The organism is Stenotrophomonas sp. LMG 10879, from assembly GCF_002750935.1.
Lineage (GTDB): Bacteria > Pseudomonadota > Gammaproteobacteria > Xanthomonadales > Xanthomonadaceae > Stenotrophomonas > Stenotrophomonas lactitubi_B.
Genome location: NZ_PEJT01000002.1, coordinates 1 through 55,934 on the forward strand (window position 1 = coordinate 1; position 55,934 = coordinate 55,934).

At 65.7% G+C, this 55,934-nt stretch carries 55 protein-coding genes and 1 tRNA gene (1 of these 56 running past the window's edge); 38 read left to right on the forward strand and 18 right to left on the reverse strand.

Annotated elements, in window-relative coordinates; genetic code table 11:
- Window positions 1-193: 193 nt before the first annotated feature.
- Window positions 194-1,057 carry a LysR family transcriptional regulator AmpR gene (gene ampR, locus CR919_RS02850; protein ID WP_099818793.1) on the reverse strand — a complete coding sequence of 288 codons (864 nt, stop codon included), beginning with the start codon at window positions 1,055-1,057 and terminating at the stop codon, window positions 194-196.
- A gap of 177 nt (window positions 1,058-1,234) precedes the next feature.
- On the opposite strand from ampR, the gene blaL2 reads away from it, so the two are divergent.
- The 4 genes from blaL2 (at window position 1,235) to CR919_RS02870 (ending at window position 5,864) form a co-directional block, all read left to right on the forward strand.
- Complete coding sequence (gene blaL2, locus CR919_RS02855) at window positions 1,235-2,146, forward strand: L2 family extended-spectrum class A beta-lactamase (protein WP_099818794.1); 912 nt, start codon at window positions 1,235-1,237, stop codon at window positions 2,144-2,146.
- Between the two features lie 106 nt (window positions 2,147-2,252).
- Window positions 2,253-3,482 carry a cation:proton antiporter gene (locus CR919_RS02860; protein WP_099818795.1) on the forward strand — a complete coding sequence of 410 codons (1,230 nt, stop codon included), beginning with the start codon at window positions 2,253-2,255 and terminating at the stop codon, window positions 3,480-3,482.
- A 108-nt stretch (window positions 3,483-3,590) separates the two neighbouring features.
- Window positions 3,591-5,147 carry a glycosyltransferase family 39 protein gene (locus CR919_RS02865; protein WP_099818796.1) on the forward strand — a complete coding sequence of 519 codons (1,557 nt, stop codon included), beginning with the start codon at window positions 3,591-3,593 and terminating at the stop codon, window positions 5,145-5,147.
- Between the two features lie 75 nt (window positions 5,148-5,222).
- On the forward strand, window positions 5,223-5,864 hold the full coding sequence (locus CR919_RS02870) for a hypothetical protein (protein ID WP_099818797.1): 642 nt from the start codon (window positions 5,223-5,225) through the stop codon (window positions 5,862-5,864).
- A 112-nt stretch (window positions 5,865-5,976) separates the two neighbouring features.
- On the opposite strand, the gene CR919_RS02875 is transcribed toward CR919_RS02870, so the two are convergent.
- Entirely contained in the window at window positions 5,977-6,729 is a 753-nt protein-coding gene (locus CR919_RS02875) for a DUF3011 domain-containing protein (protein WP_099818798.1), read from the reverse strand.
- A 160-nt stretch (window positions 6,730-6,889) separates the two neighbouring features.
- Here CR919_RS02875 and aspS point away from each other — a divergent pair, with 160 nt between their 5' ends.
- From aspS to queC, 19 genes are all read left to right on the forward strand, one after another.
- Window positions 6,890-8,641, forward strand: a complete 1,752-nt coding sequence (gene aspS / locus CR919_RS02880; RefSeq protein ID WP_099818799.1) for an aspartate--tRNA ligase — start codon at window positions 6,890-6,892, stop codon at window positions 8,639-8,641.
- 16 nt (window positions 8,642-8,657) lie between these two features.
- Window positions 8,658-9,008, forward strand: coding sequence for a DNA primase (locus tag CR919_RS21005; RefSeq protein ID WP_133119583.1), 351 nt, complete (start codon window positions 8,658-8,660; stop codon window positions 9,006-9,008).
- 32 nt (window positions 9,009-9,040) lie between these two features.
- Window positions 9,041-9,562, forward strand: coding sequence for a GNAT family N-acetyltransferase (locus CR919_RS02885; RefSeq protein ID WP_099818800.1), 522 nt, complete (start codon window positions 9,041-9,043; stop codon window positions 9,560-9,562).
- A gap of 77 nt (window positions 9,563-9,639) precedes the next feature.
- The gene (locus CR919_RS02890) at window positions 9,640-10,272 is read left to right on the forward strand and encodes an alpha/beta fold hydrolase (protein ID WP_025874679.1); all 633 of its coding nucleotides are present in this window, start codon (window positions 9,640-9,642) and stop codon (window positions 10,270-10,272) included.
- Window positions 10,273-10,424: 152 nt separating this feature from the next.
- Window positions 10,425-11,156, forward strand: coding sequence for a YebC/PmpR family DNA-binding transcriptional regulator (locus CR919_RS02895; protein ID WP_089236564.1), 732 nt, complete (start codon window positions 10,425-10,427; stop codon window positions 11,154-11,156).
- A gap of 129 nt (window positions 11,157-11,285) precedes the next feature.
- Window positions 11,286-11,807, forward strand: a complete 522-nt coding sequence (gene ruvC, locus CR919_RS02900; RefSeq protein WP_089236563.1) for a crossover junction endodeoxyribonuclease RuvC — start codon at window positions 11,286-11,288, stop codon at window positions 11,805-11,807.
- A 13-nt stretch (window positions 11,808-11,820) separates the two neighbouring features.
- Entirely contained in the window at window positions 11,821-12,414 is a 594-nt protein-coding gene (gene ruvA / locus CR919_RS02905; RefSeq protein ID WP_099818801.1) for a Holliday junction branch migration protein RuvA, read from the forward strand.
- 49 nt (window positions 12,415-12,463) lie between these two features.
- Window positions 12,464-14,383: a potassium transporter Kup gene (locus CR919_RS02910; protein WP_099818802.1), complete on the forward strand. Its 1,920-nt coding sequence runs from the start codon at window positions 12,464-12,466 to the stop codon at window positions 14,381-14,383.
- A 418-nt stretch (window positions 14,384-14,801) separates the two neighbouring features.
- Window positions 14,802-15,842, forward strand: coding sequence for a Holliday junction branch migration DNA helicase RuvB (gene ruvB, locus CR919_RS02915; RefSeq protein WP_099818803.1), 1,041 nt, complete (start codon window positions 14,802-14,804; stop codon window positions 15,840-15,842).
- On the forward strand, window positions 15,832-16,281 hold the full coding sequence (ybgC, locus tag CR919_RS02920) for a tol-pal system-associated acyl-CoA thioesterase (RefSeq protein WP_099818804.1): 450 nt from the start codon (window positions 15,832-15,834) through the stop codon (window positions 16,279-16,281). Before ruvB ends, ybgC begins: the two co-directional genes overlap by 11 nt.
- A gap of 10 nt (window positions 16,282-16,291) precedes the next feature.
- On the forward strand, window positions 16,292-17,071 hold the full coding sequence (gene tolQ, locus CR919_RS02925; protein ID WP_025874672.1) for a protein TolQ: 780 nt from the start codon (window positions 16,292-16,294) through the stop codon (window positions 17,069-17,071).
- A 24-nt stretch (window positions 17,072-17,095) separates the two neighbouring features.
- Window positions 17,096-17,524, forward strand: a complete 429-nt coding sequence (gene tolR / locus CR919_RS02930) for a protein TolR (RefSeq protein ID WP_025874671.1) — start codon at window positions 17,096-17,098, stop codon at window positions 17,522-17,524.
- Entirely contained in the window at window positions 17,514-18,566 is a 1,053-nt protein-coding gene (tolA, locus tag CR919_RS02935; protein ID WP_099818805.1) for a cell envelope integrity protein TolA, read from the forward strand. The genes tolR and tolA overlap by 11 nt, the downstream gene beginning before the upstream one ends.
- Window positions 18,567-18,575: 9 nt before the next feature.
- On the forward strand, window positions 18,576-18,992 hold the full coding sequence (locus CR919_RS02940) for a TonB C-terminal domain-containing protein (RefSeq protein WP_099818806.1): 417 nt from the start codon (window positions 18,576-18,578) through the stop codon (window positions 18,990-18,992).
- Between the two features lie 143 nt (window positions 18,993-19,135).
- Window positions 19,136-20,455, forward strand: coding sequence for a Tol-Pal system beta propeller repeat protein TolB (gene tolB, locus CR919_RS02945; protein ID WP_099818807.1), 1,320 nt, complete (start codon window positions 19,136-19,138; stop codon window positions 20,453-20,455).
- A gap of 64 nt (window positions 20,456-20,519) precedes the next feature.
- Entirely contained in the window at window positions 20,520-21,038 is a 519-nt protein-coding gene (pal, locus tag CR919_RS02950) for a peptidoglycan-associated lipoprotein Pal (RefSeq protein WP_006386160.1), read from the forward strand.
- Between the two features lie 3 nt (window positions 21,039-21,041).
- Complete coding sequence (gene ybgF / locus CR919_RS02955) at window positions 21,042-21,860, forward strand: tol-pal system protein YbgF (protein ID WP_088100990.1); 819 nt, start codon at window positions 21,042-21,044, stop codon at window positions 21,858-21,860.
- 139 nt (window positions 21,861-21,999) lie between these two features.
- The gene (queE, locus tag CR919_RS02960; RefSeq protein WP_099818808.1) at window positions 22,000-22,701 is read left to right on the forward strand and encodes a 7-carboxy-7-deazaguanine synthase QueE; all 702 of its coding nucleotides are present in this window, start codon (window positions 22,000-22,002) and stop codon (window positions 22,699-22,701) included.
- 77 nt (window positions 22,702-22,778) lie between these two features.
- Window positions 22,779-23,444 (forward strand): 7-cyano-7-deazaguanine synthase QueC, encoded by a 666-nt coding sequence (gene queC, locus CR919_RS02965; protein ID WP_099818809.1) that lies wholly within the window; start codon window positions 22,779-22,781, stop codon window positions 23,442-23,444.
- Between the two features lie 203 nt (window positions 23,445-23,647).
- Here the strand turns inward: queC and CR919_RS02970 are convergent, their stop codons facing one another.
- Entirely contained in the window at window positions 23,648-24,607 is a 960-nt protein-coding gene (locus CR919_RS02970) for a DUF2268 domain-containing putative Zn-dependent protease (protein WP_099818810.1), read from the reverse strand.
- A gap of 153 nt (window positions 24,608-24,760) precedes the next feature.
- On the opposite strand from CR919_RS02970, the gene CR919_RS02975 reads away from it, so the two are divergent.
- Window positions 24,761-24,836, forward strand: a tRNA-Lys gene (locus CR919_RS02975).
- Between the two features lie 643 nt (window positions 24,837-25,479).
- On the forward strand, window positions 25,480-26,220 hold the full coding sequence (locus CR919_RS02985; RefSeq protein WP_099818812.1) for an adenylate/guanylate cyclase domain-containing protein: 741 nt from the start codon (window positions 25,480-25,482) through the stop codon (window positions 26,218-26,220).
- On the opposite strand, the gene CR919_RS02990 is transcribed toward CR919_RS02985, so the two are convergent.
- Both CR919_RS02990 and CR919_RS02995 read right to left on the reverse strand, forming a co-directional pair.
- A complete protein-coding gene (locus CR919_RS02990; RefSeq protein ID WP_207761011.1) occupies window positions 26,217-27,368 on the reverse strand; it encodes an integrase in 1,152 nt (383 codons plus the stop codon). The genes CR919_RS02985 and CR919_RS02990 overlap by 4 nt on opposite strands.
- A complete protein-coding gene (locus tag CR919_RS02995; protein ID WP_099819101.1) occupies window positions 27,368-27,583 on the reverse strand; it encodes a hypothetical protein in 216 nt (71 codons plus the stop codon). The genes CR919_RS02990 and CR919_RS02995 overlap by 1 nt, the downstream gene beginning before the upstream one ends.
- A 60-nt stretch (window positions 27,584-27,643) precedes the next feature.
- Here CR919_RS02995 and CR919_RS03000 point away from each other — a divergent pair, with 60 nt between their 5' ends.
- From CR919_RS03000 to CR919_RS21010, 4 genes are all read left to right on the forward strand, one after another.
- Window positions 27,644-28,048, forward strand: a complete 405-nt coding sequence (locus tag CR919_RS03000; protein ID WP_243379875.1) for a hypothetical protein — start codon at window positions 27,644-27,646, stop codon at window positions 28,046-28,048.
- Complete coding sequence (locus CR919_RS03005; protein WP_099818813.1) at window positions 28,038-28,271, forward strand: hypothetical protein; 234 nt, start codon at window positions 28,038-28,040, stop codon at window positions 28,269-28,271. Before CR919_RS03000 ends, CR919_RS03005 begins: the two co-directional genes overlap by 11 nt.
- Before the next feature lie 146 nt (window positions 28,272-28,417).
- Entirely contained in the window at window positions 28,418-29,209 is a 792-nt protein-coding gene (locus CR919_RS03010) for a DNA adenine methylase (protein WP_099818814.1), read from the forward strand.
- Between the two features lie 161 nt (window positions 29,210-29,370).
- Complete coding sequence (locus CR919_RS21010) at window positions 29,371-30,141, forward strand: hypothetical protein (protein WP_133119584.1); 771 nt, start codon at window positions 29,371-29,373, stop codon at window positions 30,139-30,141.
- A gap of 215 nt (window positions 30,142-30,356) precedes the next feature.
- Here CR919_RS21010 and CR919_RS03020 read toward each other — a convergent pair whose 3' ends face one another.
- Complete coding sequence (locus CR919_RS03020) at window positions 30,357-31,022, reverse strand: SOS response-associated peptidase (RefSeq protein ID WP_099818815.1); 666 nt, start codon at window positions 31,020-31,022, stop codon at window positions 30,357-30,359.
- Between the two features lie 27 nt (window positions 31,023-31,049).
- On the opposite strand from CR919_RS03020, the gene CR919_RS03025 reads away from it, so the two are divergent.
- Window positions 31,050-31,868 carry a HEPN domain-containing protein gene (locus CR919_RS03025; protein ID WP_133119585.1) on the forward strand — a complete coding sequence of 273 codons (819 nt, stop codon included), beginning with the start codon at window positions 31,050-31,052 and terminating at the stop codon, window positions 31,866-31,868.
- Window positions 31,869-32,095: 227 nt separating this feature from the next.
- Entirely contained in the window at window positions 32,096-32,602 is a 507-nt protein-coding gene (locus CR919_RS03030; protein ID WP_099819102.1) for a hypothetical protein, read from the forward strand.
- Window positions 32,603-32,835: 233 nt separating this feature from the next.
- Here the strand turns inward: CR919_RS03030 and CR919_RS03035 are convergent, their stop codons facing one another.
- Window positions 32,836-33,144 (reverse strand): hypothetical protein, encoded by a 309-nt coding sequence (locus CR919_RS03035; RefSeq protein ID WP_099818817.1) that lies wholly within the window; start codon window positions 33,142-33,144, stop codon window positions 32,836-32,838.
- Window positions 33,145-33,224: 80 nt separating this feature from the next.
- Window positions 33,225-33,581, reverse strand: coding sequence for a hypothetical protein (locus tag CR919_RS03040; protein WP_099818818.1), 357 nt, complete (start codon window positions 33,579-33,581; stop codon window positions 33,225-33,227).
- Between the two features lie 712 nt (window positions 33,582-34,293).
- Between CR919_RS03040 and CR919_RS03050 the strand changes: the two genes are divergently transcribed.
- Window positions 34,294-35,139 carry an alpha/beta hydrolase-fold protein gene (locus CR919_RS03050; protein WP_099818820.1) on the forward strand — a complete coding sequence of 282 codons (846 nt, stop codon included), beginning with the start codon at window positions 34,294-34,296 and terminating at the stop codon, window positions 35,137-35,139.
- Window positions 35,140-35,224: 85 nt separating this feature from the next.
- The gene (locus CR919_RS03055; protein ID WP_099818821.1) at window positions 35,225-36,160 is read left to right on the forward strand and encodes an alpha/beta hydrolase-fold protein; all 936 of its coding nucleotides are present in this window, start codon (window positions 35,225-35,227) and stop codon (window positions 36,158-36,160) included.
- Between the two features lie 102 nt (window positions 36,161-36,262).
- On the opposite strand, the gene CR919_RS03060 is transcribed toward CR919_RS03055, so the two are convergent.
- Both CR919_RS03060 and CR919_RS03065 read right to left on the reverse strand, forming a co-directional pair.
- Entirely contained in the window at window positions 36,263-36,685 is a 423-nt protein-coding gene (locus CR919_RS03060; protein WP_099818822.1) for a response regulator, read from the reverse strand.
- A gap of 92 nt (window positions 36,686-36,777) precedes the next feature.
- On the reverse strand, window positions 36,778-37,545 hold the full coding sequence (locus CR919_RS03065) for a CPBP family glutamic-type intramembrane protease (RefSeq protein ID WP_099818823.1): 768 nt from the start codon (window positions 37,543-37,545) through the stop codon (window positions 36,778-36,780).
- A 149-nt stretch (window positions 37,546-37,694) separates the two neighbouring features.
- On the opposite strand from CR919_RS03065, the gene CR919_RS03070 reads away from it, so the two are divergent.
- Window positions 37,695-38,018 carry a zf-TFIIB domain-containing protein gene (locus CR919_RS03070; RefSeq protein ID WP_099818824.1) on the forward strand — a complete coding sequence of 108 codons (324 nt, stop codon included), beginning with the start codon at window positions 37,695-37,697 and terminating at the stop codon, window positions 38,016-38,018.
- Window positions 38,019-38,024: 6 nt separating this feature from the next.
- On the opposite strand, the gene CR919_RS03075 is transcribed toward CR919_RS03070, so the two are convergent.
- From CR919_RS03075 to CR919_RS03105, 6 genes are all read right to left on the reverse strand, one after another.
- Window positions 38,025-38,537 (reverse strand): GNAT family N-acetyltransferase, encoded by a 513-nt coding sequence (locus CR919_RS03075; protein WP_099818825.1) that lies wholly within the window; start codon window positions 38,535-38,537, stop codon window positions 38,025-38,027.
- 81 nt (window positions 38,538-38,618) lie between these two features.
- The gene (locus CR919_RS03080) at window positions 38,619-39,569 is read right to left on the reverse strand and encodes a copper resistance protein B (protein WP_099818826.1); all 951 of its coding nucleotides are present in this window, start codon (window positions 39,567-39,569) and stop codon (window positions 38,619-38,621) included.
- Window positions 39,566-41,377, reverse strand: coding sequence for a copper resistance system multicopper oxidase (locus tag CR919_RS03085; RefSeq protein WP_099818827.1), 1,812 nt, complete (start codon window positions 41,375-41,377; stop codon window positions 39,566-39,568). The genes CR919_RS03080 and CR919_RS03085 overlap by 4 nt, the downstream gene beginning before the upstream one ends.
- A 75-nt stretch (window positions 41,378-41,452) precedes the next feature.
- Window positions 41,453-41,839, reverse strand: coding sequence for a CopL family metal-binding regulatory protein (locus tag CR919_RS03090; RefSeq protein ID WP_099818828.1), 387 nt, complete (start codon window positions 41,837-41,839; stop codon window positions 41,453-41,455).
- A 165-nt stretch (window positions 41,840-42,004) separates the two neighbouring features.
- Window positions 42,005-43,810 (reverse strand): DNA helicase RecQ, encoded by a 1,806-nt coding sequence (gene recQ, locus CR919_RS03095; RefSeq protein WP_099818829.1) that lies wholly within the window; start codon window positions 43,808-43,810, stop codon window positions 42,005-42,007.
- 567 nt (window positions 43,811-44,377) lie between these two features.
- Window positions 44,378-44,926 carry a Dps family protein gene (locus CR919_RS03105; protein WP_049468393.1) on the reverse strand — a complete coding sequence of 183 codons (549 nt, stop codon included), beginning with the start codon at window positions 44,924-44,926 and terminating at the stop codon, window positions 44,378-44,380.
- An 86-nt stretch (window positions 44,927-45,012) separates the two neighbouring features.
- On the opposite strand from CR919_RS03105, the gene hrpA reads away from it, so the two are divergent.
- Window positions 45,013-49,098 carry an ATP-dependent RNA helicase HrpA gene (gene hrpA / locus CR919_RS03110; protein WP_099818830.1) on the forward strand — a complete coding sequence of 1,362 codons (4,086 nt, stop codon included), beginning with the start codon at window positions 45,013-45,015 and terminating at the stop codon, window positions 49,096-49,098.
- 107 nt (window positions 49,099-49,205) lie between these two features.
- Here hrpA and CR919_RS03115 read toward each other — a convergent pair whose 3' ends face one another.
- Window positions 49,206-49,742 (reverse strand): hypothetical protein, encoded by a 537-nt coding sequence (locus CR919_RS03115; protein ID WP_099818831.1) that lies wholly within the window; start codon window positions 49,740-49,742, stop codon window positions 49,206-49,208.
- 130 nt (window positions 49,743-49,872) lie between these two features.
- On the opposite strand from CR919_RS03115, the gene CR919_RS03120 reads away from it, so the two are divergent.
- Together CR919_RS03120 and CR919_RS03125 are read left to right on the forward strand one after the other, a co-directional pair.
- Window positions 49,873-52,029, forward strand: a complete 2,157-nt coding sequence (locus CR919_RS03120) for a bifunctional (p)ppGpp synthetase/guanosine-3',5'-bis(diphosphate) 3'-pyrophosphohydrolase (RefSeq protein ID WP_099818832.1) — start codon at window positions 49,873-49,875, stop codon at window positions 52,027-52,029.
- Between the two features lie 30 nt (window positions 52,030-52,059).
- On the forward strand, window positions 52,060-53,625 hold the full coding sequence (locus tag CR919_RS03125; protein ID WP_099818833.1) for a hypothetical protein: 1,566 nt from the start codon (window positions 52,060-52,062) through the stop codon (window positions 53,623-53,625).
- Here CR919_RS03125 and CR919_RS03130 read toward each other — a convergent pair.
- Complete coding sequence (locus tag CR919_RS03130) at window positions 53,622-55,721, reverse strand: glycosyltransferase (RefSeq protein ID WP_099818834.1); 2,100 nt, start codon at window positions 55,719-55,721, stop codon at window positions 53,622-53,624. The two genes, CR919_RS03125 and CR919_RS03130, sit on opposite strands and share 4 nt — an antisense overlap.
- Before the next feature lie 95 nt (window positions 55,722-55,816).
- On the opposite strand from CR919_RS03130, the gene mrcB reads away from it, so the two are divergent.
- Window positions 55,817-55,934, forward strand: partial view of a penicillin-binding protein 1B gene (gene mrcB / locus CR919_RS03135; protein ID WP_099818835.1) — the beginning only. It continues 2,324 nt past the right edge of the window; 118 of the gene's 2,442 nt are visible here — the first part of the coding sequence; it begins with the start codon at window positions 55,817-55,819; its stop codon lies beyond the right edge, outside the window.

Consider the following 55,934-nt stretch of genomic DNA (forward strand, 5'->3'; position numbering starts at 1 on the left):
CGACGTTAAGGTGCGGGATGGGGATCGCTCGGCTCGTCTGTCGGCTGCTACCCGCAGATATCATGTTGACGGTCCCTCCACCCTGGCTCCTACATACCTCGTAGGAGACGGGAGGAACATACAAGCCATGCTCGGCTGTCGCGCGCAGCGCGGGATCGCACATGAAGCAGCCGAGCGTGGGCTCGGCTCTACATCACCCCTGCGCCTGCAGCCATTCGCGGAAGCGCTTGGCCGGTTCCCGCTCTGCGCGTGAGCGCAGCCGGGTCAGCCAGTAGCGGCCCAGTTCCAGCGTAGTGGCAAACGGTTGCAGCAGCCGGCCCTCGGCCAGCTCCGCCTCGAACATGCGCAGCGGCAGCAAGGCCACGCCGGCGCCACCGGCCGCAGCCACAGCCAGCGTCAACGACGAATCGAACACCGGTCCGCGCGCTTCCACGCCGTTGGCCCCGGCCATCTGCAGCCACCGTGGCCACTCGTCGCTGCGGTACGAACGCAGCAGCGGCAAGGTCGCCAGGTCACGCGGATGCTTCAGCCGCCGTGCCAGTGCCGGTGCACACAACGGTGCGAACGGCGCGTCCAGGATCGCCGTGCAGGTCTGCCCCTGCCAGTCGCCATCACCGAAACGGATCGCCAGGTCCAGGCCTTCACCGGCCAGGTCGATGCGGTTGTTGTGGGTCTGCAGTCGCAGCTCGATATCCGGATGCGCGGCGTCGAACGCAGCCAAGCGCGGCAGCAGCCAGCCAGTGGCGAAGGTCCCGACCACGCCGATCGTCAGCACTTCCCGTGCCGGGCCGCCGGTGTAGCGGGCGATGCTGGCTGAAATGCGTTCGAAGGATTCATTCAGCACCGGGTACAGGGCTGCTCCTTCCTCGGTCAATGCCACGCCGCGTGGCAGGCGATGGAACAGGCGAACGCCCAGGCGGTCCTCCAGCCCGCGTATCTGGTGGCTCAGCGCGGCCTGGCTGACACAGAGTTCCAGCGCCGCCCGGGTGAAGTTCTGGTGCCGGGCAGCGGCTTCGAAGGCGCGCAGCGCATTCAGCGGCAGAGTTGGGTGGAGCATGCGTGAGCCGTGAGCAGGTGTGATGGCTGATCGTATCTGCTTGCCGGGTGGCTTTGAAATAGCCGCAAGATGTCTGCGTCATGCATGAATAAACCTAATGGCTTCTCCTGAAAATTCGCGCTGGTGGCCAGCGTTGGTGGGCTCCGATAATCGGCATCACGCTCAGGAGAACCCCGAATGCTCGCTCGTCGCCGATTCCTGCAGTTCAGTGGCGCTGCCGCCGCTTCCGCGCTCGCCGCACCGCTGCTCGCCCGCGCCGCCACAACAACCATGGCCGCTGCACCCAGCATTGCCGCCTTCGCCGCCGCCACCGATTTCGCCGCACTGGAAAAGGCGTGCAGCGGCCGACTCGGCGTGACCCTGCTCGACACCGGCAGCGGTCGCCGCCTCGGCCATCGCCAGGACGAACGCTTCCCACTCTGCAGCACCTTCAAGAGCGTGCTGGCCGCTACGGTGCTCAAGCAGGCCGAGCGTGATCCGGCACTGCTGGACCAGCGCCTGCCGGTACGGGCGCAGGACATTCTCGAGCACGCGCCGGTCACCCGCCGCCATGTCGGCAAGGACCTGACCGTGCGTGACCTGTGCCGGGCCACGCTGATCACCAGCGACAACACCGCCGCCAATCTGTTGTTCGCCGCAATCGGTGGGCCGCCGGCAGTGACCGCGTTCCTGCGCGCCAGTGGCGATACGATCACCCGCAGTGATCGCCTGGAGCCGGAGCTGAACAGCTTCGCCATCGACGATCCACGCGACACCACCACCCCGGCCGCCATCGCGGCGACGCTGCAGCGGCTGGTGCTGGGCGATGCACTCAAGCCGGCCTCGCGCCAGCAGCTGGCCGACTGGCTGATCGACAACGAAACCGGCGATGCCTGCCTTCGTGCAGGCCTGGGCAAGCGTTGGCGGGTGGGCGACAAGACCGGCAGCAATGGCGAAGACGCGCGCAACGACATCGCCGTGTTGTGGCCGGTGCAGGGCGGTTCGCCGTGGATCCTGACCGCCTATCTGCAGGCGGGCGCGATCAGCTTCGAACAGCGCGCGGCGGTGCTTGCGCAGGTCGGTCGCATCGCCGATGCACTGACCCGCTGAAGGGCTCTGCGCCGGCTGGATAGGGACACTTTCAGCCGTGTCCTGCTTGCCCGATCCGGATCGAACCCGCATCCTGCGCGCGTTCGATCCACACGGAAGTCCACCGATGAGTCATGAACTGGTCTACCTGCTGCTGATCTTCGCGCTGCTGGTCATCCCGCGTGCGCTGCAGCGGTTCAGCCTGCCCGCGCCCCTGACCTGCCTGCTGTTCGGCATCACCGGCATGCTCTGGCTGGGCGACCAGGCGCACGACGCGGTCATCGGGCTGCTGGCCACGCTGGGCATCTCTTCGCTGTTCCTGTTCGCCGGCCTGGAAGTCGACCTGCAGGCCCTGCGCCGCGGCATGTGGCCGCTGCTGGCGCATCTGGTTATCCGCAGTGCGACCCTGTTCGGCGTCGGCTGGCTGGCCTGGCGTTACGCCGGTCTGCCATGGCAGGCCGCAGGGCTGCTGGCGCTGGCGCTGCTGACCCCGTCCACCGGCTTCATCATGGATTCGCTGTCGCGGCTGGGGCTGAGCGAGGACGAGCGGTTCTGGGTCACCAGCAAGGCCATCGCCGGTGAACTGCTGGCCCTGGCGGCGCTGTTCATCGTGCTGCAGGCCGGCGATCCTGGGCATATGGCACTGTCCAGCCTTGCGCTGTTGGCGATGATGATCGGCCTGCCACTGCTGTTCATCGCGCTCGGCCGCTGGGTCGCGCCGCATGCGCCGGGCTCGGAATTCTCGCTGCTGGTGATGGTCGGCATGGTGGCCGCCTACATCACCTACCTGCTGGGCGTGTACTACCTGGTCGGCGCCTTCATCGCCGGCCTGGTCGCGCGCCTGCTGCACCAGCGCATGCCGCTGCTGGCCTCGCACGAAAACCTGCATGCGCTGCGCCTGTTCGCCTCGTTCTTCGTGCCGTTCTATTTCTTCAACGCCGGCACCAAGGTACCCAGCGAAGCGCTCAGCTTCGAGGCGCTGGGACTGGGCGTGGTGATCACCCTGGTAGTGCTGCCGCTGCGCATCGCGGTGGTCTGGCTGCAGCGACGCGTAATGTTCGGCGAGAGCTTCCGCAGCAGCCTGCGCGTATCGCTGGCACTGGCACCGACGCTGATCTTCACCCTGGTGCTGGCTGCGATCATGCGCGATCGCTTCCAGATTCCGGCGGTGCTGTTCGGCGCGTTGCTGCTGTACGCCGCATTGACCACGCTGCTGCCCTCGCTGGTGTTCCGCACGCCGTTCGATGTCGATCCGGTGGAGCAGGAGCCGGCAGGGCAGGGCGAAGATGCGCCGGTGGCGGCGACGGAAGTGGTTGCGGCCGATCCGACACCTGCACCTGCATCTGCATCGCGTTGACCCTGCGCAGGGCATCACGAGACTTGCGTTGCGGACGCGCAGCACGGGACACTGCGCGCCCCGCGACGTACCGGCCCTGGTGCGTTGGATACCCCAGGAGCTGCAGGCGTGAACCAGGACGTGAACCTCGACCGTAAACTGCTGCCAGGCAGGATCCTGCTTTGGTTCTCTGCCATCGCGCTGCTGATCCTGTTCGGGTACAGCTGGTCGATGCCACCGGTCGATGCCTCGGGATTCCGGCAGACGCAGACCGCGTTGTCGATCGACTGGATGGTACGTGGTGGCCCGTGGCTGGACTATCTGACGCCGGTACTCGGTGCGCCGTGGTCGATTCCCTTCGAATTCCCGCTGTACCAGTGGCTGGCAGCGCTGCTGTCCAGCGCCACCGGCATCAGCGCCGACAACAGCGGCCGGCTGGTGTCCACCGTATTCCACGTCGGCTGCGTCTGGATGGTCTACCGCACGCTGCTGGCCATCCGTCCTGACCGCGTGCTGGCGTTGTGCGTAGCCGGCGCCTTCGCGGTTTCGCCGTACGCCCAGTTCTGGGGACGGTCGGTGATGATGGAGTCCACGGCCGTGTTCTTCGGCCTGGTCTTCGTCTGGGCGCTGGCGAACCTGCGCAACCGCCCGAATGCATGGCTCGGCCTGCTCGCTGTGGTGGCTGCCGTGCTGTCAGCACTGGTCAAGGTCACGACGTTCTTCGGTTTCGCGGCGTTCGTTGCGCTGGCGTTTGCCTGGCTGGCGGTGCGCGAGCATGGCTGGCGCCCGCAGTGGCTGCTGGGGCATTGGAAACTGCTGGCGTGGGGCATGCTGTCGGCGCTGGCGGTTCTGGTTGCCATCACCCTTTGGCTGCATCACGCCGATGCGCTGAAGGCGCAGTCACCGCTGGGTCAGCAGGTTACTTCCGAGGCCCTGTCCAGCTGGAACTACGGCACCCTGCAGCAGCGCCTGGATCCGGCCACCTGGTGGGGCACGGTCTTCAAGAAGCGCTTCTCCGGCGCAGTCGGCTCCAACTGGATTTTCCTGGTGTTTCTCATCGCGGGCCTGTGCATCGGCCGGATCCGCACCGCAGTCGCGTTGCTGCTGCTGGCCTACCTGGCACCGTTCCTGGTGTTCACCAACCTGCACATCGCCCATCCCTACTACCAGGCGGCCAACATCGTGTTCGCCACCTCGATCGTCGGCCTGGTGCTGTGGTCGGCGGTGCTGCGTGCCGACGCCATCGGCAAGCCGCGGCGCGCGGTGGCCCTGGCGGTGCTGTTGTGCATGCTGTCCACCGGTTTTGGCCTGGCCCACTACCTGAAGAACATGAAGGAAGCACGCGAGCCGACCACGGTTTCGCAGATCGCTGCGTTGATCCGCTCCAGCACGCCGGAGAACGGCGTGATCGTGGCGTTCGGCCAGGACTGGTCCTCCGAACTGCCCTATCTGGCAGGGCGCCGGGCGCTGATGATCCCGGACTGGGCCTCGGACCAGGCCCTGCAATCGTTCGCCGGGGCCAACGCGGCGCTGGGCGGGCTGCCGTTGGCTGCCGTGGTCGATTGCCCCAACCAGGTCGGCAGCACGCCGGAACGCGCCGCTTGGCAGGCGCAGATTCTGGCCCGGCATACCGCCGGCAGCCGAAGCCAGGCCATCGACGGCTGCCAGGTGTGGTTACGTCCGTAACAGTGGACAGCGGTCGGGCCGCGCAGGCCGGGTAGCCGGTTTGCGCCCACCGGCCATGGCCGTTAGGGTTGGGGCATGAAACCGATCGCCGCTGTTGCTTCCGCCATCGCCCTGCTCGGCCTCGCCGCCTGCTCGCAGCCATCGCATACGGTCAACCACGATCTGTCGACCGCACCGGCCGACGCCTTCATGGCCGCGATTGCCGCCCATTGCGGCCAGGCATACGAGGGCAAGGTGGTGGAGGACACGCCGGCACCGACCGGCGAGGATCCCTTCGCCGGAAAGACGCTGGTGATGCATGTGCGGGGCTGTGCCGACCCGGGACATGAGCTGCGCATCCCGTTCCACGTCGGTGATGATCATTCGCGCACCTGGGTGTTGACCCGCACCGAGCACGGCGTGCGGCTGAAGCACGACCACCGCCATGCCGATGGCAGCCCCGATGCGATCACCCTGTACGGCGGCGACAGCAAGCCGCCGGGCACCGCCGAACGCCAGCAGTTCCCCGCCGATGGCGAATCGGTGGCGATGTTCCGTCGTGCCGACATGCTGGCCTCGACCCACAACACGTGGGCGATGGAGATCGAGCCGGACCAGCGCTTCGTCTATGAGCTGACGCGCCCGGAAGGGCGCCGTTTCCGGGTCGAGTTCGATCTCAGCAAACCGGTCGCGCTACCGCCTGCGCCCTGGGGTGATGCAGCGGCGCCGGCACCCTGATCGGCGTCCTGGCATGCTGCCGCGGACAGCCCGGTAGCGCCGGGCCATGCCCGGCGGCTTTCAAGCGGAGACCCTGCCGCTGCGCTCGCCGGGCATGGCCCGGCGCTACCCCTCAACGCGTGCCGAAGCGCGCCCGGCAGCCGTTGCTGACCCACACGTTGCCGCGCGAGTAACCCCAGGTCCGGCCTTCCTGGCAGGCACTGCCGGACAGCTGCTGCTGCAGCACCGGTCGGCCCTGGCGGTCGTCCCAGTTGCAGCTCTGCTGGCGGTTGTTGTTGCTGCTGCAGGTCACGGTGTAGTTGCTGTTGCCGCCACCCCAACCGCCGCCATTGCCCCCACCATTGCCGCCGCCCCAGCCACCGCGGGCTTCGGCGAACTCGGCGCGGCAGCCGCGGTTGACCCAGATCGCGCCGTTGCGCACGCCCCAGTTCTGGCCTTCCACGCATTGGGTGCCGGAGATCTGCCGGACCACGCGCGCGTTGCGCCAGCCGACCGGGCAGCTGCGTTCGCGGTTGTCCTGGCTTTCGCAGCGCACGGTGCCGCCGTTGCCGTTGCCGCCGCCCCAACCGCCGCCGTTGCCGCCACCCCAGCCACCACGGCCCTGGGTGAATTCGGCGCGGCAACCGTTGTTGACCCAGATGCTGCCGTTGCGGGTGCCCCAGGTGCGGCCCTCCACGCAGGCCGAGCCGGACAGTTGGCGGACCAGCTGGGCGTCGCGCCAGCCGGTGTTGCAGACACGTTCGCGGTTGTTCTGGCTCTCGCAGCGGACCACCCCGTCCTGCGCGGCGGCAGGGGCGGAGGGCAGGGCGAGCGCGGTAAAGGTACCCAGGATCACGGCCAGGCTGGCCAGGGACTGCGGTTTCATGGCGACATCCCCATACGGGAGTAGGTGCGCGACTATAAGGACCGGGGCGATCAAGCCCGCGTGACCGTCCGCATTTGCCCCGGCCGGGGCCTCGGCCGCAGAATAAGAGGCTTTCCGGCCCCCATCAGGCGCCGGCGTTCTCCAGCGGAGCTTTCCCCCCATGCGTACCCACTTCTGCGGCCTGGTCGATGAGACCCTGATTGGCCAGACTGTCACCCTCGCCGGCTGGACCGACGTGGCCCGTAACCAGGGCGGCGTCTGCTTCATCGATCTCCGCGATCATGAAGGCATCGTGCAGGTGACGGTGGAGCTCGACAACGCCGAAGTGTTCGCCGTGGCCGCCAGCCTGGGCTATGAGGACGTGCTGCAGGTGGAAGGTGTTGTGCGCGCCCGCCACGCGGTCAACGACAAGCTGCGCACCGGCAAGGTGGAAGTGATCGCCACCGCCATCACCGTGCTGAACAAGGCCGCGCCGCTGCCGTTCCACGCGCACGAGAACCCCGGCGAAGAAACCCGCCTGAAGTACCGCTACCTGGACCTGCGCCGTCCGGAAATGCAGCGCATGCAGCGCACCCGCATCAAGCTGGTGCAGGCCCTGCGCCGGCACCTGGACGAAAAGGGCTTCCAGGACATCGAAACCCCGATCCTGACCAAGGCCACCCCGGAAGGCGCGCGCGACTTCCTGGTGCCGGCGCGCATGCACCCGGGCGAGTTCTACGCCCTGCCGCAGAGTCCGCAGCTGTTCAAGCAGATCCTGATGGTGGCCGGCTTCGACCGCTATTACCAGATCGCGCGCTGCTTCCGCGACGAGGCCCTGCGTGCCGACCGCCAGCTGGAATTCACTCAGCTGGACATGGAGTTCGCCTTCGTCCGCGAGCGCGACGTGCAGGATTTCGTCGAAGACATGATCCGCGGCATCTTCAAGGAAGTGGTCGACGTCGAGCTGGACGCCAGCTTCCCGCGCATGACCTGGGCCGAGGCGATGCGTCGCTACGGTTCGGACAAGCCGGACCTGCGCATCGCGCTGGAACTGGTGGACGTGGCCGAGCTGGTCAAGACCAGCGAATTCCCGGTGTTCACCGCGGCTGCCAACGATGCCGATGGCCGCGTCGCCGCGCTGCGCATCCCGGGTGGTGCCAGCCTGTCGCGCAAGCAGATCGATGAGTACGCCGCGCACGCCGCCAAGTACGGCGCGAAGGGCCTGGCGTACATCAAGGTGGGCGAGAACGGTGAAATCAGCTCGCCGATCCAGAAGTTCTTCAGCGAAGAAGGCTTCGCCGCGCTGGTGGCCCACGTCGGCGCCGGCAACGGCGACATCGTGTTCTTCGGTGCCGGCGGCTACAACAAGGTGTCCGACTTCATGGGTGCGCTGCGCCTGAAAGCCGGCAAGGACTTCAACCTGGTCGCTGACGGTTGGGCGCCGCTGTGGGTCACCGACTTCCCGATGTTCGAGTGGGACGAGGAAGCGCAGCGCTACGTCGCCCTGCATCACCCCTTCACCGCGCCGGCCGTGGACGACATCGCCGACCTGCGCGCGCACGCCAAGACTGCCGTTTCGCGCGGCTACGACATGGTGCTCAACGGCAATGAAATCGGCGGCGGTTCGATCCGTATCCACCGCCCCGACATGCAGAGCGCGGTGTTCGAGCTGCTCGGCATCGGTGCCGAGGAAGCCCGTGCCAAGTTCGGCTTCCTGCTCGACGCGCTGAACTACGGCGCGCCGCCGCACGGTGGCATCGCCTTCGGCATCGACCGTATTGCCGCGCTGATGGCTGGCACCGAGTCGATTCGCGACGTCATCCCGTTCCCGAAGACCACCGGTGCACAGGATCTGATGACTGACGCGCCGTCGCCGATCGTAGACGAGCAGCTGGCCGAAGTGCACATCCAGGTTCGCCCCAAGAAAAACTGATCAGGAGATCCAGGCAATGACCGAGTTTGCGTTTTCGCTGGAGTGGGAAAAGCTGGGCAATGAAGGCTCCGAGGCCAACCTGGTCACCGAGCGTGCACGTGTCTTCGGTGGTTGGCTGGTCCGCGTCGGTACCAACCCGTCGGCCATGGCCCTGACCTTCGTCGCTGACGGCGAAGGTCGCTGGGACGGTGAAGACTTCGGCGTCGAGGATTACGAAGACGACGAAGAGGAAGAGGAAGAGGAAGAGTACGACGAGGACGAGGAAGGCGAAGAAGAAGAGGAAGACGGCGAGGAAGAAGAGGACGACGAGGAATACGAAGAAGAGGAAGAGGAAGAAGACGGCAAGGAACCGGCGGAGCGGGCTTGACCCGAACCGTTGTCCTGACGTCAACTCGACCCATGTATTCGATCCGCCGCGCCACTGTGGACGACGCGCCGACCCTGTCGGCGCTGGCCGCGCGCACGTTCACCGAAACCTTCGGCCATCTGTATCCGCCGCAGGACCTGCAGGACTTCATCGACGCGTCCTACACGGTCGAGCGCCAGCGCACGATCCTGGGCCACCCCGATTACGCGGTGTGGCTGCTGGAGCTGGATGGGGAGGCGGTCGGCCATGCCGCCGCCGGCCCCTGTGGGTTGCCGCACCCGGACGTGAAGCCCGGTGACGGCGAACTCAAGCGCCTGTACCTGGTCAAGACGCAGCAGAGCTGCGGCTGGGGCAGCCGCCTGCTGGAAACCGCGCTGACCTGGCTGGAACGCGACGGCCCGCGCACGCTGTGGCTGGGCGTGTGGTCGGAAAACTTCGGGGCCCAGCGCTTCTACGCCCGCTATGGTTTCGAAAAGGCCGGCGAGTACCTGTTCCCGGTGGGCGATACCAACGATCTTGAGTTCATCCTGCGCCGTCTGCCGCATCCGGCCTGAAGTCGTTCACCGCCGCTTGCCCCTGGCTTCTGTTCAATCACCGTAGTTCCGCCCCGCTGACCGCCAGGCTGTTGCACATGACTCCCCCCGTTCTGTTGTTGCATGGCATCTGGAATGCCCGTGCCTGGGTCGGGCCACTGGCCTGGCGCCTGCGCGCGCGTGGCTTCCAGGTCCATACCTTTGGCTACTCGTCCGTATTCGGCGGCCCCGATGTGGCCGTGCCGCAGTTGCTGGAGCGGCTGGCAGACGCAGGCCCGCTGTCGCTGGTCGGGCACAGCCTGGGTGGCCTGCTGGCGCTGGAAGCCCTGCGTCGGCAACCGCAGCTGCCCGTGCAGCGCGTGGTCTGCCTGGGCTCGCCGCTGCGCGGCAGTGGCACCGCGCGCTCGCTGTCCGAACATGGCTGGGGCCTGGCCCTGGGCCGCAGCAGCGAACTGCTGCTGGACGGGCTGCCGGACTGGCAGGGCAAGGCCGCGGTCGGCCTGATCGCCGGCTCGGTGCCGCATGGGCTGGGCAGCCTGCTCGGGGCGCTGGATGACGATTCCGATGGCACCGTGGCACTGGCGGAGACCCGCCTGCCGGGCCTGGCCGACCACTGCGTGGTGCGCACCAGCCACAGCGGCCTGGTGGTGTCGCCGGATGCCGCGCGGCAGACCGCGCATTTCCTCCGCCATGGCCAGTTCGACCATGGCCGGGACGCCGCTGCTGCCTGAGCGACGTCACCCAGCGCCGCTGCGCTCGCCGGGCATGGCCCGGCGCTACCGGGGCGCCACGCCCGGCCGCATCTGTCCCCCTCGACACGGTCATCGGGCCCGATCAGGTAGAATCCGCGGCCTTATCCATCAACGCACGTACGGAAAGACCCATGGGTAGAGGCCCCTCCATCGAGAACCGCAAAAACGCGTCTGACGCGAAGCGCGGCAAGATTTTCACCAAGATCATCCGTGAGATCGGCGTGGCCGCGCGCGGCGGTGGAGGCGACCCCAACAACAACCCGCGCCTGCGTGTGGCGGTGGACAAAGCACTGACCGCGAACATGTCCAAGGACGTGATCGAGCGTGCCATCAAGAAGGCCACCGGTGAACTGGAAGGCGTCGAGTACGAAGAGATCCGCTACGAGGGCTACGCGCCCGGTGGCGTGGCCGTCATCGTCGATTGCCTGACCGACAACCGCGTGCGCACCGTGGCCGATGTCCGCCATGCGTTCAGCAAGTGCGGCGGCAACATGGGCACCGAAGGCTCGGTCAGCTTCATGTTCAAGCGCGTGGGCGTGCTGCATTACGCTGCCGGCGCCGATGAGGACGCCATCTCCGAAGCGGCCATCGAGGCCGGTGCGGATGACATCGTGGTCTACCCGGAGGATGGCGCGATCGACGTGCTCACCGCCGCGGACAGCTTCCACGCGGTCAAGGATGCGATGCAGGCGGCCGGCCGCACGCCGGACCATGCCGAGCTGACCTTCCGTGCCGACAACGACATCAAGGTCGAGGGCGACACCGTGCTGCAGGTCAAGAAGCTGCTGGACATGCTGGAAGACCTCGACGACGTGCAGGACGTTTACTCCAACGCCGATCTCGGCGCGGACGCCTACGCCTGAACGTACGCTCCACCGGTCGCCTTTGGCGGCCGGTGAGCGGACAATGCGGACCATGATGACCCCAGACGTTTCCAGCCATCACCGCCGCATGCGTCCTCCCCGGATCAGCGGCGCCTGCGTGTGTGCCGCATGACCCGTATTCTCGGCATCGACCCGGGTTCACAAAGGACCGGGGTCGGCATCATCGACGTCGACGCCAGCGGCCGGGTCAGCCACGTGCATCACCAGCCGCTGGTGCTGCTCGGGGCCGACGACTTCCCGCAGCGCATGAAGCTGCTGGTGCTGGGCCTGGCCGAGCTGTGCCACGAGTACCAGCCGCAGGAAGTGGCCATCGAAAAGGTGTTCATGGCACGCAATCCCGATTCGGCGCTGAAGCTGGGCCAGGCCCGTGGCGCGGCGATTTCGGCGGTGGTGCTGCGCGACCTGCCCGTGCACGAATACGCTGCCAGCGAGATCAAGCTGGCGGTGGTCGGTCGTGGCGGCGCCGAAAAGCAACAGGTTCAACACATGGTCGGGCTCATGCTCAACCTGAAAACCAAGCTGCAGGCCGACGCGGCCGACGCGTTGGCCGTGGCCATCACCCATGCCCACGTAAGGGCAACGGCCAACCGCCTGGGGCTGACTGCCCGCCAGGCGTGGGGTCGCAAATGAGGAGCTGCACGCAATGATCGGTCGACTGCGCGGAATCGTCGCCTACAAGGCGCCGCCGTGGCTGGTGGTGGACGTCAACGGGGTGGGCTACGAGCTGGAGGCGCCGATGAGCACCTTCTACGACCTGCCCGAGCTGGGCCGTGAGGTCACCCTGTACACCCACTATTCGCAGAAGGAAGACAGCGTCTCGCTGTACGGCTTCCTGCGCGAAGGCGAGCGCCGCCTGTTCCGCGACGTGCAGCGGGTCAGCGGCATCGGCGCGAAGATCGCGCTGGCCGTGCTGTCCGGCGTCACCGTCGAAGAATTCGCGCGCATGGTCCAGGCCGGTGACATCACCGCGCTGACCCGCATCCCGGGTATCGGCAAGAAGACCGCCGAGCGCATGGTGCTGGAACTGCGTGACCGCGCGGCGCAGTTCGGCGCCGGTGGCGCACTGCCGACCGGCAGTGGCCCGGCCCCGGCCGATCCGCTGTCCGATGCCACCGTGGCGCTGCAGCAGCTGGGCTACAAGCCGACCGAGGCGGCGCGGATGGCGCGCGAAGCCTTCAACGAGGGCGACGAAGTGGCCATGGTCATCCGCAAGGCCCTGCAGTCGGCGCTGCGCTGAGCCGCGCCGCTTCCTTTCCCATTACACCCTGAGCTTCGCCAGGAGCCCCATGTCCAGCAGTCAAACTCCGCACACCGCCGCCCATGGCGGCCATGGTCACGCTCCCCCCGCCGGGGGGCTGGCGCTGATCATCGGTGCGATCGGCGTGGTCTTCGGCGATATCGGCACCAGCCCGCTGTACACCCTGAAGGAGGCGTTCTCGCCGCACTACGGGCTCAGCAGTGACCACGACACCGTGCTGGGCGTGCTGTCACTGGCGTTCTGGGCGCTGAACATCGTGGTCACCCTGAAGTACGTGACCATCATCATGCGCGCCGACAATGACGGCGAGGGCGGCATCATGGCGCTGATGGCGCTGACCCAGCGCACGCTGCGCAACGGGTCGCGCTCGGCTTACGTGGTGGGCATCCTCGGCATCTTCGGCGCCTCGTTGTTCTTCGGCGACGGCGTGATCACGCCAGCGATATCGGTGCTGGGCGCGGTGGAGGGCCTGGAGGTGGCGGCCCCCGGGCTGCATGCCTTCATCGTGCCGATTACCGTGGTGGTGCTGCTGGCGGTGTTCGCGGTGCAGCGCTTTGGCACCGCGAAGATCGGCAAGCTGTTCGGGCCGATCACCTCGATCTGGTTCATTTCGCTGGCGGCGATCGGCATCTACAACATCGTCGACGCGCCGGAAGTGCTGAAAGCGTTCAACCCCTGGTGGGCGATCCGCTTCTTCATGAATCATGGCTGGCACAGCATCTTCATCCTCGGCGCGGTGGTGCTGGCGGTCACCGGTGGCGAGGCGCTGTATGCCGACATGGGCCACTTCGGTGCCAAGCCGATCCGCCACGCCTGGTACTTCTTCGTGCTGCCGTGCCTGGTGCTGAACTACCTGGGGCAGGGCGCGCTGGTGCTCAACCACCCCGAGGCGGTGAAGAATCCGTTCTTCGAAGCGGTGCCGTCGTGGGCGCTGTACCCGATGATCATCCTGGCCACGATGGCCGCGGTGATCGCCTCGCAGTCGGTCATCACCGGCGCGTTCTCGGTCTCGCGCCAGGCCATGCAGCTGGGTTACATCCCGCGCATGCGCATCAAGCACACTTCGCACGACACCATCGGCCAGATCTACATCCCCGGCATCAACTGGGGTATCGCGGTGATGGTGATCGGCCTGGTGCTGGCCTTCCGCAGCTCGTCCAACCTGGCTGTGGCCTACGGCATCTCGGTGTCGGCCACCATGCTGATCGATACCCTGCTGCTGGCCCTGGTCGCCCGTTCGCTGTGGCCGAAGGCGCGCAACTGGATCCTGCCGCTGTGCGTGGTGTTCTTCGTCATCGACCTGGGCTTTGTCATCGCCAACGGCGCCAAGCTGCTGCAGGGCGCCTGGTTCCCGGTGGTGCTGGGCATCTTCCTGTTCACCATGATGCGCACCTGGCGTCGTGGCCGCGAACTGCTGCGCGATGAGATCCGCAAGGACGGCATCCGTATCGACACCTTCCTGCCGGGCCTGATGCTGGCGCCGCCGGTGCGCGTACCCGGCACCGCGGTGTTCCTCACCGCCGACCCGACCGTGGCCCCGCATGCGCTGATGCACAACCTCAAGCACAACAAGGTGCTGCACGAGCGCAATGTGTTCCTGCACGTGGAAACCCTGCCCATTCCATATGCGATGGAAGGGCAACGACTGAAGATCGAATCGGTGGGCGATGAGTTCTACCGGGTCTACGTGCGTTTCGGCTTCATGGAGACCCCCGACGTACCGCTGGCGCTGATGCGCTCGTGCGACCACGGCGGCATCTACTTCGACCCGATGGACACCACCTTCTTCGCCAGCCGCGAAACCATCGTCGCCACCGCCAACCGCGGCATGCCGATCTGGCGCGACAAGCTGTTCGCGCTGATGCACAGGAACGCCGCCCCGGCGACGGGCTTCTTCCGCATTCCGGGCAACCGCCTGGTCGAGCTGGGCGCGCAGGTGGAGATCTGACCGCACGGGGTCGGATCCCTTTTCCAAAGGAAAAGGGCTCTGACCCCATGTTCGGTTCGTGCCATACACACATCCATCCACGCATGGCGTGGATCTACTGTGTCGACCAAGGTCGACACCCACCAAGAGCAGGCCATTCCGTGTCGACCAAGGTCGACACCCACCAAGAGCAGGCCATGCCATCCAGACAGATTGCGGAGATCTGTCGAAGGCGGGGTCGGTCCGGTTGCGGGGGCGTGAGCGCCATGGATGGCGCGACCGAGCTTACAGGGACGTACTTGCAGCGTCCCCCGCAACCGGACCCACCCCGCCATTTCACGGAATGCCCGCTTTGCTTCGGCCTTTGACGTTGCCGTTGCCTCTGCAGGTGCCGGGCGCAGCCCGGCCGAACCCCGTACTTTTGCCGCATAATCAGCACATGACCGACGACCGCATCATCGGCGCCGGCGCCACCCGCGAGGATGACGCCGCCGACGCCAGCATCCGACCCAAGCGACTTGCCGACTATCTCGGCCAGGTGCCGGTGCGCGAGCAGATGGAGATCTACATCCAGGCCGCCAAGGGTCGTGGCGATGCGCTGGACCACGTGCTGATCTTCGGCCCTCCCGGCCTGGGCAAGACCACCCTCAGCCATGTCATCGCCAACGAACTGGGCGTGGCCCTGCGCGTGACCTCCGGCCCGGTGATCGAAAAGGCCGGCGATCTGGCCGCGCTGCTGACCAACCTGCAGCCGCACGATGTGCTGTTCATCGACGAAATCCATCGCCTGTCGCCGGTGGTGGAAGAAGTGTTGTATCCGGCGATGGAAGATTTCCAGATCGACATCATGATCGGCGAGGGCCCTGCAGCGCGCTCGATCAAGATCGACCTGCCGCCGTTCACCCTGATCGGCGCCACCACCCGCGCCGGCCTGCTGACCGCGCCGTTGCGCGACCGCTTCGGCATCGTCCAGCGCCTGGAGTTCTACAGCGTCGAAGAACTGACCCGCATCGTGCGCCGCTCGGCCGCGATCCTGGCCATCGACTGCACCGCCGACGGGGCAGGGGAGATCGCGCGCCGCGCGCGTGGCACCCCGCGTATCGCCAACCGCCTGCTGCGCCGCGTGCGCGATTACGCCCAGGTCAAGGCCGGTGGCCACATCGACCAGACCGTGGCCCAGGCCGCAATGCAGATGCTCAAGGTCGACCCGGAAGGCTTCGATGAGCTCGACCGTCGGCTTCTGAAGACGATGGTCGACTACTTCGACGGTGGCCCGGTCGGCATCGAGTCGCTCGCCGCGGCGCTGTCCGAAGAGCGCGGCACGCTGGAAGACGTGGTCGAGCCGTACCTGATCCAGCAGGGCTTCCTGATCCGCACCGCGCGTGGCCGCATGGCCACCCACAAGGCCTACCGGCACATGGGCCTGAAGCCGAAGAACCCGCCGCAGGATCTGTTTGCCGAGGTTCCCGATGTCGGTTGAACCCTCGGTTGAACCCCGATTCAGTTGGCCGACACGCATTTACTGGGAAGATACCGACGCTGGCGGGGTGGTCTACCACGCCCGCTACGTGGCCTTCATGGAACGGGCCCGGACCGAATGGATGCGCGCGCTGGGCTACGGCCAGGAGCGCATGCGGTCCGAGCACGGCATGGTCTTCGCGGTGCGCTCCATGCAGATGGATTTCATCAAGCCGGCACGGCTGGATGACCAGCTGCAGGTCAGCGCCACCCTGGTCCAGCTGAAGAAGGCCAGCATGGTCTTCGACCAGCAGGTCCTGCGTGACGGCCAGCTGCTGCTGTCCGCGCAGGTCCGCATCGCCGCACTGGACGCGGCCAGTTTCCGCCCGCGTGGCATGGACGATCTGGTCCTTGCCGCGCTGCAACCCCACCTCCACCCCGAATCCGAACAGAACTCTTGAGGAACAACGGATGATCGCAACGCTCCTGGCCCTGCAGGCCACGGTCACCGAGGCTTTGCCGGCTGACGTCAGCAATGCCGCGACCCAGACCCTTGCCCAGGCCACCACCGGCGGCGGCATCAACTACCTCGAACTGATGGCCAAGGCCAGCCTGCCGGTGAAGATCATCGTGCTGGCGCTGCTGGTCGGCTCGTTCGTCAGCTGGGTGATCATTTTCCGCAAGGCCCGCATCTTCAAGCAGGCCACCCGCGAAGCCGACGAGTTCGAGAACCGCTTCTGGTCCGGTGCCGACCTGGGCAAGCTGTACAGCTCGGCCACCGACCGCAGCCGCAATGTCGGCGGCCTGGAAGCGATCTTCGAAGCCGGTTTCCGCGAGTACACCCGCCTGCGCGACAAGCGCCGGCTGGATGGCCGCGCCCAGCTGGAAGGCGCCCAGCGCGCGATGCGCACCACCTATACCCGCGAAGTCGACCAGCTCGAACGCAACCTGGAACTGCTGGCCAACATCGGTTCGACCGCTCCGTACGTGGGCCTGGTCGGCACCGTGTTCGGCATCATGGTGACCATGCACGACATGATCAGCAGCGGTGCCCAGGCCGGTATCGCCGCCGTCGCCCCGGGCATTTCCGAAGCGCTGTTCGCCACCGCCATCGGCCTGTTCGTGGCCATTCCGGCGGTGTGGGCCTACAACCGCTTCACCACCCGCGTGGAGCGCATGTCGGTGCGTTTCGAGACCTTCGCCGACGAGTTCAGCTCGATCCTGCAGCGCCAGAGCGCTGGCGACGAGTAAGCGCCAGACCCGGGAGTCCAAGCCATGTCCGCTGCCATCGGTCGCCGCAAGCGCCGCAAGCTGAAATCGGAAATCAACGTCGTTCCCTATATCGACGTCATGCTGGTGCTGTTGATCATCTTCATGGTCACCGCGCCACTGCTCACCCTGAGCTTCGATGTCGACCTGCCCAATTCCAATGCCAAGGCACTGGAAAGCAAGCAGGATCCGGTGATCGTCTCGGTGCGCCAGGACGGCCAGCTCAGCCTCAAGCTGCCCGACGCCAAGGAGCCCACCGCCGTCACTGCCGAGGAACTGCAGGGTCACCTGTCCGGCATCGCCGCGCAGGACAAGGGAGTGCGCGTGATCGTCGCCGCCGACCGTGCCGTGGCCTATGAAAAGGTCATCGCGGCGATGGACGTGATCAAGCGCGCCAACGTCGACAAGGTAGGCCTGGCCACCGATGCACGCTGACGCCCTGCCGCCACCGCACAAGCAGGAACCCGGCTGGGGCCAGCCGCTGGTGCTGGCCGTGCTGGTGCACCTGCTGGTCGCGTTGATCTTCATCGGCGCCTGGCTGTGGTCGCCCCAGCGCAATACCGATGCCGCCGCAGGCGATCCCTCGGTCGAGGCCAGCCTGGCGCTGTCCGCGTCCGAAGCCGCCGCGGCCCGCCAGGCCCTGCGCCAGTCGGAGAAGCTGGAAGACCTGCCGCCGCCGGTGGCCGAGCCGATCCCGGTGCCGGAAGACACCATCCCGCCGCCGCAGCCGATTGAAGAGCCGCGCCCGCAGGACGCGCCCACGCCGCAGCAGCAACAGGCGCAGGAGCGCGTGGCGCAGCCTGACACCAAGGACCAGGACGCGGTCAGCGCGTTGGCGATCTCGCAGGAAAAGGCCAAGCAGGAGCAGGAAGCCAAGCGCCGCCAGGAGCAGATCGACCTGACCGAGCGCAAGCGCCAGGAAGAGGCCGAGCAGAAGCTGCGTCTGGCCAAGCAGCAGGAAGCGGACGCCAAGAAGAAGCAGGCCGAGCAGGAGCGTCTGGCTGCCGACAAGGCCGAGGCCGAGAAGCAGAAGAAGATTGCCGACATCCGTGCCCGCCGCGAGCAGGCCGAGAAGGAAGCCAAGCTGGCCGAGCAGAAGCTGCGCCAGGTCGCTGCCGCGCGCAATGCCGCAGGAACGGCCGTTGCCGGTACCAGCGGCGCCGCACAGCCGGCCGCCGGTGGTGGCGGCAGCAGTGACGACCTGTCTGCCAAGTACGCTGCGGCCATCCAGGCCAAGGTGCGCGATACCTGGACACGTCCGGACAGCGTACCGCTGGGGCAGAAGTGCCAGGTCACCATCACCCAGATTCCGGGCGGGCAGGTGCTGCAGGCCAAGGTGAGTTCCAACTGCGCCTATGATGAAGCGGGCAGGCGCTCGATCGAAGCGGCCGTTCTCAACGCCCAGCCGTTGCCATACCGGGGCTTCGAGAAGGTGTTCAACCGCACGCTCAATCTGACCTTCACTGCTCAGGACTGACAGAACAGAATGACCAACGCCCGCCCCCCGCGCTGTGGAGGACCCGCGACGAAGGGAGCCCTGCGTCTGTGTGCGTTCGCGCTGTCGTTGCCGATGGCGCTGTCGTTATCGGCAGCAGAGCACGCAGGCGCGCCCCGCAATGATCATCTGGCATTGCAGAAGGCCTACGCCGACGCTGTTCGCGCGCGGATCGTGGAGCATTGGTTTCGTCCAGCTTCGGTGCTGCCGGGCCAACGGTGCTCCGCGCGCGTCCTGCAGTTGCCCACCGGCACCGTCATCTCCGTAAAGACGCAGTCCGACTGCCAGTTCGATGCCGTGGGGCGGTCGTCTCTGGAGGATGCCGTCCGCAGGGCGCAGCCATTGCCCACCGAGGGATTCCAGTCTGTCTACGTGCGACATCTACAGCTGACCTTTGTCGCGGAGTAGCGGAGATCCTGCCTTTTCGTTAAAGGCGCGTGATTGCCTTGCCCCAAGTGACTCTCCTTTCACGTACCCTTGGTTCATGATTGCGAAGCGGTTCACTGCCGTTTTGTTATCCCTCGTTCCGGTTCCCCCTATTTGAGCGCTCCATGAAGAAGATGCCTCGCTGGCTTGCCATGTTTGCGGCCCTGTTGCTGCCCTTTGCTGCCGTCGCGCAGCAGAAGGGGCTGGATATCGACATCATCGGCGGCAACGCCTCCGCCCTCCCGATCACCATCGTGCCGATGCCCTACCAGGGTGCGGCCGGCGCTCCGCAGACCGATGTCGCCGGCGTGGTCCGTGCCGACCTCGAACGTTCGGGCCAGTTCCGCACGCTGCCTGAAGCGCAGATCGTGGAGAAGCCTACCCGTGGCGGTGACATCCAGTTCGCCACGTGGCGCGCGCTGAAGCAGAACTACATCGTCGTCGGCCGGGTCATGGATGCCGGTGCCGGCGCCTACCGCGTCGAGTACGAACTGTTCGACGTGCCCAAGGGCGAGCGCCTGCTGGGCCTGGCGATGACCGCACGTGGCAACGCCATGCGCGACGTCGCCCACCAGATGGCCGACGCCATCTACGAGAAGATCACCGGTGTCCGCGGCGCCTTCTGGACCCGCATCGCCTACGTGACCGCCAGCGGCAAGGGCGACGCCATGCGCTATGCGCTGATGGTCGCCGATTCCGACGGCTTCAACCCGCAGACCATCGTGCGTTCGGCCGAGCCGCTGCTGTCGCCGTCGTGGAGCCCTGATGGCAACAAGCTGGCCTACGTCAGCTTCGAGCGTGGCAATTCGGCCATCTACATCCAGAACATCTCCACCGGCGCCCGTGAACTGGTCACCAGCTTCCGCGGCATCAACAGCGCCCCGGCCTTCTCGCCGGACGGTCGCAAGCTGGCCCTGACCCTGTCGCGTTCGGGCAACCCGGAAATCTACGTGATGGATCTGGGCAGCAAGCAGCTGACCCAGCTGACCAACCACTTCGCCATCGACACCGAGCCGACCTGGGCCCCGGACGGCAGCGCGGTGTACTTCACTTCCGACCGCGGCGGCCGTCCGCAGGTCTACAAGGTCGGTGCCGGTGGTGGCAGCGCCGAGCGCGTGACCTTCCAGGGCAACTACAACGCCAAGCCCTCGGTGTCCTATGACGGCAAGAAGATCGCCGTTGCCCAGGGTTCGGGCAACAGCTACAAGATCGCGCTGATGGACAGCTCGCTGGGCTCGCCGCGCTGGAGCACGCTGTCGCCGGGTTCGCTGGACGAGTCGCCGAGCTTTGCGCCCAACGCAAGCATGGTGCTGTACGCCGCCCGTGAGGGTGGCCGTGGTGTGCTGTACGCCGTCTCGGCCGATGCGCGCGTGCGCCAGCGCCTGGTTCTGGCAGACGGTGATGTGCGCGAGCCGGCATGGTCCCCCTACCGTACCCAGCGCTAAAAGAGTGTTAATATTTTCTCTGTATTGAACCCCTCATCGGCTTAGGAGCCACAAAGGTATCGCCATGAACAAGTCCACCCGCGTTCTGCTTGTTTCCCTGCTGTCCGTGGCCGTCCTGGCCGGTTGCTCGAAGAAGGTCAAGGAAGAGCCGCAGGCTCCGGTCGATACCGGCACCTCGACCACCACCCCGACCGGTCCGTCCACCTCCGGCCTGTACGGCCCGGGCGATCTGGACACCGACGCCTGCCTGCGTCAGCGCGTTGTCTACTTCGACCTGGACAAGGAAGACGTGAAGCCGGAATTCCAGGCCATCATGGCTTGCCACGCCAAGTACCTGCGTGACCGTCCGTCCTCGCGCATCACCCTGCAGGGCCACACCGACGAGCGCGGTTCGCGCGCGTACAACCAGGCCCTGGGCGAGCGTCGTGGCAACGGCGTCAACTCGGCGCTGCAGGCCAACGGTGGCTCGGCTTCGCAGCTGACCGTCGTGTCCTACGGTGAAGAGCGTCCGGTCTGCACCGAGTCGAACGAGTCCTGCTGGTCGCAGAACCGTCGCGTCGAAATCGTCTACACCGCGCAGTAATCCATGCGCCTTGGCATCAAACTGATGCTGGTCGTTGCGGCAGCCCTCGTGGCTGCCGCACCGGCGCATGCACAACGTCAGAGTCTGGCCGACCGTGTAGGTTCGCTCGAGCAGCAGATGTACAACAACAGTGCCAACCAGGACCTGTTGAACCAGATCAACCAGCTGCGGCAGCAGGTCACCAGCCTGCAGGCCTCGATCGAGCAACTCCAGCACGACAACGCCCAGCTCAAGCAGTCCGCCCAGGATCAGTATCTGGATCTGGACAGCCGCCTGAACCGGTTGGAAGGGGGCTCTGCCGCCCCGGCCCTGCCTGCTGTTCCGGCGAGCGCACCGAAGGCTCCTGCAGCCCCGGCAAAACCCGCAGCGGCGGCCACTTCCGAGCGGCCGCCCTCCGTCCATGGTGACCCGGGTAGCCTGGCCGTCACCGGTGACGAGCGTACGTCCTACAACGTGGCTTTCGATGCGTTGAAGGCCGGCAAGTACGATGATTCGGCGCAGCTGTTCCTGAGCTTCCTGGAGCTGTATCCGAACGGCGTCTACGCCCCCAACGCGCTGTACTGGCTGGGCGAGAGCTATTACGCCACCCGCAATTTCCCGATGGCCGAGTCCCAGTTCCGCGAACTGCTCTCGCGCTATCCCACCCACGACAAGGCCGCAGGTGGCCTGCTCAAGGTCGGCCTCTCGCAGTATGGCGAAGGCAAGGTCGACCAGGCCCAGCAGACGCTGGAGACCGTCGTGGCGCAATACCCGGGCTCGGATGCCGCGCGTACCGCGCAGGACCGCCTGCAATCGATCCGCCTCGGCAATCAGATCCGCTGATCCGCTGACCGGGCGTACAATACGCCCCCTGGCGCTGGGCTGACTCCCGGCAGCCTCCTGTAGAGCCGAGCCCATGCTCGGCTGCTTTCGTTTCCGGCGCCGGGACATCCGTCGCCCGCCCCATGAAGAATTGTCTGCCATGACCGCCGTCACTCCGTCCAACGCCGTCGCCACGCCCAGCGAGATCGTGCAGTCGCCACTGCCGCGCCTGAAGATCACCGAGATCTTCACCTCGTTGCAGGGCGAAGCCGATACCGCCGGTTGGCCGACCGTGTTCGTGCGCCTGACCGGTTGCCCGCTGCGCTGCCAGTACTGCGACACCGCTTACGCCTTCCACGGCGGCACCTGGTGGGACATCGACGACATCGTCACCGAGGTGCTGGCCCAGGGTGTGCGCCATGTCTGTGTGACCGGCGGCGAGCCGCTGGCACAGAAGCGCTGCCTGGTGCTGCTGCAGAAGCTGTGCGACGCCGGCCTGGATGTGTCGCTGGAAACGTCCGGTGCGCTGGACGTCAGCGCGGTCGATCCGCGCGTATCGCGCGTGGTCGACATCAAAACCCCCGGCTCGGCCGAAGTCGCCCGCAACCGCTGGGAGAACCTGCCGCTGCTGACCGCGCGCGACCAGATCAAGTTCGTGATCTGCAACCGCGAGGACTACGACTGGGCCAAGGGCATGGTCGCCGAGCACCAGCTGGTGCAGCGCACGATGGTGTTCTTCTCGCCCAGCAAGGGCGAGATTACTGCCCGCCAGCTGGCGGACTGGATCGTGGAAGACCGGTTGCCGGTGCGCTTCCAGATGCAGTTGCATAAGATTCTCTGGAATGACGAACCGGGCCGCTGAGCCCGTCCGTTGTTCCTTGATGTAGTTCCGGCGCGGGACAGCGTGCTGGCTTTTCCCCCAAACCGGATGATTTACCCATGAAGAAGGCAGTCGTGCTTCTCTCCGGCGGCATGGATTCAGCCGCCGTCATCGCCATTGCCCAGGAACAGGGCTTCGCCGTGCATGCGCTGAGCGTGCGTTACGGCCAGCGTCACACCTCCGAGCTGGATGCCGCCGCGCGCGTGGCCAAGGCCCAGGGCGTGATCGTGCACAAGACCGTGGACGTGGACCTGCGCAGCATCGGCGGCTCGGCGCTGACTGACGACATCGACGTGCCCGAGGCGGGCGGCGAGGGCATCCCGGTCACCTACGTGCCGGCGCGCAACACCATCATGCTGTCGCTGGCCCTGGGCTGGGCCGAAGTGCTCGGTGCCAACGACATCTTCTGCGGCGTCAACGCCGTGGACTACTCTGGCTACCCCGATTGCCGCCCCGAGTTCATTGCCGCCTTCCAGGCGCTGGCCAACCTGGCGACCAAGTCGGGGGTGGAAGGCGCGGGCATCACCGTGCATGCACCGTTGCAGTTCCTCAGCAAGGGCCAGATCGTCAGCGAAGGCGTGCGACTGGGCGTGGACTTCGGCCTGACCGTGTCCTGCTACAACGCCGATGCCAACGGCGCGGCCTGCGGCCACTGCGACGCCTGCCGCCTGCGCGCGCAGGGCTTCACCGAAGCCGGTGTGGCCGACCCGACGCTGTACGCCTGATCGCCTCTGGTAGTGCCGGCCGCTGGCCGGCTTCCGTCGCAGGTGCGAACTGAACCCCGGTAGCTGCGAACTCCACCCTGGTGGGTGCGAACTGAACCCCGGTGGGTGCGAACCGTTGGTTCGCACTGGCTGACGGGCCGGGCAGCTCTGACTCTGGTAGGTGCCAACCTTGGTTGGCACTGTGCGCCGGGCATGGCCCGGCGTTACCGCTGCTGCAGCCACCCCGACGCCTCGATAAACCCCCGCACCGCTGCAGGATCCTCGTAATCCAGCTCGATCATCCGTGCGATCGCCGCCCGCTCATCCGGCTGCTGGCGCATGTACTCCTGCGCGATGCGATACCCCGCGTAGTAGCCCAGATCACTCACCCCGAACGCATTGCGGGCGCTGTTGTACAGCCAGTTGTCCAGGTCATCGCCATCCATCTCGGCGATGAAGCGAGTGCGGATCTCCGATTCATGCAACGGCCCATAGATGTACAGCGGCAGTGCCGGTCGACGGCCGCTGATCCGCTCAGCCACGTACTCGGCCACGCCCTCGCGCACCGCGTACTGCGCGAGCGAACCGGTGGTCTCGCGCTGCTGGGTATGCACGTACTCATGCAGGTTGTTCTGTGCGTTGTTCGCACCGGGATTGCTGTCGTAGAAGACCCGCAGGCGACTGCGCAACGGCTCCGGCAGTTCACTGACATCCACGCTTGCATCGCCGAGTGCCATCTCCGCGCCGATCAGCACCTGGTTGCCCAGCGTGGTGCCACCGGTGCGCAGCACGCCCACCGCATAGGTGATGCTTGCCGGGCGCAGGGCGGGGTAGAGCCTGCGGAAGGCCGCCAGATCCCGCTCCAGCGTCTCGCTGGCCTGCTGTGCGTTGGCGGTCAGCGGCCGCACCGAGGCCCAGAAGCGCGGCCAGGCGAGCATTGCGTCGGCGTACTCGGCGGCGGTGTAGTTGCGCACCTTCATCAGCGCATGCAGGCCGGGACTGCCTGGATCGATGTAGCGCTGCTGGACCAGGGCCAACCGCTGCGCGGCATCGGGCTCGGCAAGCACGGCATCGTAGGTAGCCCAGAAGCGGTCGATATCGTCGGTCCGCACCTGTGTAGGCGATGCCGCAGAGGTGGCGAATGGCAGCAGCAGGGCGAGCATCAGCGGCAGTGGCAGGCGCATCCATCGCTCCGGGGCAGGGGCGCAGCTGAGATGCGGCGGGCGGCGGAAAGGTTTAGACGCCCGCAGCCCGGCAACTTCGTAGATCCCCGACTTCACCCAGCCCCGCAAAGTACGGTAGAATGCCCACCCCGCCGAAAGGCCGGGGCCTTGCATGGGCCGTTAGCTCAGTCGGTAGAGCAGAAGACTTTTAATCTTTTGGTCGATGGTTCGAATCCATCACGGCCCACCAATGCATTCAATGACTTAAAGCGCCCTTGTGGCGCTTTTTTCATCTTCTCCGTAATTCCCTCCGTAAAACTGGCTCGTGCTGGCGTTGCATTGCATGCTCGTCGCGTCACAATTGCCATGCCATCGCGGCAACACGGAAGCGAGACATGGAGTCATCACAAAGAGCTTGGACCCATCTGCAGGTTGTGTTGGGCATCTTCCCACGGGTGGATGCGATGCTAGCCGTGGTGCTGGGGGTGGACACTGCCATGTCGGGGGTTTTTTTCGCCAAGTGGCCTGAGCCCGAGAAGGCGGGACCGTGGTTAGTGATTCTTACGGTAGTTTTCGCGCTGTTCTCGGCTCTCTCATATCTAGCCATCTACCGTGCCGCATTCCCAAATCTAGATTCAGTCGGTAGGTCGACAGTGTTTTTCGGCGACGTTGCAAATATGACGCAAGCCGAGTACGAGAATGCGCTTCTAGATGTATCCGACCGCGAATTGGCTAGGCAGATCGCGCACCAAGCCTGGAGGAACTCTTCTATCCTCACGGTAAAGTTCAAGTACCTTCGGAGGGCGTTCGGCTGGTTAATTGCGTCCGTCGCCCCGTGGGTTCTTGGCCTGCTTACAATGTCTATCGCCAACTAGTTTCTAAGGAAATCGACCATGGGATTGAAGGAAGATATCGAGGCCGAGGTCAGTAGCGTTGTCGCAATTCGTTGGAACGAACGGGACTCGGCGAGCGTCCCTTCAGCGGAGGACGTTGCTTTAGGGGCGGGCGCGGTCAACATTGATGCCGCGATGCTCTATGCCGATCTGGCCGAGTCGACAAGGATTGCGATGAGCCTCCCCCCCTGGTTGGCTGCGGAAATCGCCAAAGCATTTCTGGCAACTAGCTGCCGTATCATCCGATACCACGATGGACACATCCGCAGTTTCGACGGAGATAGGGTGATGGGCGTCTTCGTAGGGAGCGATAGTTGCATCCGCGCAGCGAAGGCCGCCCTGCAGATCAATTGGGCCGTTGTGAACGTTTTGAGGCCAGTTTTCCACCGTTACTCCACGTTTGCGAGTAGCGGAATCACTATCCGCCATGGAGTTGGAATCGATGTCGGGCAGGTTTTCGTAGCTCGGACAGGGATCCGGAGAAACAACGATCTCGTCTGGGTAGGGCGAGCGCCTAACGTGGCCGCAAAGCTGGCGTCTGTTCGAGATGGGAACTACTCGACTTACATTACCGAAGACGTCTTTATGAAGCTGGACGACTGGACTTATTACAAAAATGGAAATAGCGGTCCAGGCGGCCAGATTATGTGGGAGCAGTGGCGTTGGCCTGAGGTCCCAGTAGGTATGTATGAAATTGTTTATAGATCGGCGTGGACGTGGGTGCCGCCCGGTGGTTCCTAGTCTGTGGGGCCTGATGGCTTAACGCGGGGTACGCTCTTGTCATAAACCTTCATCATTGCATCCGTGACGCCCAACGCGTCTTGCCGGTCCCCGCGATTTCCCGCTGTGTCTGTTCCCCCCTTTCGTTTGAGGTCGTGCAGGCTAAACCGCTCCTCCGCCAAGATAGTCCCAGAACTTATTGCGAGCTGTATGAAGCGCTGCCAAGTGCTGTCTAGGCTTGTCTTCTGTAGAGGTTCGCCATGCTCTGCGAGGAACAGGTGGCGCTGATCGGCCCGTAGCTGAACCGGCAAGCTATGGCGCTCGATGATGGCTTCGCGGCGCGCGATTGCGGCATCCCACGCTTTCCGCAGCCGTGGGCTCCACTCCACCAGGTTGTCGCGGCTGCGCTTCCGGCGATTTGTGTGCAACCCGTCGACCGTGCCTTGGGCCTCTGTCAGCGTGAGAGTCTCAATACCTCGCAATCTGCAGAGGTAGCCGAGCTCCATAATCATCCACAGATAGGCCGGTACCGAACCCTCCGTCCTCGCCGTGCGCATGGACCGCTCATGCGCGAATGCCAGCAACTTCGCATAGGTTGCATCGGTAGGGAGACGCTGGCGCTTGCGTTCCTTAGCCTGTTCCAGTCCCTGCGCGGGATTGTGGTCAACGATTCCGCGATTAAGCGCCCATCGGAACACCAGGCGCGAGTAGCGCAGCACCTTGTTTGCTTTCGTGGGCGTACCTGCCGATTCGATCTTGTCGACCAGACGCTGGAAATTGTGGTTCCGCAGCTTTGTAACCTGGAGTTTGCCGAATGGCACACCAAGGTTGGTGGGATACCTGATCAGCACGTTCCGCGCGGACTCGTAATCGTCACGGGTGCCTGCTGCGAGGCCTTTGAACTTGGCGCTGTCGTGATATTGCGCGCATACCCATTCCACGGTCCCGGTGTTCTCGCCCGTCTCCATGATGCTGTGCAGTTCGGACAGCTTCGCCGCAGGCCCGGCGACGGTGCGGCGGGTCTTCTTGGGTCCGTCGATGCCCGTCGCCGTCTCCAGTACATACCATCGCCCGCGGCCGGTTGCATCCCAGTACATTCCTTTGGGAATCTTCGCCTGGTCAATGTGTGGCGGGATCGATGGATTGTGTTTTCTCGGGCGAGGTGCCATCAGATGACGTCGTTTCCATAGGTGTCGTTGGAGGCCTGCTGCAGGCCGAGGGCTGCGTTCATCGCGGCAGCGGTTGTCCAGATGCCGCCCTTGCCGTCGTACCTGTAGCGAATCCCTTCCTTGCGAGCCCACGCTTCCACAGTGGACAGGCGCGGTCGTTCGCCGGGCCGACAGAGTTCCTGCAGATCCTGAAACTGGAGAACCTCTCCGATCATCGAGCCCCCTGGCCTAAGCGTGGAGGCGGATCTATCTCGCAGGCGGCCGCGAAGGCATCGGTGAACCCCCACGCGAGATCTGCGCTTGACCGAGTCGCCGAGCTGGTTGGCAAGGGCGTCACCTGCAAGGTGCGCAAGTCGGGAGAAGAGGGGCGGCTCTATGCCCAGCAGGTCAGCAGCCCGTTGATCACCGTGCCGGCGGCCGGCGCGGAGCGAGGCAGGAACATCCTGTGCGATCGCGGCGAGCAGGCTGCCGTCGACCTGACGGTGCCTCTGTTCGCTCAGCCGCTCAAGGCCGGGGAAGTGGGGCTGGTGCTGCCGCTGGATCTGGTCGAGGTCGTTGGTGCTGATGGCACCTGGCACGGGCAGTGCGAGTCGCTGCGGATCGAGGTCTCGGCCGATGACCAGGCCGTGGTGATTGAGCAGACAGCAACCTTGGAGAGGCACTACACCGATGCGGACTGACCTGTGGGATCAATTCGGTGACCTGGTCGGAGGCAGCCCGAGGCTGATCGCCACCGTCACCGCGCACAACACTGATGGCACCAGCAGCTTGACCACCTACGACGGCGTGCAGATGCGGGCCTTCGGGCAGCTGCCGCTGGCGCTGCCCTACAACGTGTGGGTGCGTGGCGGCCGGCTGGTCGAGGCTGCGCCCAACCTCCCGCTCTACGAACTGACCGTGTAACGAAACAGGGCACTGCCCGGGTGCCGGCAAGCACCCGGGCAGTGCCGCAACACAGGTGATCTCAGCACCTGGCATTGGCCGCGTCCCTGTCGCCCTCGAGAGCGGCTGGGATTGTCGGCCTCACCCATCGCAAAACCTGAGATCCCATGACCAAGCCCATCATTTCCTGGCCGGGCGGCAAGCGCCGCCTGCTGAAGCACCTGTATCCACACTTCCCTGAGCACGACTGCTACGTGGAGGCATTCGCCGGCGGCGCCGCCTCACTGCTTATGCGCCCGTACCCGGCAGCGACGGAAGTACTCAACGACATCAACGGCGAGCTGGTCGGGCTGTATCGCTGCGTACGGCATCACCTGGATGAATTCGTGCGCATGTTCCGCTGGTCGTTGGTGTCGCGACAGATGTTCGAGTGGGCGCAGATGGAGCGCCCCGAAACCCTGACCGACATCCAGCGGGCGGCCCGCTTCTACTACCTGCAGAAGCTGGCATTCGGCGGCAAGGTGCAGGGGCAGACGTTCGGTGTGGTGACCACGGGAGGTCCGCGGCTCAACCTGCTGCGGATCGAGGAAGAGCTCAGTGCGGTGCATCTGCGCCTGGCCAACACCATCATCGAGTGTCTGCCGTGGCAGGACTGCGTGCGCCGCTATGACCGGCCGGGAACGCTGTTTTATCTGGACCCGCCGTATTGGGAGACTGAGGGCTACGGGGTGGACTTCCCCTTCAGCGAGTACGAGGCGATGGCAGAGCTGATGCGTGCCGCTGCTGGTCGATTCGTGGTCTCGATCAACGACCACCCGCAGATCCGTGAGGTGTTCGCTGGATTCGACCTGGTCCCGCTGCAGCTCGACTACTCGATTGGCGGAGGGCAGGGCCGGGGGCGCAAGTTCGGCGAGCTGATCATCAAGAGTTGGGATGATCGCCAGGCTGCGCTGTTGTAGCGGTCAGCAGAGAGATTCCAGCAGGCTCGGCGCCTTCTGGACAAACAGTCAGAGGCTGTGGTCGAGACCGATCGCGCTTCCCTTCCCTGGACCGCTGATTACCTTCATCATCTTCAGATACCGATGTGCATGCTGGCAAATCTGCGTCAAGGGAGGCGTGTGTGAAGATTTTAAAGAAGGATGCTTACGTAGTTGCGGCTGCTCCAGCTTTCGTTTTTCTCAGTGTCTATTTTTACGAGTGGGGAAGATTTAGTTTTTATAAAGTCCCTCCACTTTTTATTAGTCTTCCAACGACTAGATTGTTAATGGCTGGTGTGGCAATTGCGTTCTTCTTTGTTGTGCTTTTTAGTTTTCTGCGAGGCGTCATCAGGCGGATGCGCGGGTCCGGAAAGGTTGCCTCTGTGTTGTCTGGATACCTGGCCGCTTATCTTATATTTGGATTCCCGCTCGCATTGATATCAGTCAGCTATTTAGCTTTTCTCTCGACATTCATAATACCCGCCATCCTTGTTGCGATGAATGAGCTAACCGAATTTTTAGATGGCTCGCGGATTCAAACGGATGAAAATAATGCTGCCAATCCGAAAGATGATTCCAGCGGAGATCAGGATGCTATCGCAAGTCCTGGCTCACTAACCTTTATTTTTGTCTGGGGATTGTTCTTGATATTCTGCTTTGGGAACGGGCAGGAGCGGGTGCTTCGGGGCAATGTCTGCTTTGGAGATAAAATTGTTGTTGCGGTGTACGGCGACCAGCTTATTCTAAAGAGCTTTGATAAGAATAATGGTGAAATCACCGATCCTGTGAATTTTTACTCCGTGGAGAATGCTGAGGTTAAAGCGTGTCATCCGACAATCGTAGGAGGAGGTGGTTTTAGCGGTTGGCCATCGAAAGGTTCGGCCAAGGCTGCTGATGAAGATTCTAAAGAATGACCATGCAAGCGATGCAATGAGCTGATGCGCAGTCCTGCTGGTCGGTACGTGGTCTCGATGAGTGACCAGCCGCAGTCCAGGAGGTGGTCGGCGGGTTCGACCTGGTGCACCTGCAGCTCGACTACACGATTGGCGGTGGGCAGGGCCGGGGGCGCAAGTTCGGGGAGCTGATCATCAAGAGCTGGGATGATCGCCAGGCCGCGCTGCTCTAGGGCTCAGGCAACAGGTTCCAACAGCCCCTCGGCGTTGTTGCGAGGGGTGTTGACCGCGCGACTGACGCGGTAGGCCTCCATGGCCGGCGGCTCGCTGGCCAGGAGCGTGGCCATGGCATCGTCGGAGCCGGCTGTCAGCCAGTCATCAATCTGGCTGGCCTGCAACCAGATCGGCATGCGGTCGTGGATATCCGCCGACACGCCGCTGTTGTCGCCGGTGATGATGGTGAAGGTGCCCAAGTTGCCGTCCGGCAGCAGGGGGCTGGTGTCTTCCCACAGGCCGGCCGCCAGCAGTGGGCCCTCGGTATGGATGAACCACGGATCCTTCTTCCCGTCTTCGGGGCTCACCGACCATTCGTAGTGCCCGGCCATGGGGATGACGCAGCGGCGCTTCTTGAAGGCAGTCCTGAAGGCGTTCTTCTCGGCCACCGTCTCGATGCGTGCGTTGGTGGTCTTACCCTGCAGGCCCTTGGCCTTGGCCCATAGCGGCAGTAGGCCCCAAGCCATTCGAGTGACCTGCTGGCCTTCGCTGCGGTCGAGGATGATCGAGGCTCGCTGGGTCGGGGCCAGATTGTAGCTCGGTTCGATGCCGGCCAAGCCGGGGGCGAGGTCAGCCAAGCCGGGCTGGCCAAAGGCGGCAACTGGGAGCTGGACGAATCTGCCGCACATAGTGTTTCCTAGAGGCTGATGGCTGGCATGTCGCTGGCCGCGCTGCGCAATGAGGACTTTGCAATGGGAAAGGAATCCGCACCTTCAACGCCCGCCCACGTTCAACGTCTCATGGATAACATCGATGACGTGAGGTTGCTGGTGAAAACGCACGAGACGATCGCCGGAAAGGGTCCAGGCCGCAAGCGGGATGTGGAGGTTCTTAACAAGAGCGCGATTGTTTTTCTTGCCGCAGCTTGGGAGTCTTTTGTAGAGGATCTGCTTGCGTACGCGCTACAAGCGCTTGTTGAAAAAGGAAATGACCATAAGGTTTTTCCTGAGTATGTTTTGCAGAGCGTTGGCAGTAAACACAACGGCATTAAGGCTTGGGCTCTCGCTGGTTCAGGGTGGCGCGACGCTATGAGTGACAACATGAAAGCTGTGCTGGCCTCCACAACTGGTACCTTTAATACGCCGAAGTCCGTGAAGATCGATGAGTTGTTTAAAAAGGTTTTGGGCATGGAGTCTGTGTCTTCTGCCTGGAAGTGGCACAGGACCGACTCTGATGCAGCGATGTCTAGGCTCGATTCTTACATCACACTTCGGGGTGACATCGCGCATCGAGTTCAGGTGGAGAAATCTGTCCATAAGAAAACCGTGCTTGATTTTGCTGATTTGGTAATTCGACTATCAACACTGACGAATAACGCCGTTTATGCGTACGTTGGTGAGCGGTTGGGACGGGAGTGGCTTGACGGTGGCGTGGTACTCGAATTTGTACCTCGACCAAAGCCCAAGGCTAAGAAAGCTTCGACAGCTGTGGAGGAGGTCAAGGCTCTTCTTAAAACAGACGCTGACTCTGATTAACATCAGTTGCTGAAGATTCTTAAGGGCCAGATGGTCCCGAGAAATGCCTGTTTTGGGTCGGGGCATTCCGTCCTGACCCAGATGCCCAATAGCTGTGTACACCGGGCGGCAGCCCTTGGCTGGCCATATGTGCCAAGGCCGGCTCGGCCGAGCCCAAATGTCTGACGCGGATCGAGATGCTAGGCCCGTTCGCAGGATCTGCGACGGCCGCGCGTATGCTCCTCGCCATGCTTCCCTCGCTCGGCTACCAAGGCTTCCGCACTGCCCCCATCCCGTCTGGCTGGGTCCAGATGGGTGAGCGCTGGGCGCTGTGGTGGAACGGGCGCGAGGTGGCCAGCGTCACCCCGAGCCGCGAGGGTGGCTACCGCCTGCACATGAACGCCCTGAAGATGTGGCAGACCAAGAACGCCCCGGTCGCCAGCATCCGGCAGGGCAAGCGCTTCGCCGAGCGCTGGTGCGCCGCCAGGCTGTTCCCGGATCTGCCGCTGCGAGAGGCGGTTGTCCTCCTGACCGACAACACCCCCATCATGCCGGCTGACCCGCTGCCCGGACTGCCCCCGACCCGCGAGCAACAGCAGCAGGCGCAGCGGCTGGACGAGGCGGCTGCTGCCGCGTCCGCCCAGGTGATGGCGGCGCTGCAGCCGATCCGGCCGCCGGCGGAGACCAAGCCCAGGGCGACGGATCCGAGGAAGGGTCGGTTGAGTGCGAGCGGGCGGCAGCACCCTCGCGTCTGACGGCTTTGCTTCCAGAAAACTCCGGATAGCCCCCTTATGCCGCAATGGCTCAGGCGGTCGGCTTCCAGAAATCAATTCAATGCAAGTCTTTGATTCGTGTCCAGAGTCAGGCAACCTTTTAATCTTTTGGTCGATGGTTCGAATCCATCACGGCCCACCATTGCAGACAATGACCTCGGTCATCCAGAAAGGCACCGCTGAGCGGTGCCTTTTTTGTTGCAGAACCTGAGCTCCTACTTGGACGTCGCGCCCTGGGAACGGGCCGCCTCGCGGTCTGCCTCGACCTTGGCGGCAGCCTTCGCAGCACGCTCCACTGCGGCACGTTCAGCGTCGAACCGGGCCTGCCGCTGGGCGCTGTAATTGCGCTCCAGTTCCAGCGAGGCAATGAAGCTGTCGGGGTGCTTGGCGGCGCACGCCTGCTGCACCAATTGCACGGCATGGTCGGACAGGCCGGGTTGGATGTTGCCGAGCAGGCAGTCGGCGTACGGTACGGGCGCAGCCGGGCTTGCGGCCAGCGCGGCAATGATCATGGCATTCAACATGCGAACCTCCTTGTGTCAGTGTCGATGGAACTCGGGACGAACCCGGCCCGAGTATGGGCCGGATTGTGGTGCAGGTGTTCCTACTCAGGCCGGATATCCCGGCACACCAGCTCCGCCAGTCCCCGGCAGGCGAAGAACAGTCCTTCGACCACGCCGTCATCCAGATGCCGGTCCGGCGTTGCCATCGATCGGCAGCGATCGGCGGCGTGCAGCATCTCTGCCACGGTCAGCATGCCGACGGCGGCCCGCTCCACGCGTGTCAGTGCCCCCCTGCGCCCTGCGGGAAGGCCTGCATCAGGCCAGGGCTGGCCGTCTGCACCTTCGCCCGCTCGGATGCGTTCGAGGCAGCCCAGGAAGGTGCTCAGTTCGGGTATGGGGTTGTCATCGTCGTCGTTGATGCTGGCGGCATATGAGGCATAGGACGGACGTTCAGTCATCTCGGCTTCCTCGGCTCTGGGATGGGAATGCCACCGCGCAGAGCGGGTGGCGGACGGTGCGTGGCTGCAAGCCGGGATGATTAGAGCCATTGACCGGCGGGCACGAAGGCCCCCACGCACCGCCCGCCATAAAGGCCGACGGATTACCCGCCGGCACCATTGAAAAATGATGCCGGCGGGCAAGCGTAAACAACGGCTCGAAAATCATCACGGGCTTGCAGGCCCGGTGCCACCCGTTGTCGGTGGCGCTGCATGGTGTTTACGCCTGCGCTTGGATTTCAATCAGAAATTTCCGGAAGGACATGCGGAATCCAGACGCGCGACGATGGTGGCGCAGGCCTGTCATGCGCAGCAAGCGTCAGTACACGACGCATTCGTTTCCGCGCGTGGTCGATCACGTTGAAGAATGCCGCAAACCGCATATGGCGGCGCATCTGTCGTGATCCAGCACGTGTAAAGCTGGCTTCGCTTTCGCCGTCAATGTTCGCTGTGCGTTGCTGTTTACCCCCCGCATTTCGGTGCAGGTGCGACGGTAGAGGCGTCCTTGGCGGTTCAAACGCGACACGTGGCGGTGCACGCGCGGTATGGGGGCCGTACCCGGGCGTGAGTCACGGCAAGTCATCCACGCATGGCGTGGATCTACGCATCTGGCAGGCGCCACTGCTCGCGTCCTGGCGTTATGCTCGGCGTCTTTCCCAGGATGGGGCGCCCCATGCGTTTGATCGTACTGTCGCTGTTGTTGTCCGCTGTCTCCGCCGCGCCGCTGATGGCCGCCGAACCGGCGTCGCAGCCGGCGGTCGCTTCGCCGCTGGCCATCGGCGAAACCTTCACCATCGAATCGAAGGCACTGGGCGAAACCCGTCGCATCAACGTCTATCGCCCGCAGCCGTGGGGCCTGGACCCGAAGACGCCGCTGCCGGTGCTGTACATGCCCGACGGCGGCCTCGGCGAGGACTTCCTGCATGTGGCGGGGTTGGTGCAGGTGCTGACCGGCAATGGCAGCATGCGTCCGTTCCTGCTGGTCGGTATCGAAAATACCGAACGCCGCCGGGACATGACCGGCCCCAGCAAGGTGGCGGAGGATCGCAAGATCGCGCCACGCATTGGTGGCTCAGCGGCGTACCGTGATTTCCTGCGTGATGAACTGATGCCGCAGGTGCGCCAGCGCTACCCGACCACCGACGAGCGCGCGCTGATCGGCGAATCGCTGGCGGGCCTGTTCGTGGTCGAGACGCTGCTGCAGGAACCGACCTTGTTCAACAGTTACATCGCGCTGGATCCCAGTCTGTGGTGGAACCGCAGCGCTTTGCTGTCTGGCGCAGGCAAGCAGTTGCCGTCAGTTGCCCGCAGTGGCGCGCGACTGTTCCTGGCCAGCAGTGGTCAGCCGGAACTGGCCGCGTCGAGCGCGCGCTTGGCGGCGGAGCTGCAGCAGGCATCACCGGCAACGCTGGTGAAATACCAGCCGCTGCCGAAAGAGACCCACGCGACGATCTACCACCCGGCGGCGCTGCAGGCCCTGCCCACGCTGTTCCCGGCACCGCCGCCGGCCTCGCCCTGAGAGTGGCTTGGCGTGCGGCAACGCGGCGTGTGAGGATGCGGTAGCGGCGCCATCTGGGTGCGCCGCCCGCAACAGGAGAGCGCGGATGCAGCGTGTGCGTGGATGGAGTGTGCTGGCCTGCTTGGCCCTGGCAGGTTGCGCGATGTCGGTGGCGCCGCCGGCATCGCAGAATGAAGCCAGGGAAAGCGCGACGGCCGTGCCAGGCGTTGTGCTGCCCGATACCGAATCACTGCGCGTGCATGACCCGATAGGGCGCGACTATGCCCTGTGGGTGGCGTTGCCTGCCGGCTACGCGGCGCAGCCGCAGAAGCGCTATCCGGTGCTGTACGTGACCGATGCGCTGTACAGCTTCCCGTTGGTGCGCAGCGTGCGCAACCTGGTGGGGCAGCAGGGCGTCAACATCGAGGATTTCATCCTGGTCGGGTTGCCGCCGCAGGAAGGCCTGACGTCCAAGCAGAGCCGCTCGCGCGATTACACGCCCAGCAACCCGGTGCGTACGCCAGCCGGCTACTACAGCGATGATGTTACCTACGGTGGTGCCGCGCACTATCGCGACTTTGTGGCTGCGCAGGTGTTGCCGATGGTCGATGCGCGCTACCGTACCGATCCGGCCCGGCGCGTGTTCGCGGGGCATTCCTATGGCGCGCTGTTTGGTGCTTACGTGCTGACGACCCAGCCGGACATGTTCAGCACCTACATTCTGTCCAGCCCGTCGCTGTGGTTCGACCAGCGTCTGTTGCCGCGCATGCAGGACGCCGCCGTCATCCCGGCGCAGCCGACCCGCGTGCTGTTGTCAGTGGGCAGCTACGAGACGGTCAAGGAAGGGCCGCGCTACTCCACCGGCAACGACATGCTGCGGCAGGCCGCCGACTTTACTGCCCAGCTGCAGCGCGGTGGCCGCAAGCTGCAGGTGGAGAACATCGTGATTGATGGCGAAGACCATCTCACTGTGTATCCGCGGGTGATCACCCGTGCGCTGCTGCAGGTACTTCCGGGCGAAGGACCGTATACCGGCGGTTGACGGCCGGCGCCATCCACGCATGGCGTGGATCTACTGGCAGCATTTTCCGTTGCCGCAACGGTGCGCATCGCAGTAGATCCACGCCATGCGTGGATGAACGTCTCACGCTGCCTGTGCATCCGCCCCGGTCAACACGCCGACATCCGCATGGCGGAAGCACAACCGGATCGCATCCAGCAGCTCGCTCATGTTGTAGGGCTTGGGCAGGAAGTGGATGCCGTCCTGCAGCTGCGGCAGCACAGCGTGCTGGTCCATGCCCGAGGTCACCAGGATCGGCAGCTCGGGATACAGGCTGCGCACGCGGTTGGCGGCCTCGATGCCACTGACCGGGCCGAGATTGACGTCGGTGAACATCAGGTCGAAGCGCTCTCCCGCCGCCAGCAGGCCCAGTGCGGCTTCGGCGCTGCTCACGCCTGCGACGTGGCAGGCCTGGCTCTCCAGCGCCATCCGGCTCAGTTCACGGGTTTCCTCGGCGTCTTCGATCAACAGGACGCGTGGTTCAACGTGGCGCTTGGACAGCAGCATGACGCAACAACTCCGGACGGCAGGGCATGGAAGGCGCGCAAGTATGCGCAAGCCCCCAGTGAGCCCCGTGTGCAGGATCGGCTAAGTAGGCGTTACAGCGGATTGCTGCGCTGGCGGCGGACGTGCCAGGCCAGTGCCGCAACCGCCAGCAGTGCAGTGCCGATGCGCAGGCTGGTGGCCTGCCAGCCCAATGCAACTGTGTCGTCGAGGCTGAACACATTCCAGGCCAGGTTCATCGACACGTGCAGCACCAGACCGCACCACAGGGTGTCGCCGTCCAGATGGTTCAGCCAGGCGAAGATGAATCCGCCGAAGGCGATGACCGCGCCGACGAACAGGGCGGTGCCGCCGCCGTCGACGCCGCCGAACCCGAGCCAATGCACCCAGCCGAACAGCAGGGCCTGCGGCAGTGCGAGCAACGGCCAGGGGCCGCGCACGATCTTCACAAACAGCACGAAGCCGAGGCCGCGGAACAGCACTTCTTCGGCGAACGGGAACAGCACGGCCAGCATCCTGGCGTCCAGCGTCGTCAGCGCCGTGTTGGGCGTCCCCAGCAGGGCCAGCCCCAGCCAGCACGGCAGGCTGGCCAGCAGCACCCACAACGGGCCACGCATGCCGTTTCCGCGCAGGCCGAGGCTGGCCAGCAGGCCCACTCCGCGGGGGCGCAGCAGCGTGGCCAGCAGCAGTGCGACCAGCACCGCCAGCGCGTTGTCCAGCAGGCTGCCACCGTAGGGCATGGGCAGGGCGGTAATCGGAGCTCCCAGCGCGGCACTGATGTCACGCACGTTCAGGCCGAGGCCAACGCCCAGCAGCACCAGCAACAGGCGCATGCCGGTGGGAATCGAGTCGCTGGCAGTCATCTGCATTCCTTGCAGCGGGGGAGCGGGCAGTCTGCAGGGCGGGGGACGCGGCGGCACGCGCCGGAAGTCCCTGTGCCATCGGTCATGCGTTGCCGCACAGTCATCCGCACGCAGGTACAGTCGAGGCCAGACCGACAGGAGCAATGCGAATGCTGTGCCCCGTGTGCAAGACCCAGACCCTGCAGATGGCCGAGCGCCATGGCATCGAGATCGACTACTGCCCGAGCTGCCGTGGTGTATGGCTGGATCGTGGCGAACTGGACAAGATCATCGAACGCGCCACCGACGGTGCAGGTGCCGCCATGCCGTCGCCAGGGCCCGCGGCGGTGCAACCGCAGGCCGCACCGCCGCCGGTGATGCACCGCGATACCCGTCATCTCGGCCAGCGCCATGATGACAACCGTGGCCAGTACAGCCAGGGCTACAAGAAAAAGAAGAAGGAGAGCTTCCTCTCCGAGCTGTTCGATTTCTGAGGTCGCTCAGGGTCGGCGCAGGATGAATTCGCGGTCGCGGCTGTCGCCGACGATGAAGTCGTACTCGCCTGCCTTGCTGCAGCCGTAGCGCGCGTAGAAGCGCTGGGCGCCGAAGTTCTCTTCCCACACGCCCACCCACAGGGTGCGGCGCTGTGGCTGGTCCAGCCAGGCCATGAAGGCATCCATCAGGCGCGCGCCGTGGCCGCCGTTCTGGTGGCTGGCCAAGATGTACAGGCGTTTGAGTTCGATGTCGCCATCGCGCGCGTCCGCATGCGGCAGGGTGTTGGCACCGGCGGCCAGATAGCCCACCACCGTTTCACCCTCCAGCAACAGCCACACCGCGCTGCGCGGGTCCGACAGTTCCGCTCGCTGTGGCTCGGCGCCGTAGTGATCCTGCAGGAAGCGGTGCAGGTCCTGCGGCGGATAGGAATCGCCCCAGGTTTCGGTATAGGTGGCAATGGCGATCGCCGACAGGGCGTCGACGTCGGCCAGGGTAGCGCGGCGGATATGCAACGACATGGTGCAGCCTGCAATGGAACGTGCGGCAGTGTAGCCGGCCCCGGCGGTTGCCGGGGCTGGCTGCTGCTCATGATCGGCTGCTCAGAACCACATGCGGATGCCGGCGACCCAGCGCGTATCGCGTGCATGGTCGCCTGCATAGTCGGCGGTATCGCCGAAGGCGCGCTCGCGGCTGATGCCGATGTACGGCGCGAATCGGCGGTTGAGCTCGTAGCGCAGGCGCAGGCCGGCTTCGACCTTGTTGAGGCCGCGGCCGATGCCGTACTCGGGTTCATCCTTGCTGGCCACGGTCGCTTCCAGCAGGGGCTGCAGGATCAACCGGTTGGTCAACAACACGTCGTATTCGATCTCGGCCTTGGCCATCAGCTGGCCACCGGAGCCGGCATATAGCGTGGCCGAGCTTTCGAACTTGTACGGTGCCAGCCCCTGGATGCCGATCGCCGCCCAGGTGCGTGAGTCGGCGGGGCGGAAGTCCTGGCGTACGCCGACCAGCACGTCCCACCACGGCGAAATGGCACGCCCGTAGAGTGCTTCCACGCCTGATGATTCCGTGCGGCCTTCACTGCGTTCGCCATCGGTGCGCAGCCACAGGCGGTTGATGTTGCCGCCGATCCAGCCACTGGCCTCCCAGGCCTGGCCGTTGCCGTTCTTTCCATCCCAGTGTTCCAGGCGATCAATCAGCAACAAACTGTTGATCTCCGGGGCGTGCTCCATCGCACCATGCGCGATGGGTGGGAACGCGGCTGCACGATCGGCATCGGTGGGGACCGGGATCGGCTCGCGTGGCTCGGTCGGCGCGGGCGTGCCGTGGCCCATTGTCGAATGATCCATCGCACCATGGTCCATCGTTGAATGGTCCATCGCACTGTGGTCCATCTTCGAATGATCCACGTCGGCAGCCGCCGCTGGCGTGGTATCGGCAGCAGGCGAGGGCGCTGTCATGTCATGACCGCCATGGGACTGCGCGAACGCGGGCAGCGCGGCCAACAGGCCGAGGGTCAACAGGCTCGGAGCAAGCAGGGAGCGGCTCATTCTTCGATCCTCACTTCGCGCATCATGCCGGCTTCCATGTGGTACAGCAGATGGCAGTGGTAGGCCCAGCGACCGAGTGCATCGGCGCGCACGCGATAGGTGCGGCGCGTGCCGGGTGGCATGTCGATGGTGTGCTTGCGCACCTGGAATTCACCCTGCGCGTTTTCCAGGTCGCTCCACACGCCATGCAGGTGGATCGGGTGCTGCATCATGGTGTCGTTGACCAGCACGATGCGCATGCGCTCGCCGTAGTTCAGGCGCAGCGGCTCGGCACCGGCGAAGGGAATGCCGTCGAACGACCAGGAGAACTTCTCCATGTGGCCGGTCAGGTGCAGCTCGATTTCGCGACCGGGCTCGCGGCCGTCGGGGTCGTCGAACAGGCTGCGCATCGCACCATAGGTGAGCACCTGGCGGCCGTTGTCGCGCAGACCGATGCCGGGGTCGTCCAGTTTCGGCTCGGTGGCCGAGCTCTGCATGTCCACCAGCGGGTTGTTGCGCTCGCTGGCCGGGTGCTTTGGCGCCTTGCTGGCGGTATCGCCGCCACCATGCGCACCGTGACCCAGGCTGGCGCCGCAGCCGCCTTCCATGCCCTTCATTGCTGCCATGTCGTGGTCACCATGGCCCCCGCTGCCCATGTCATGACCCATGTCGCTCATCGTCAGCAACGGGCGCGGGTCGCGCGCGGGAATCGGTGCCTGCAGGCCATGGCGCACGGCGAGGGTGCCGGCGGCATAGCCGGTGCGGCCCATGTCCTGGCAGAAGAGGGTGAAGGCATCCTGGCCGCTGGGTTCAACCAGTACGTCGTAGGTTTCGGCCGGGGCGATGCGGAACTCGTCGATGCTGACCGGATGGATGTACTGGCCGTCGGCGGCGACGACGGTCATCTTCAGGCCGGGGATGCGCACGTCGAAGTAGGTCATCGACGCGCCATTGATGAAGCGCAGCAGCACCTTTTCGCCACTGCGGAACAGCCCGGTCCAGTTGCCGGCCGGCGCCGTGCCGTTCATCAGGTAGGTGTAGGTGTGCGCGTTGATGTCGGAGATGTCGCTGGGCGTCATCCGCATCCGGCCCCACATGCCGCGGTCGGACAGCGCGGCCGACCAGCCATCGCGACGGGCGTCGCGCAGGAAGTCGGGCAGGGTGCGCTTGTAGTAGTTGTCGTGCTCGGCGAGCTTTTTCATGCGCCGGAACAGCGCGCCCGGATCCATGTCGGTCCAGTCGGACAGCATGATCACGTGCTCGCGGTCATGCCGGTAGGGCGCCGGTTCGGCCGGGTCGATGATCAGCGCACCGTACAGCCCTGCCTGTTCCTGGAACAGCGAATGGCTGTGATACCAGTAGGTGCCGGACTGCTTGAGATCGAAGTGGTAGTGGTAGGTCTCGCCCGGGCCGATGCCGTTGAAGCTCAGGCCGGGCACGCCATCCATGTTGGCCGGCAGCAGGATGCCGTGCCAGTGGATGGAGGTGGGGTGCTGGCCGAGCGTGTTGCGCACGAACAGGTCCACGGTCTGGCCTTCGCGCCAGCGCAGGATCGGTGCCGGCAGCGAGCCGTTGACGGTGATCGCCGGGCGGGTGCGGCCGGTGAAGTTGGCCAGCGACTCGCCGATGGCCAGTTCGACGCGGGTATCGCTGATGACTGCCGGCGCGCCGGCCAGGCGTGGCGCGGCAGAGGCGGCGGCGAGCGCATGCTGCGGGACGCCGGCCGCGGCGATGCCGGCAACCACGCCGCCAGCGGCGATGCCCTGTACGAAAAGACGGCGCGACGGCATGGGCACAGCGCCCGGGCCGGGAGGAATACGGGTACTCATGGTGGTGACTCCAAACACGGAAAGACGCCAGCGCAAGGCCGGCTTCAGTGCGCAGCGCGCACGAGGCGTGTTGGATCAGCCGATGGGAGGGCGTGAGATCGGCGGCAGCGGCGGTGCCGGGCGGCCGTTGGCAGGCATCGGCTGGGGGGTCAAGGAGAGACCGGGACCCGTCAGGAACGGCAGTGCCTGCACCGCCAGCAGCGGGTGCTGGGCGCAGCTGCGCACGCAGTCCTTGATCTGGCAGTGCGCGTCATGGGCAGGGGCCTTGGCTTGCGGCGCCTCGTCGGCGGTCATGCCGGCGTGGTGGTGGCAGTCCGCGTCGCCCTCATTGGTCATGTGTGAGGTCATCGCATGGGCCATGCGACCCATGTCCTCGTGTCCGCTGGCCATGGCCGCGTTCAGCCCGTTGAGCAACAGGCTGAGCATGAGCACGACACGGAGCAGGGTCGAGGCGAGGGACATGGCGTCAATTTAGCCGCAAGCGGGGCCGGATGCACTTCATGCTGAATGGTGTGTTCAAGGTTGGACCCGCACCAATGTAGTGCCGAGCCCATGCTCGGCTGCTTCTGCGGCAAAGGCAGCCGAGCGTGGGCTCGGCTCTACAGGGGCCGCAGCGCACGGTTGGCGCTACCCTTCCTCGCGCACGATCTCCACCAACCTCGGGCCATAGCGGCTGAGCTTGGTGCCGCCGATGCCGCCCACCCGGGCCAGTTCGTCCAGCGAGGTCGGGCGCTGTTCGGCGATGTTGCGCAGGGTGCTGTCGTGGAAGATCACGAAGGCCGGTACGTTCTGCTCGCGCGCCAGCTCGGCACGCAGGCCACGCAGGGCGTTGAACAGGGCCAGGTCCTGTGGCAGCACCGACAGGCCGGTGCGCTGCGCGCTGCGTTCGCGACCGGTGCTGGCACTGACCGCATCACGGCGCATGCTGATCTGGCGGCGACCGGTCAGCACGTCGCGGCTGGCATCGGTCAGGCGCAGGCCGCCATGGCCCTCGCTGTCCACTTCCAGCAGGCTGGCAGCCACCAGCTGGCGGAACACGCTGCGCCAGGTGCGCGCATCGAGGTCGCGGCCGATGGCGTAGGTGCTCAGCTTGTCGTGGCCCTGCTGCTTGACCTTCTCGTTCTCGCTGCCACGCAGGACGTCGATCAGGTGGCCGACGCCGAAGCGTTGGCCACTGCGGTACACACAGCTCAAGGCCTTCTGCGCGGGGATGGTGGCATCCCAGGCCGCAGGCGGGGTCAGGCAGTTGTCGCAGTTGCCGCAGGGCTTGGGATAGGTTTCACCGAAACCGGCCAACAGTACCTGGCGGCGGCACTGCATCGATTCGCAGTAGCCCAGCAGGTGGTCGAGCTTGGACCGCTCGAGCTGCTTGCGCTCCTCGCTGGCCTCGGACTGCTCGATCATCTGCTTGAGCAGCACCACATCGCCCAGCCCATAGCAAAGCCAGGCCTCGGCGGCTTCGCCATCGCGGCCGGCGCGGCCAGTCTCCTGGTAATAGCCTTCCATCGACTTGGGCAGGTCGGTGTGGGCGACGAAGCGCACGTCCGGCTTGTCGATGCCCATGCCGAAGGCGATGGTCGCGCACATCACAATGCCGTCTTCGCGCAGGAACCGACGCTGGTTGTTGGCACGCACTTCCGAGGGCAGGCCGGCGTGGTAGGGCAGGGCGTTGAAACCCTGCGTGCACAGGAACTCGGCGGTTTCCTCCACCTTGCGCCGTGACATGCAGTAGACGATGCCGGCCTCGCTGCGATGGCTGCGCAGGAAATCGCTCAGCTGCTTGCGGGCGTTGTCCTTCTGCACCACGGTGTAGCGGATGTTGGGGCGGTCGAAGGAGCTGACGAAGTGACGGGCCTCGGCCAGGTCCAGGCGCTCGGCGATCTCGCGCTGGGTCGGCGGGTCGGCGGTAGCGGTCAGGGCGATCCGCGGAATCTCCGGCCAGCGCTCGTGCAGGACGGTCAGCTGCCGGTATTCGGGGCGGAAGTCGTGGCCCCATTGCGACACGCAATGGGCTTCGTCGATGGCGAACAGGGCGATCCGGCTGCGCGACAGCAGCGACAGGAAGCGGCCGGTCAGCAGGCGCTCGGGAGCGACATAGAGCATGTCGAGCTCGCCGGCGAGCAGTTCGCGTTCGACCCGGGCGGCCGTTTCGGCGTCCAGGGTCGAGTTCAGGAATTCGGCGCGCACGCCGAGCTGGCGCAGGGCTTCGACCTGGTCCTGCATCAGCGCGATCAGCGGCGAGATGACGATGCCACAGCCGTCACGCAGCAGGGCGGGCACCTGGTAGCACAGCGACTTGCCGCCACCGGTAGGCATCAGCACCAGGGCATCGTGACCGGCAGCCACATGCTCCACGATGTCCTGCTGCGGACCACGGAAATCGTCGTAACCAAAGACGCGGCGGAGCAGGTCGTGCGCGGGACGGGAAGCCATCCGGCTAGTTTACCCCGGCGGGGAGTCGGCAGGGCTGCGCCCTGCACCTGCCATGAGCCAGAGCAACGTCGACGTCAACGTCAAAGGCAACAGCTGGCTCTGGGGTGATCCGTGGTTTGGCGGGGCGGTGTCGGATTGCGGGGACGCCGCAAGTACGTCCCTGTAGGCTTGGCCGCGGCATCCATGCCGCGGACACCCCGCAATCCGACACCGCCCCGCCTTCGACAGTTTCCCGGTGGCGGTGGGGCCATCCACGCCATGCGTGGATCAAATCTGTCAGATATCGACAAACAAAATGGGGTCGGATCCGTTTTCCTGCGGAAAACGGATCCGACCCCAAGAGATGGTCCGACAGATCGCGGAAATCTGTCGAAGGCGGGGTGGGGCCGGTGGCAGGGGTGTCCGCGGCATGGATGCCGCGGCCAAGCCCCCAAGGACGGGTTTACGGCGTCCCCTGCCACCGGACCCACCCCGCCAACCCACAGGAAACCAGCTTTTGCTTCGGCCGTTGCCGTTGCAGTTGCCTCTGCGGGTGCAGGGCGCAGCCCTGCCGGAAACCCCAAACGCTTACTGGAGCAGGGAGCGCAGCATCCACGCGTACTTCTCGTGGGTCTGCAGGCGCTGGGTCATCAGATCCTCGGTCGGGGCATCGTCGCCCTTGGAGGCCACATCCAGCACTTCACGTGCCGTACGGCATACCGCTTCGTTGGCGACCACCAACTGGCGTACCATTTCACGCCAGTCCGCACTGTCGGTCAGGCCCGGCTCCTCGACGATCGAGGTCAGTGCAGCAAATTCCCGGTAGGAGCCCGGGGCATTGAAGCCCAGTGCGCGGATGCGCTCGGCCACATCGTCCAGTGCCGCCCACTGCTCGGTGTACTGCGTCTCGAACATGGTGTGCAGCGAGTTGAACATCGACCCGGTGACATTCCAATGGAAGTTGTGGGTCTTCAGGTAGAGCGTGAACGCATCGGCCTGGAACCGCGCCAAACCGTCGGCGATCTTCTTGCGGTCGCCCTGGGTGATCCCGATATCGATGTTGGGGGCCGACGGCGCGGAAGCCGCAAGCTTCTGCTTGCCGGTCTTGGGCTTGGTCGTGCTCTTGGTCTTCGCCATGGGGTTCCTCCTTGTGGAATCGTTGGCCTTCACAATAAATCAGTCTTGATGACTGGTCGCATTCAAAGTTTTAAACGAACCGATTGATGAACGCTATCGACAAAATGCCGCAGTCCCGCCAGCGCCAACAGCGTGCCGCCATCGACGGCGCCATGAGCCGCGACCGTGGACGATTGCTGGGAATGCTCTCGCGTTGCCAGGCCAAGCCACAGGATGCGGCACTGGCCGCCAGTTTCGAGCAGGCCTTGCAGGTTTCGGTGCAGCGCCGGCAGGCGCGGGCGCAACAACAGCCGGCTATTACTCTGGACCCTCAGCTGCCGATTGCGCGTGAAGCCGAGACCATCACCCAGCTGATCCGCGACCACCAGGTGGTGGTGATCGCCGGTGAAACCGGCTCGGGCAAGACCACGCAGCTGCCGAAACTGTGCCTGGCCGCCGGCCGTGGCCAGGCGGGCATGATCGGCTGCACTCAGCCGCGACGGATCGCCGCGCGTGCGGTGGCCAGTCGCGTCGCGCAGGAACTGCACAGCGAGCTGGGCCAGCTGGTGGGCTACCAGGTGCGCTTCAATGACAAGGTCGGCGAAGACACCCGCATCAAGTTCATGACCGACGGCATCCTGCTGGCGGAGATCGCCAGCGACCACTGGCTGTCGAACTACGACACGATCATCGTCGACGAAGCGCACGAACGCAGCCTCAACATCGACTTCCTGCTGGGCTATCTCAAGCAGCTGCTGCGCAAGCGCCCGGACCTGAAGCTGATCGTCACGTCGGCGACCATCGACACCGAGCGTTTCGCCCAGCATTTCGACAACGCGCCGGTGATCAGTGTCGAAGGCCGCACCTATCCGGTGGAGGTACGCTATCGCGCGCTGGAAGGCGAGGGCGAAGAGCAGGGCGAGCGCACGGTCAACGATGCCATCGTCTCGGCCATCGATGAAATCACCCGCCTGGATTCGCGCGGTGATGTGCTGATCTTCCTGCCGGGCGAGCGCGAGATCCGCGATGCGCACCAGTCGCTGGAACGGCGCAAATACCGCAACACCGAGGTGCTGCCGCTGTACGCGCGGCTGTCCAACCAGGACCAGGACCGGGTGTTCAACCCGGGTCCAAACCGGCGCATCGTGCTGGCCACCAACGTGGCCGAGACCTCGCTGACGGTGCCGCGCATCCGCTACGTGGTCGACCCCGGTTTCGCCCGCGTCAAGCGTTACAGCCCGCGCAACAAGCTTGACCGCCTGCATATCGAGCCGATCTCGCAGGCCAGCGCCAACCAGCGCAAGGGTCGCTGTGGCCGTGTGGCTGAAGGTATCTGTTACCGCCTGTATGCCGAGGCCGATTTCCAGGCACGACCAGAGTTCACCGATCCGGAAATCCGTCGCTCCAGCCTGGCCGGGGTGATCCTGCGCATGCTGCAGCTCGGCCTGGGCCGCATCGAGGACTTCCCGTTCCTTGAGGCGCCGGATGAGCGGGCCGTCGCTGACGGTTGGCAGCATCTGACCGAGCTGGGGGCGATCGACAGCGAGCGCCATCTGACCGCGATCGGCAAGCAGATGGCGCGCCTGCCGGTGGACGTGAAGCTGGCACGCATGCTGGTGGCCGCACAGGCGGCCGGTTGCCTGCGGCCGATGCTGGTGATCGCCTCGTTCCTGGGCATCCAGGACCCGCGCGAGCGCCCGCCCGAAGCGCGTGGCGCCGCTGATAACGCACATGCCCAGTTCGCTGACGGCCGCTCCGAGTTCGTCGGTGTGCTGCGCCTGTGGGACGCCTATCGCCAGTCCCATGAGGATCTGACCCAGTCCAAGCTGCGCGACTGGTGTGGCCGCCACTTCCTCGGTTTCCTGCGCATGCGTGAATGGCGCGAGCTGCATCGGCAGCTGCGCCTGTTGTGCGAGGAGCTGGGCTGGAAGGAAGAAGCCAACGAGACATCGATGGCGCCGCTGCTGGCTGGCAGCAGTGCCTCGCCAGTCGCACGCGATGACGCCACTGCAGTGAAGGCAACCCGTGGCCAGCTGCATCGTGCCGCGCGCCTGGCCCGCGAGGGCAAGGCCGAAGCAACGCCGGCACCGGTTGCTGCGCGCGCACAGAAAGATCAGGCTCCGGAGGGCGGCGGCTACAGCGAGCGCGCGCGCGCCAATGCCTACCAGACCCTGCATCGGGCGCTGGTGGCGGGCCTGCCCACGCAGATCGGCCATCGCAGCGAAAAGGGCGATTTCCAGGCGCCGCGCCAGCGCCGTTTCCTGCCGTTCCCCGGCTCGACGCTGTCCAAGCGGCCGCCGCCGTGGCTGCTGGCAGCCAACCTGCTGGATACGCAGAAGGTGTGGGGCATGACCCTGGCGGCAATCGAGCCGGACTGGGTGATTGCCGAACTACCGCACCTGCTGCTGCGCAAGCACTTCGATCCGCACTGGTCGCGTGCGCAGGGCCAGGTGCTGGCCTCCGAACAGATCAGTCTGTTCGGGCTGGTGCTGGCACCGAAGAAGCCGGTGCACTACGGCCGTATCAATGCCGGCGAAGCGCACGACATCTTCGTGCGCCAGGCGCTGGTGACCGGTGAAATCAACACCCGTGCCAGCTTCGTGGCCGACAACCAGAAGGTGCTGGAGCAGGCGCGCGAGGAAGAAGCCAAGCTGCGCCGCGCCGGCATCGTCGCCGACGAAGACTGGCAGGCACGCTGGTACCTGGACCGGGTGCCGCCGCAGATCCACTCCGCGTCTGGACTGGATGCGTGGTGGAAGGCGTTGCCGCCGGAACAGCGCAAGGGACTGCACTGGTCGCTGGTGGATCTGCTGCCGGGCGAAGGCAGCGAGCAGGAGCGCTACCCGAAGTACCTGGCGCTGGGCCAGGCACGGTTGCCGCTGCACTACCGCTTTGAACCGGGGGCCGAAGATGACGGCGTGACCCTGGACGTGCCGCTTCACCTGCTCAATGCGCTGGATGCGGTGCAGTTGGGATGGCTCGCGCCCGGTTTCGTTGCCGACAAGGCGGCGGCATTGATCCGCAGCCTGCCCAAGGCGATGCGGCGCAACTACGTGCCGGCGCCGGATTTCGCGCGTGCGTTCTACGAGGCCTTCCCGCAGCCCAGCGCCGATGCGATCACCGGCGAGCTGGCGCGCTTCCTGTCACGGGCAACCGGGGCAAGCGTGGCCGCGATCGATTTCGAGCCCGGTTCAATCGAGCCGCACCTGCACATGAACCTGCGCCTGCGCGACGAGCAGGGCAAGGTGCTGGCAACATCGCGCGACCTGGATGCGCTGCGTGCGAAGTTCGGCGGCCGTGCCGGCGATGCATTCGCCGCACGTGCCGGGCGCGAGATGGCGGCCGACGGCCTGCGCAACTTCCCGGCCACACCGATTCCGCTGCAGGTACCGGGTGAAGCCGGCGTGCCGGCCTATCCCGCGCTGAAGGATGAAGGGGACAGCGTCGCACTGCGTATCTACGCCGATCGCCAACAGGCCGAGGAATTACACCCGCTCGGCGTGCGTCGACTGCTGGAGATCGGCCTGGGCGAGAAGATCAAACAGGCACGCAAGCAGTTGCCGGTCGCGCCGAAAACCGGACTGTTGTACGCCTCGATCGAAACCCAGGAACGCCTGCGTGGCGATCTGGTCGACGCGGCGCTGAATGCCGTGCTGGCTGATGGTCTGGGCGATATCCGCGATGCGGCGGCATTCGAGCAGCGTCGCGAACATGCGGCAAAAGCGCTGTTCGGCGAGGCCATGCAGCGGTTGAAGCTGGCCGAGTCGATCCTTGCCCTGGTGGCCGAGTTGAAGCCGATGCTGGAGGCGCCGTTGATGGGCTGGGCGCGCGGCAATCTGGATGACATGGAAGCGCAGCTGGTTGGGCTGATCCATCCGGGTTTCCTGCGTGACACACCGGCCGATGCCCTGGCGCAGTACCCGCGCTACCTGAAAGCGATGATCCTGCGCACCGAACGTGCCAAGCGCGATCCGCCGCGTGACCAGGCGCGCATGCTGGAACTGCATCCATTCCTGGAGGCATTGCAGGTGGGCGAGCAGCAGGGCCTGCGCGAGCGGCCGCAATGGCAGGCATTGCGCTGGGACCTCGAAGAACTGAGGGTGTCGTTGTTCGCGCAGGAACTGGGCGCACGCACCGGCGTTTCGGCGAAGAAACTGGCGCAGCGGGTGACCGCACTGCGCCAGGCCTCGTAACGCCCGGCCTGACCCCGCCGGGTGCTCGCCGGTGGGGTCAATCGGAATGCCATCCACGTATGGCGTGGATCTACTGCGGGTCCCGGCGGTAGCGGCCGATGGCGCCGTTACTTGGTGCGACGCACCTTGGGCTGGGTGTTCACGCCTTCGACCTTCAGGTACCACACGCCCATCACCCCGGGGCTGATGCTGACCTTCGGCGATTGCTTGCGCACGCCGGACACCGAGGTGGTATCGGTCTGTTCCCACTGCTGGCCATTGTCCAGCACGTAGATCCGGCCCTTGCCGAAACCGCGGAACTCGCCCTGCAGCACACCGCTGATCGGCTCGTTGCTACCGAAGTCGAAGAAGCCGCGGTTCTTCACAATCACTTCCTGGCGGCCTTCCTCGCGCGCTTCCTCACGCACCGCAGCGACGGCTTCGGTGGTGGCGGCTTCAACCTTGCCCTGCAGCCAGCGGTTCAGCGTGGCCAGCTCCGCGGCATTGAGTTTGTCCAGGCCGGCGGCCTTGAATTCGGCCGCTGACATCTGCTGCTGCAGGTCACCCTGCACCACGCGCTGGGCCAGGGCGGGCGCCGACAGGGACAGCAGCAGTGCGGCACAGGCCAGCAGGCGCGGGCGGAAAGGCAGGGTGATCGAAGGCATGGCGGAACTCTCCGGTGGATGTCGGCGAGTGTAGCGGCATGTCCACATTCCCGGCGATGGTGGCCGCGGCGATTGTTCCTGAACGGCTGCGGCGCTAGTGTAGGGGCTTCTGTCTTGCCTGCTCGATGCTGTGAACCGCGCTTCCGTCCCCGGCCTGGATGCCTTGTTGAACCGTCCCTCGGCAGCCGTGCTGCCGGCTCCGCTGCGCCAGGCCCTGCGCGGGCATTGGGAATCGCCGGACTGCGACCCACAGATGCGTGCCAGCTGGTCGGTGCTGGGCGATACGCTGGATGCGCTGGCAATGCTCTCGGCAGACGAGGGCGCCGTGGTGGCAGCCCTGCTGTTCGATCTGCCGGGCCTGCGCGTCCACCTCGACGCACTGCCGCTGGGCAGCCACAAAGCGGCGGTGATCGGCCTGCTCGATGGCCAGGATGCGGCCGATCCGGTGTGGGCCCTGCACGCCGGACGCGAGGCGGGCCGCAACAGCGAAGGCCTGCGCCGGTTGCTGCTGGCCATCATCCGCGACCTGCGGGTGGTGCCGATCCTGCTGGCCCGGCAGCTGGCGCGCATGCGCGCGGCCGACAAGCTCGATGAGGAGCAGCGCCGCGCGCTGGCCCAGTTGACCCGCGACATCCATGCGCCGCTGGCCAACCGGCTGGGCATCTGGCAGTTGAAATGGGAACTGGAAGACCTGGCGTTCCGCCACCTGGAACCGGACACCTACCGGCGCATCGCGCGCGAGGTCGACGAAACGCGCATCGCCCGCGAGCGCTACGTCGAGAACGTGAAGAAGGTGCTGTCGCGCGAACTGGGCGTGCAGGGCATCCGTGCCGAGGTCAGCGGCCGGCCCAAGCACATCTACAGCATCTGGCGGAAGATGCAGAAGAAGCGCCTGGCCTTCGACCAGCTGTATGACATCCGTGCGGTACGGGTGATGGTCGATGACGTGGCCGCCTGCTATGCCGCGCTCGGCGTGGTGCATGCGCTGTGGGCGCCGGTGCCGAGCGAGTTCGACGATTACATCGCCCGCCCCAAGGCCAACGATTACCGCTCGCTGCACACGGCGGTGGTCGGCCCGGAAGGGCGCACCATCGAAGTGCAGATCCGCACCCACGACATGCACGCGCAGGCCGAGCTGGGCGTGGCCGCGCACTGGAAGTACAAGGAAGGCGGCAAGGGCGCGGAGAAATCGTTCGATCGCAAGATCACCTGGATGCGGCAGCTGCTGGAGCAGGCACAGGACGGGCAGGGCAATGAACTGGCCGGCGCGCTCGATGCCGAGCTGACCGAAGACCGGGTCTACGCGTTGACCCCGAAGGACGAGGTGCTGGACCTGCCGCAAGGTGCCACACCGCTGGATTTTGCCTACCAGGTGCACACCATGGTCGGGCACCGCTGCCGTGGGGCCAAGGTCAACGGCCGCATCGTGCCGTTGACCTATCGCCTACGCAGTGGGGACCGGGTCGAGATCCTGACCGGCAAGGAGGCCGACCCGCGCCGCGACTGGCTGATGCCGGCCAACGGCTTCCTGGCCAGCAACCGCTCGCGCGAGAAGGTACGCAGCTGGTTCCACAAGCTGGACCGTGCGCGCAACGTGCAGGCAGGGCGCGAACTGCTGGAGCGCGAACTGAAGCGGCTGGGCCTGCAGCATTCGGACCTGTCCGCGGCGGCGAAGAAGTTCCATGCCGACAGTGTCGACGACCTGTACATCCAGGTCGCGCTGGGCGATACCGGCCCCAACCAGGTCAGCCGTTCGCTGCTGGAAGCCGAGCGTGCGGCCAGCCAGCCGGCGCCGACGGCGGCATTGCCGCGGCCGACCGCGCGCCGCGAGAACCTGGGCAAGTCCAAGTTCACCGTACAGGGTGTGGGCAACCTGCTGGTGCAGCTGGCGCGCTGCTGCCAGCCGGTGGCCGGTGAACCGATTGTCGGCTACCTGACCCGTAGCCGGGGTGTCACGGTGCATCGTGCAGACTGCGTCGCACTGGCGCGGCTGGCTGCGACCAGCCCGCAGCGGATCCTGCCGGTGGAATGGGGCCAGGCCGGCGGCGGCTATGAAGTGGATGTGGTGGTCGAGGCAGTTGACCGCCGCTGGCTGCTGAAGGACATCACCAACCTGATCGCACAGGAAGACGCCTACGTGTTGGACATCCACAGCGACAACGTCCGCAACAGCGGCCGCGCGCATCTGCGCCTGCGGCTGAAGGTCAGCGACTACGGCCAGTTGTCTAATCTGCTGGGCAAGCTCGATGCGCTGCCGGGCGTCAGTGAGGCGCGTCGTCTGGGCTGAGCTTCACGCTGCCCCGGCTACCCTGCACGCATGGAACGCGAGCCCCCGCATCGCTCACACGGCGCCGCACATCCGGCGCTCGATCGCGTTCGCCGTGAAAGCCGCTGGTGGTGGCTGCAGGTGCGCCATGCACGCCGGGTATGGCGTTGGGCGCTGCTGGCGGCTGCAGCCGTGTTCGTGCTGCTGGTGCTGGTGCGCAAGCCGCTGGCCGACTGGTTCTGGGATGAGCCACAGATAGAGCAACTGCTGGCCGAGGGCGATCGCGCGCTGGCCGACGGGCGCCTGACTGCGGCCGACGGCAGCGGCGCGCGCGAACGCTACCAGGCGGTGCTGGCGTTGGATGGCGACCGCCCGCAGGCGCGGCAGGGACTGGCCCGCACCGGCGCGGCAGCGTTGCAGCAGTCGCGTGAGCGACTGCAGGCGGGCGACCTGGACGGTAGTGCGCAGGCGCTGGCGTTGGCGCGTGAGCTGCAGGTGCCGCGTGCCGAGGCAGACGCGGTGGCGCAGCAACTGCAGGCGCGTCGTCGTGCCGGCGCTGGCATCGGCGCGCTGCTTGCGCAGGCCCGCAATGCCTTTGCAGCCGGGCGGCTGGACGACGGCGACAGCAGCGCGCTGCCGTTGTTCCAGCGTGTGCTGGCGCTGCAGCCGGACAATCTGCCTGCGCTGGAAGGTCGCGAGGACGCATTGAGCGATCTGCTGCAGCAGGCGCGTGCACAGGCCGCGCGCGGCGAACTGGCCACGGCGGCTGCGATCCTGCAGCGCGCACGCCAGTTCGATGCAGGTCATTCCGAACTTCCTGCCAGCCAGGAAGCGCTGGCCCAGGCCGTCGACCAGCGGCTGCAGCAAGGTCAGCGTGCGCTCAAACGACAGCAGCTCGAGACGGCTGCCGACAGTTTCCAGGCCGTGCTGGCGGTCACCGCCGATGATCCCACTGCACTGCGTGGGCGCGAGCAGACCGTGCAGGCACTGCTGGCGCGCAGCCAGAAGCGGGCCGACGACTTCCAGTTCGAGGCGGCCGACAAGGACGCTGCGCTCGCGACGGGGCTGGGCGCCTCGCAGGCGGCACAGCAGCAGCTGGCACAGCGCCTGCAGCGTGCGCGACAGGCACGCCAGTCGTTGCAGCAGCCGGGCATCAGCGCTGTCCAGCGTGAGCGCCAGCTGCGTGATCGGTTGCGCCAGATCGATCGTGCCGAGCGTGCCGGGCAGTGGATCAGCCCCCCCGGTCACAGCGCCTTCGATGCGTTGCGCGAAGCGCAGGCACTGGCGCCGCGCGACAGCCGGGTCAAGGCGGCGGCAGCGCGTCTGCTGCCCGCCAGCAGGTCCTGCTTCGATGACAACCTGCGACAGAACCGGGTGCAGGCTGCGGGCGCTTGCCTGCAGGCCTGGCAGACGCTGGCGCCGACCGCCGCAGGATTGCCCGATGCGCGTTCCCGCCTGGCACAGCGCTGGCTGGCGATCGGCAGCGAACGGCTGGGCCGCGGGGATGTGGAATTTGCCGCCTCGGCCGTGGAGCAGGTGCGGCGGCTGCAGCCGGATCTGGCCGAACTTGCCGCGTTCGAGGACCGCCTGCGGCACGCTGGCGGCCACATCGACTAGTCGAAGAACACCCGCTGCACAGTCGCCGACGCGGCATCCAGCGAGAAATGCTCGGCCACGTTGGCCAGGCCAGCGGCGGCCAGCTGCTGCCAGAGCACAGGGTCCTGGTACAGGCGGACCACCGCCTCGGCAAAGCCCGCTGCATCGTCGGCCACCAGCACATCCTGGCCGGCACGCAGGTGCATGCCTTCCACCGCGCAGGTGGTGCCGACCACGGGCTGGCCATGGGCCATGCTCAGGTTGATCTTGCCCTTCACGCCGGCGCCGAAACGCAGCGGCGCGATGGCGATGCGGGCACCGTCCATGTACGGAACGATGTCTTCGACGAAGCCATGCATCACTACACCCGGCTGGGTAGCAGCCAGAGCAAGCAGCGTCTCCGGTGCGCCGGCACCGATGCAATGCAGGTGCACCTGCGGCAGCGCCGCGCGGATGTGCGGGAACACGTCGCCGATGAACCACTCCATCGCATCCAGGTTCGGCGGGTGGCGGAAGCCGCCGACGAACACCAGGTCGTGGCGCTGCGCGAACGGTGCGCCCGCGCCGGCAACTTCATGCAGGTTGGAGATCAGCTCCACCCGCACCTGGGGTGCATCGGCCTGCAGCTGTTCGCGCTCGGCAGCGCTGACCAGCACGGTGATGTCGCACTGGTCCATCACTGCCAGTTCGCTGGCGCGGGTGCGTTCGGCGTTGCGCAGCAGGCCAGCATCGCCCGCCACTTCCGCACCACGGCGCTCGCGCAGGTAGTGCAGGTCGACGGTGTCGAACACGGTGCGGGCCTGCGGCGCGTAGCGCTCAAGCAGCGGCAGGCATTCGTTGGCGACGTGGTGGCGCACCATCATCACCACGTTGAAGCGGGTGCCATGGCTGCGCAGCCAGCCTGCGACACCGTCCAGGAAGGGCGTGTACCAGACTTCCACGCCCATCCGCTGCAGGGCTTCGGTCGCCACGCCGCCGTGTTCGCGCCGGGTGGGCACGAACACCACGTGGGCGCCGCCCTGCAGCAGCAGGCGGATCAGGTTGACCTGCCGCAGCGAGCCGGAGTCGCGTTCCGGGCGCGGCACTTCCTCATCCAGGATCAGCACCTGGCGCCGGCCGCGCAGCAGCAGCGCAGGCGAGGGCACTTCACCCACCTTGGGATGAGAGGCCAGTTCAGCGGCCCATCGGGCTGCGAAAACACCTTGGTTGCGTACCTGGTAAGCCTTCACGCCGCTGCCGGTATCGGTGCCGTTGCTGGTGCCTTCATCGTGGATCACCCGGCTGGCCGGCTGCACCAGCACCCGCAGCCCCTGCGCACGCACGCGGAACGCCAGGTCGGTGTCTTCGTAGTAGGCCGGCTTGTAGCGGGTGTCGAAGCCGCCCAGCTGCTGCCACAGTGCACGGGGCAGCATCAGCGCGGCGCCGGAGCAGTAATCGACGTCACGCAGGCTGGCGAAGCGGGGGTCATCGGCCGCTTCGAAACGGCCGTAGCTCCAGCCACTGCCATCGCCGAAGATCACCCCGCCCGATTCCTGCAGGCGGCCGTCGGGATACAGCAGCTGGCTGCCGACCAGGCCGGCATCGGCGACGGTCGCAAAGGTGTCCAGCAATGCCTCCACCCAGCCCGGCTGCGGCACCGTATCGTTGTTGAGCAGCACCACGTAGCGGCCGCGCGTGCGCGACACGCCGTCGTTGCAGGCCTCGATGAAGCCACCGTTGCGCTCGCGCACTTCGTAACGCAGGCCGCTGATCTGCGGCATCCACTGCACCGTTGCGTCGCTGCTGCCGTCGTCCACCACCAGGATCTCGCAGGCCACCGACGGCGGGTGCGCGGCGAGGGCGCGCAGGCAGGCCAGGGTATGGTCGACGTGGTTGTAGACCGGAATGACGATGCTTACTTCCGGCGTATCGCTGGTGGGCACCGCGAAGGGAGCGAACGGCTGTGCCGGTGGCAGGTACAGCGGTTTGCGCGGTGCTGGAACGGCGCGCTGGGTGTGCACCCGGATCCGCTGCCAGGTGGCCCGCCAGCCGCGGGTACGCAGGCTGGCCAGGCTGCGGCGGGCCAGCCCGGTCAGGCGATTGATCAGGTAGCGGATTTCGGCCAGGGACATCGCCATCCGGTTGCAACTCCAGCTTAAGCAGGGGGGCCGGGAGAATTCGCCTGCCGCAGCGGCTGGGGTAGACTCGCCAGACCCTACATTGTCGCATTCCCGTGCCCCGACGCTACGATTCAGACGATATCGACGATTTCGACGACGACGACCAGCAGGACACCGGTCCGCTCTGGCGGCGCCGGCTGATCACCTGGAGCATGGCGGCGGTCGCGTTGG

Coding starts and splice junctions, on each gene's coding strand:
- CR919_RS02885 (WP_099818800.1), top strand. CDS start 9,041: ATGTATTCGATCCGCCGCGCCACTGTGGACGACGCGCCGACCCTGTCG.
- CR919_RS02890 (WP_025874679.1), top strand. CDS start 9,640: ATGACTCCCCCCGTTCTGTTGTTGCATGGCATCTGGAATGCCCGTGCC.
- CR919_RS03075 (WP_099818825.1), bottom strand. CDS start 38,537: ATGTCGTTGCATATCCGCCGCGCTACCCTGGCCGACGTCGACGCCCTG.
- blaL2 (WP_099818794.1), top strand. CDS start 1,235: ATGCTCGCTCGTCGCCGATTCCTGCAGTTCAGTGGCGCTGCCGCCGCT.
- queC (WP_099818809.1), top strand. CDS start 22,779: ATGAAGAAGGCAGTCGTGCTTCTCTCCGGCGGCATGGATTCAGCCGCC.
- CR919_RS03035 (WP_099818817.1), bottom strand. CDS start 33,144: ATGTTGAATGCCATGATCATTGCCGCGCTGGCCGCAAGCCCGGCTGCG.
- CR919_RS02910 (WP_099818802.1), top strand. CDS start 12,464: ATGTCCAGCAGTCAAACTCCGCACACCGCCGCCCATGGCGGCCATGGT.
- queE (WP_099818808.1), top strand. CDS start 22,000: ATGACCGCCGTCACTCCGTCCAACGCCGTCGCCACGCCCAGCGAGATC.
- ruvC (WP_089236563.1), top strand. CDS start 11,286: ATGACCCGTATTCTCGGCATCGACCCGGGTTCACAAAGGACCGGGGTC.
- CR919_RS03070 (WP_099818824.1), top strand. CDS start 37,695: ATGCTGTGCCCCGTGTGCAAGACCCAGACCCTGCAGATGGCCGAGCGC.
- CR919_RS02870 (WP_099818797.1), top strand. CDS start 5,223: ATGAAACCGATCGCCGCTGTTGCTTCCGCCATCGCCCTGCTCGGCCTC.
- CR919_RS03020 (WP_099818815.1), bottom strand. CDS start 31,022: ATGTGCGGCAGATTCGTCCAGCTCCCAGTTGCCGCCTTTGGCCAGCCC.
- tolQ (WP_025874672.1), top strand. CDS start 16,292: ATGATCGCAACGCTCCTGGCCCTGCAGGCCACGGTCACCGAGGCTTTG.
- CR919_RS02995 (WP_099819101.1), bottom strand. CDS start 27,583: ATGATCGGAGAGGTTCTCCAGTTTCAGGATCTGCAGGAACTCTGTCGG.
- CR919_RS03125 (WP_099818833.1), top strand. CDS start 52,060: ATGGAACGCGAGCCCCCGCATCGCTCACACGGCGCCGCACATCCGGCG.
- CR919_RS03105 (WP_049468393.1), bottom strand. CDS start 44,926: ATGGCGAAGACCAAGAGCACGACCAAGCCCAAGACCGGCAAGCAGAAG.
- CR919_RS02875 (WP_099818798.1), bottom strand. CDS start 6,729: ATGAAACCGCAGTCCCTGGCCAGCCTGGCCGTGATCCTGGGTACCTTT.
- CR919_RS03010 (WP_099818814.1), top strand. CDS start 28,418: ATGACCAAGCCCATCATTTCCTGGCCGGGCGGCAAGCGCCGCCTGCTG.
- ybgF (WP_088100990.1), top strand. CDS start 21,042: ATGCGCCTTGGCATCAAACTGATGCTGGTCGTTGCGGCAGCCCTCGTG.
- CR919_RS03005 (WP_099818813.1), top strand. CDS start 28,038: ATGCGGACTGACCTGTGGGATCAATTCGGTGACCTGGTCGGAGGCAGC.
- pal (WP_006386160.1), top strand. CDS start 20,520: ATGAACAAGTCCACCCGCGTTCTGCTTGTTTCCCTGCTGTCCGTGGCC.
- CR919_RS02970 (WP_099818810.1), bottom strand. CDS start 24,607: ATGCGCCTGCCACTGCCGCTGATGCTCGCCCTGCTGCTGCCATTCGCC.
- CR919_RS03050 (WP_099818820.1), top strand. CDS start 34,294: ATGCGTTTGATCGTACTGTCGCTGTTGTTGTCCGCTGTCTCCGCCGCG.
- CR919_RS03090 (WP_099818828.1), bottom strand. CDS start 41,839: ATGTCCCTCGCCTCGACCCTGCTCCGTGTCGTGCTCATGCTCAGCCTG.
- aspS (WP_099818799.1), top strand. CDS start 6,890: ATGCGTACCCACTTCTGCGGCCTGGTCGATGAGACCCTGATTGGCCAG.
- CR919_RS03115 (WP_099818831.1), bottom strand. CDS start 49,742: ATGCCTTCGATCACCCTGCCTTTCCGCCCGCGCCTGCTGGCCTGTGCC.
- tolR (WP_025874671.1), top strand. CDS start 17,096: ATGTCCGCTGCCATCGGTCGCCGCAAGCGCCGCAAGCTGAAATCGGAA.
- CR919_RS03080 (WP_099818826.1), bottom strand. CDS start 39,569: ATGAGCCGCTCCCTGCTTGCTCCGAGCCTGTTGACCCTCGGCCTGTTG.
- CR919_RS03040 (WP_099818818.1), bottom strand. CDS start 33,581: ATGACTGAACGTCCGTCCTATGCCTCATATGCCGCCAGCATCAACGAC.
- ybgC (WP_099818804.1), top strand. CDS start 15,832: ATGTCGGTTGAACCCTCGGTTGAACCCCGATTCAGTTGGCCGACACGC.
- recQ (WP_099818829.1), bottom strand. CDS start 43,810: ATGGCTTCCCGTCCCGCGCACGACCTGCTCCGCCGCGTCTTTGGTTAC.
- ruvA (WP_099818801.1), top strand. CDS start 11,821: ATGATCGGTCGACTGCGCGGAATCGTCGCCTACAAGGCGCCGCCGTGG.
- CR919_RS02990 (WP_207761011.1), bottom strand. CDS start 27,368: ATGGCACCTCGCCCGAGAAAACACAATCCATCGATCCCGCCACACATT.
- CR919_RS02985 (WP_099818812.1), top strand. CDS start 25,480: ATGGGATTGAAGGAAGATATCGAGGCCGAGGTCAGTAGCGTTGTCGCA.
- ampR (WP_099818793.1), bottom strand. CDS start 1,057: ATGCTCCACCCAACTCTGCCGCTGAATGCGCTGCGCGCCTTCGAAGCC.
- CR919_RS02895 (WP_089236564.1), top strand. CDS start 10,425: ATGGGTAGAGGCCCCTCCATCGAGAACCGCAAAAACGCGTCTGACGCG.
- CR919_RS03065 (WP_099818823.1), bottom strand. CDS start 37,545: ATGACTGCCAGCGACTCGATTCCCACCGGCATGCGCCTGTTGCTGGTG.
- tolA (WP_099818805.1), top strand. CDS start 17,514: ATGCACGCTGACGCCCTGCCGCCACCGCACAAGCAGGAACCCGGCTGG.
- CR919_RS03130 (WP_099818834.1), bottom strand. CDS start 55,721: ATGGCGATGTCCCTGGCCGAAATCCGCTACCTGATCAATCGCCTGACC.
- tolB (WP_099818807.1), top strand. CDS start 19,136: ATGAAGAAGATGCCTCGCTGGCTTGCCATGTTTGCGGCCCTGTTGCTG.
- CR919_RS03025 (WP_133119585.1), top strand. CDS start 31,050: ATGTCGCTGGCCGCGCTGCGCAATGAGGACTTTGCAATGGGAAAGGAA.
- CR919_RS03055 (WP_099818821.1), top strand. CDS start 35,225: ATGCAGCGTGTGCGTGGATGGAGTGTGCTGGCCTGCTTGGCCCTGGCA.
- CR919_RS03060 (WP_099818822.1), bottom strand. CDS start 36,685: ATGCTGCTGTCCAAGCGCCACGTTGAACCACGCGTCCTGTTGATCGAA.
- CR919_RS02940 (WP_099818806.1), top strand. CDS start 18,576: ATGACCAACGCCCGCCCCCCGCGCTGTGGAGGACCCGCGACGAAGGGA.
- CR919_RS21005 (WP_133119583.1), top strand. CDS start 8,658: ATGACCGAGTTTGCGTTTTCGCTGGAGTGGGAAAAGCTGGGCAATGAA.
- CR919_RS02860 (WP_099818795.1), top strand. CDS start 2,253: ATGAGTCATGAACTGGTCTACCTGCTGCTGATCTTCGCGCTGCTGGTC.
- hrpA (WP_099818830.1), top strand. CDS start 45,013: ATGAACGCTATCGACAAAATGCCGCAGTCCCGCCAGCGCCAACAGCGT.
- ruvB (WP_099818803.1), top strand. CDS start 14,802: ATGACCGACGACCGCATCATCGGCGCCGGCGCCACCCGCGAGGATGAC.
- CR919_RS03030 (WP_099819102.1), top strand. CDS start 32,096: ATGCTTCCCTCGCTCGGCTACCAAGGCTTCCGCACTGCCCCCATCCCG.
- CR919_RS03085 (WP_099818827.1), bottom strand. CDS start 41,377: ATGAGTACCCGTATTCCTCCCGGCCCGGGCGCTGTGCCCATGCCGTCG.